The organism is Vreelandella lionensis (assembly GCF_002087295.1).
Classification (GTDB): Bacteria; Pseudomonadota; Gammaproteobacteria; order Pseudomonadales; family Halomonadaceae; genus Vreelandella; species Vreelandella lionensis.
Genome location: NZ_MWVI01000097.1, coordinates 112,193 through 157,577, shown reverse-complemented (window position 1 = coordinate 157,577; position 45,385 = coordinate 112,193). Strand labels below are relative to the sequence as shown.

Below are 45,385 nucleotides of genomic sequence, written 5' to 3'. Positions count from 1 at the left end.
CCAGCCAATAGGCTGGGTTTTTTGTTGCGCCGAAGAAAAGCCCCGAACACAGCATGTTCGGGGCTTTTTTGCTCTGCTTTTACCAGTCAATAGGTTCACCTGCCCAGTCCCAGAAGCTGCCGGTCTCTTCGGGCGAGCGCTTGGCCATGACGTCAATTAACTGTTTCGCCACGAACTCTGCGCTAAATAGCTTTTCGGTAGGGACACGGGCTTGAAAAGGCTTTGAGAGAGGAGTGTCCGTAGTGCCGGGATGGAGGCAGAGAACAATCGACTGTTTATTAACCTCTTAAGCTCAATAGCGGCGGTTCTCAACAGCATATTATGCGCGGCTTTACTAGCACGATAGCTATACCAGCCACCATACCCATTGTCAGTGATAGATCCTACACGAGCAGAAAGGCTGGCAATAATGGTAGCGTGCTTGCCCTGTAGAGAAGGCTTTAGAGCAGCGAGTAGCAGGGCTGGGATTGCCGCATTAATATACATCACCTGGGCAAATGATACTTCATCCAGCTGCTCCAGGCGCTTCTCTGGCTGTATGCTGTGGGAGGCATCGTGAAGCAGCCCGATCGCGTTGAAGAGTAGGTGGACAGGTCGGCCGTTTACCCTTTCACAGAGTGCTTGTCGGCCTGTGGTGGTGGTGATATCCGCAGTGATTGAGTCAAGCTTGGGATGTTCAAAAACGAGGGGGAAGCGGCTAACCGCAATCACATGCCCTGTTTGCGGAGATGAAAGCAGGCTTTGCAGTATGGCGCTTCCTATACCGCCATTTGCACCTGCCACAACGGCGGTGAAACCTTCTGGAAGATGAGGCAGCATAACAAACTCCGATGGTGAACGATATTGTTCCCATTGAAGCGCTTTGTATAGTATTGTCTATGGTTGCTTGTTAAGCAGAGGCATTAATGCGGGCCCGGCTGAGCACTATTGCGCCCGTTGGGCTTGTAGAGCGTTTTTTCTGCAATTTGGCGAATGTAGTCCAGCATCTCCTGGTTATGCTTCATACGCAATGAGAGCATTTGCCCGGTTAATGCATTCATTCGTGAAACCCGCTCGCTTTTTTCTAGCAAGCTTTCCCAGGTTGCTAGGCAGTCAGCATCTGTGGCCGCCAGCTTCGCGCCAGGAGCACCTTCTGGATAGCCAAGCTTTGCCTGTACACCGCGACGTAATACCTCCATGCGTTCTAGTTCTTCTAGAAGCGCCTGTTTCTTACCCGCGATATCAGTCAATATATCGCCATCAATACTGCCTTTGGTCAACTGCTCTTTTCGCTGGAGAGTAAGGCAATCAAATCCTCGAGGCGTTGCAACTGACTGGAGAGTAGGCGTGAAAGGCTCATAGGTAGATTTACTGATCTTTCAAGTTGGCAATTAGACCATCCGCAATACGGTCGGCACGCACTTCGAGCCGTCCCTCACGAATAGCATCACGAATTTCCTGTACCTTAGCCATATCGATATCCTGGCTGCTATCGATGCTAGATTGGCTGAGCTGAGTCGCTTCACGGGTAGTATTACCCGTTTCAGGCTGCTTTGCTTCACTTACCTTCTGTGCGTCATCACGCTGCTGCGCTGGAGTATTGCGAAGCAGCGGATTAAGGTTATCAATTTTCACGTTGTTGGCCTCATCGTCAACGTTGGGGCGCCGCGCGCTGTATTACTATCTATCGGCCTAGATGCTAAACACTTTAGGTCTTAGGCTAAAAATCCACCATTAATGTGCCTTGGCCGATCACCCGCGCCGTCATTATTTCACGAGAACCAAAACGCACACGAATGGTTTCTCCTTGTGCCCCATCAGCAAGCGCCTCCCCCTCTCGAGAGACACGAAAGCCAGCTCCTTCTGCTATGACTGTTACGCGCTGCCCGCGTTCCACGAGGCTAGGTGCATGCAGGAAATGCGCCTGAAACGTGCTGCCACTACGGATAGGCCGCTGAGCTACTTTGCCGACAATATCGGCCTGGTCGGTCAGCGTTTGGCTAGATAAATCGCTAAGGTTGCCTTCTCGCTGGTCGAGCATAGCGGCGGTAATCAACGTGCCTCTATCAATATCTTGGCTTGCCACAACGTAGCTGCCAATGACATCTACTTCTGCCTGCAGGTAGCGTACTTGACGCCCATCAGCTCCACGCCTAACGCCTACAGAAACACGCCCAATAGGAGCTTGGTTAGGGTTAGTCAGAAAGGGCGTTGGCTGTATGCAGGTGGGTAAATGGGGGGATGGCGGTGCGATATTGATGACTGCCTCTTGTCCCAGGGCCTGTGCTTCTTGATAGAGAAATTGCTGGACGCTTTCAACAAGTGACTGATCGCTTGTTTCTGCCCAGGAGGGTTGGGATAGGCCAACACATAGCAGTAACAACAATGACTTAACTGCTGAGTAGCGTGCAACAACGTGCAGCAAATAGCGCATGGGTAAAGTCGCCCAGTATAGAAAATCAGATGGTAAACATCAGCATGGGAGTGTAATGCAAAAGTATCCTACGCATCATGGGAAATGCTGGTGTAAACGGTAGCTGTTCCATGCTTTAAGGTGAAAGAGAGGAGCATATTATTCATCATCAACAATTTCCGGTTTATTTCTGCCTCTCAGCGAGCGAGGGTCGGCATGATTGATCAGCTTGAATCTGGCCTTTAACTTCCACCAGCAGGCGCTGGGCCTGCGCCAAGCACGTCACCAAGTGCTAGCCGCTAACATTGCCAATGCGGATACGCCCAACTATAAGGCGCGCGACATTGACTTTGCTAGTGAACTGAAAAAAGCCGTTGAAGGCGGACAGTCTCAACAGCAGCCAAATGGCGGCTTGGCGTTAGCGCGCACCTCCGAACAGCACTTGGCAGGAGAAGGCCCCGCATGGCGTGGTGCTGGAAGCACCGAGCTGCTCTATCGTGTTCCGGATCAGCCGAGTCTGGATGGTAACACCGTTGACATGGACCGTGAGCGAACCCAGTTCGCGGATAACGCTGTGCGCTACCAGGCGGCGCTCACCATTATGAACCGTCGTATTCAGGGCCTGAAAAATGCGATGCAACCTGAATAACCTAGTAATAGGAGAAAAATAAGCGATGTCGATGTTTTCAGCGTTTGATATTGCCGGTTCTGCGATGAGCGCCCAAGCGCAGCGTATGAATGTAACGGCAAGCAACATGGCCAATGCCGATAGCGTGGCAGGGCCAGATGGTGAAACCTACCGCGCAAAGCAGGTGATGTTTGAAACCCAGGCACAGTCTAACCGCTACGGTGTTGGCGGCGTCCGGGTTACTGAGGTTGTGGAAAACGATTCACCGCTGCGTATGGAGTATATGCCGAATCACCCAGCGGCTGATGAAGATGGCTACGTTGCTAAGCCGAATGTTGAGCCGGTCCATGAAATGGTCAATATGATTTCGGCATCGCGCTCCTATTCAGGCCAATGTAGAGGTTTTCAACACAACCAAGCAGATGATGGTTCAGACTCTATCGCTCGGTGAGGGCTAACGATGAGCACAATTAACCCAGCAACGTTGTCCAATATTAATGGTGGTGGCGTTCAACTACAGCAGAGCCAGTCAGAAGAGCTACGTAATAGTTTTATGACGCTGCTTATTACCCAGCTTCAGAACCAAGACCCCCTGAAGCCGATGGAAAACGCGGAGATGACGTCACAAATCGCTCAAATCAACACCGTCAGTGGCATTGAGCAGCTCAACTCGACGTTGGAAAGCATTACCAGCCAAATGAACGCCAATCAGGCATTGCAAGCGAGCGGGCTAATTGGTCAGGGTGTAATGGTACCTGGACGACAAATCATGTTGGGCAGGATAGTGAAGGCCAGCCTTACTCGACACCCTTTGGCATTGAGCTAGCACAACCAGCAGCAAATGTGCAGGCAACGATTTTGGGTCAAGGCGGCCAGGTAATCCGTCGCTACGACTTGGGGTCTGTTGAAGAGGGCGTGCAGTCTTTCCAGTGGGATGGAAAAAATGATCAGGGTGACGTTGTCGCCAGTAATCGCTATACAGTGCAGCTAGAAGCAACGGATGCCGAAGGCGAAGTGATTGAGTCTACTGCCCTTAACTACGCCATTGTTAATAGCGTGACACCCAACGATGTCAATGGCGGTGTTCGGCTGGACCTTGGGGCCATTTACGGGCAAATCAGCCTGAATGACGTGAAACAAATTCTTTGATCTCTAACATAACCTGTTTCTAGGAGAAAAAAATGAGCTTTTCTCAAGCATTAAGTGGTCTGAATGCCCAGTCTGAAAACCTGAAAATTCTCGGTAATAATATTGCTAACTCGCAAACCGTAGGCTTTAAGAGCTCCGGCGCTATTTTTGCCGATGTGTTCGCAGGTGCGAATAGCCAAGTCGGCCTAGGTGTCAAAATCTCAGATGTGCGTCAGGACTTTACCGCCGGTGACTTGGAGACCAGTGGACGGACCTTGGATCTGGCGGTGGCGGGCGACGGTTTTTACCGCGTTGAGCAAGCCAGTGGAGAAGCCGCGTATACCCGAAATGGCCAATTCAGTCAGGATAATCAGGGGTTTATAGTCAATGCGGCAGGGCAGCGCTTAACAGGCTACGGGCTGTATGATGAAAATGACCCGTTTTCTGAAGTAGTTGCTGGTGGGGCGCCGCAGGCACTACGCATTCCATCTAATGATATACCGGCCGAGGCAACAGAAAATGTAGCGGCCATCTATAATTTAGACGCGAGTGTTGTGGTTGGTCAGCCAGAGGGGAATACACCTATTCAGTCGGCGACTATAGTGGGTGGTAATGGCGATGAAATGGACATCAACTACCATTATTCAAATAGTTATACAGTTTTTGATTCTTTAGGTAATAATCACAATGTGTCAACGTACTTTTTAAAAATTGATGACAACCAGTGGGTTTCGCAGGTAGCTGTGAATGGTGCAGTGGCAGGTTTTACACGTGCTGATGGCACTACTGCTGGTGATAATCAAGGCCCTGTGACTGATTACGGCACCAATTCTTTTGGTATTCGCTTTGATGCCAATGGACAACTGCCGCGTAATGCAGATAATGAAATCACAGCGATTGTGGACGTGACCGTTAACGCTACAACAGTTCCTGCAGTTCCTCCAGCTACTGTTCCTACTACTACTACTACTACTACGTTTGCCCCTCTCCCCGGTGCAGCTTTGGCAGGCGTTACGTTTACACCAGATGGTGGAGCTAACGCCGTTAATTTTAATCTAGATTTAAAAGGTACAACGCAATTTAATAATAGCTCGGTGCAAAATACGCTGACGCAAGATGGCTATTCTTCTGGCAGCCTCTCTGGCCTGGAAGTGACCCGTGAAGGTCGTGTTATTCGTATCTATACCAACGAAGAGCGCCGTGACGCAGGACAAATTGTATTGGCCAACTTTGCTAACGAAGAGGGCCTCCAGTCTATAGGCGACAACGCATGGCGTGAAACTAATGCTTCGGGTATTGGCATTATTGGAACAGCAGGCGCAGGAGTATTCGGTACCATCGAGTCTGGCGTTTTAGAAAACTCGAACGTCGATTTGGCTAAGCAGCTGGTAGATACCATCGTGGCCCAGCGTGCTTATCAGGCGAACTCAACCTCTATCAGTACTCAAGACGAGCTCTTGCAGACGATTATTAATCTTTAATGATCGATAATTCAATTAAGGAGTAAGCGTCTTGGATCGCATGCTATACACCGCCATGAGTGGCGCTAAACACACGATGGACCAGCAGTCGGTAGTGAACAATAATCTATCGAATGTCTCCACCGCTGGTTTTCGTGCTCAGTTGCAGGCTGCGCGCTCGGTACCCATCGAGGGCGCAGGTATCCTGCCAACAAGGGTATCGGCGGTGACAACCACTCCGGGGACGGATTTCTCACAAGGCCCCCTCGAGCGTACTGGGCGTATGTTAGATGTGGCCATGCAGGGAAACGCCTGGATGGCGGTATTAGCAGAAGATGGCACAGAGACCTATACCCGTCGCGGTGATCTGCAGCTCGATAGCGACGGTGTGCTACTTAGCGTGGCCCGCCCTGTGATGGGGGGTCGCTGGGCCGATTGCTGTTCCACAGGGCGCGCAAATCTCATTTGGGGCAGATGGCACGATTAGTGCCATTCCTCAAGGAGAGGGCCCTGAGGCAATGGTGGACGTTGGCCGCATCAAACTCGTTACACCGGATGAACAGGCCCTGGAGCGTGGTGAGGATGGTTTGTTCAGGGCGCCTCCTGGCGATGATGGTGCGCCAGGCGTACTTCAGGCTGATGAAGAGGCGCGTCTGGTAAGTGGCGCTCTAGAGGGCAGTAACGTCAGCGCCGTGGATGCCATGGTCTCCATGATTGACGTGGCGCGCCGCTACGATATGCAGATGAAGATGCTAAGTACGGCGGATGAAAATGCTCAGCGAGCTAACAGTATTTTATCTATTCAGGGCTAATCGCAGCCACTCAGCCAAAGGAATATACGTATGATTAAGTCTTTGTGGACTGCCAAGACCGGGCTAGAGTCTCAGCAAACCAAACTAGATGTTATTTCGACCAACCTGGCGAACGTCAGCACCAATGGCTTTAAACGTTCGCGCCCGGTATTCGAAGACCTGCTCTACCAAAATATGCGCCAGCCTGGGGACCAGAACAATATTCAGGACCGCCTACCGTCAGGTATGCAGATTGGTACGGGTGTACGCGCCGTCGCCACCGAGCGTTTGCATACGCAGGGCAGCTTGGGAAGAGACAGGTAATTCCCGTGATCTAGCGATTGATGGTGAGGGGTTTTTCCAAGTGTTGATGCCAGACGGGACACTTGGCTATACCCGCGATGGCAGTTTTCAGCTCAATGAAAATGGCCAGATGGTCACGGCGAATGGCTACCCGCTGGAGCCAGCTATCTTTGTGCCTGCCAATGCGCTCTCCGTGACTATTGGTGAAGATGGTACCGTAAGTGTGCGCCAACCCGGCATTGCCCAGGATGCTGAAATTGGCCAAATTAACGTGGCGTCCTTTATTAATCCGGCCGGTTTAGAAAGTGTGGGCGGTAACCTCTTTATTGAAACTGGTGCTTCCGGAGCCCCTAACCAAAATGCGCCTGGTAATAACGGTGCTGGGCGGCTCTTCCAAGGCTATGTAGAGACCTCAAACGTGAATGTTGTGGAAGAGATGGTAAATATGATCCAAACACAGCGCGCTTACGAAATTAATAGCAAGGCTGTATCCACCAGTGACGAAATGCTAGCGCGGCTGAGTCAGCTCTAATGTCATTGATCATCAGGGCATCTTAACGGGTCGCGTTATGTTGGAATTAAACGTTGTGTTACGCCGCTGCATACTCGCTAGCCTAGCGCTGGTCGTTTTGGTTACTGCAGGGTGCGCGCAAATCCCGCGTGCCTCTGTCGTCGGCGAACAAGAGCAAATCACTATCATCGACCGTCCTCCACCTGTTCCTAATGGCTCTATTTATCAGGCGCGTCGCGGCTATCAGCCGCTTTTTGAAGATCGTCGGCCGCGCACGATAGGAGATATTCTGACCATTGTGCTGGATGAAGAAGTCAGCGCTAGTAAGAACTCGCAGTCCAATGCGAACCGTGCTGGTAGTGCAAGTCTGGAGCTAACTCAGTTGCCCGACGTGCTAGATACCCTGGCGGAGTATGGCTTTGATATTGAGGCGGCCAATGACTTTACGGGAGGCGGTGGCTCCCAAGCGAACAATACGTTTACAGGCACGATTACGGTCTCGGTGCTGGAGGTCATGAATAATGGCAACCTCCGTGTGCGGGGTGAAAAGCAGATTGCTATTAATCAGGGAACTGAGTTTATTCGCTTTTCAGGCGTAGTAAACCCTCGCACCATCACGGCTCAAAATACCGTGCCCTCCACCCAGGTGGCTGATGCGCGGATTGAGTATGTTGGCGATGGCTATATTAATGAAGCGCAGCATATGGGTTGGCTGCAGCGCTTCTTCCTAAATGTATCGCCGTTTTAGGCGCGTTAACACGCTAAACAACAGAGACCTGGTGAAATAGCTATGCAGTGGAAAGCGTTCCAACGGATTAAAACGGCAGCACGCTTCGCAATGCTGATCGCTCTCTGTTTTGCCATACTACCTGCACACGCCGAGAGGGTTCGCGAACTGGCAAGTTTTGCCGGTGTGCGCGATAACCAACTTGTTGGGTATGGCTTAGTGGTAGGGCTGGATGGCAGCGGTGACCAAACCACCCAAGCGCCGTTCACCAGCCAAAGTTTAACCAACATGCTGTCGCAGTTAGGCGTGACCGTTCCGCCTGGAACAAACCTTCAGCTGCGCAACGTCGCTGCTGTGATGGTGACTGCAGATCTGCCGCCATTCTCCCGTCCAGGGCAGCGTCTCGACATCGTTGTTTCTTCGATTGCCAACGCCAGTAGCCTGCGTGGTGGCACACTATTGATGACGCCACTGAAAGGTGCCGATGGCGATACCTATGCGATTGCCCAGGGCAATATGTTAGTGGGCGGCGCCGGTGCGCAGGCGGGTGGTAGTAGCGTACAGATTAACCAGCAGGCCTCTGGTCGCATTCCGAACGGGGCTCTTTGTTGAGCGTGAAGTGCCGCTCAATCTTGGTGGCAACGGTGGGGTGCTAGAGTTGCAGCTGAACGACGCTGATTTTGGCACCGTTCAGCGCATGGTAACGGCAATTAACAATGAGTTCGGTCAGTCTGTTGCCTATGCACGCAATGGCCGAGTCATTGCCCTCGATGGCCCAATGGACGCCAACGCTCGGGTTAATTTTATGGCTCGGGTTGAGAATGTTCAGCTAACACCAACTGAGGCACCCGCCAAAGTAGTGCTCAATGCACGTACAGGCTCTGTGGTTATGAACAGCGCGGTTACCCTGCGTAGAGCTGCAGTAGCCCACGGTAATCTGTCGATTATGATTGATACTCAATTTGGTGTTAGCCAGCCTAACCCACTCGGGGAGGGTGAAACCGTTGTAGTGCCTGATGCGGATATCAATATTGAGCAGCAGGAAGCCTACCTGCAAATTGTTGAAGGAGCCGACTTGGCAGACGTGGTGAATGCACTGAATGCATTAGGTGCGACACCTCAGGATTTAATGTCGATTCTAGAAGCGTTGAGAGCATCAGGCTCTCTGCGTGCTGAGCTGGAGATCATCTGATGAGCATGGGCGATATGACCAGCCAGTTCGCGCTGGATATGAACGGCTTCCAGCGGCTGCAGCATAATGCGCGCGTTGATCCTGAAGCGGGTGTTCAAGGCGCGGCTCAGCAGTTTGAAGCGCTCTTTATCCAAATGATGGTAAAGAGCATGCGGGATGCTACGCCTACCTCAGGGCTGTTGGAGAGCCGAGATACGACATTTTATCAATCCATGTTGGACCAGCAGTGGTCGCAAGTCATGGCTTCTCGTGGGATTGGTTTAGCCGATGCGCTAGTGGAACAGCTTCAGCGCCAGGGGGTGGTCGGGCAAGTCGCCAACCCTGACCAAGAGCTTCAGACGTTAATTGCGGGTATTCCTCGTGGGACACCACGCGTTCTGGATAGTCGGTTACAGCCTGATAGTGGACAGGTGTCTAATACCACAGGCAGGGGCCAGTTTTATAACGAGCTAGACGCTATTCGCCAACGGGAAGCGGGCAGCGCACCCGCCACGCTGGTAGAAGCCCCGCGTCCGGCGGCTTCTTCACACGACCACGTCGAGCGTGTCATGCAAACGCTGGCCACGCCTGCTCAGGCGGCTAGTGCTGCAACTGGCGTACCTGCTGAGCTCATTTTGGCTCAGGCAGCCCTAGAGACGGGCTGGGGTCAGCATGAGATAGCGACCCAGCAAGGCCACAATAGCTATAACGTGTTTGGTATTAAAGCGGGTAGCCAGTGGCAAGGTAAAACCACCGATATCGTGACCCACGAGTATGTAAATGGCCGTCGTACTCAAATCGTTGATACGTTCCGTGTGTATAACTCCTTTGAGCATGCCTTTACCGATTATGCCAGTCTGATCGGTAACAATCCGCGTTACGCCGGTGTTGTGCAGGCGTCTAACGCAGAGCAAGCAGCGCGTGAGTTACAGCGTGGCGGCTTTGCCACCGACCCGCGCTATGCCGATAAGCTGGTATCGGTAATGAATACGATAGGGCCGCTGAGTTCTGCGGGTAGCCTGTTGGCGGATTCTCGCTAGGCAACTATTCAAGTTTTTCTGCGCACTGCCGATAAATAGAAAATCGGCCTAAGGAATTGAACCATGAGCATGTTTTCGATCGGCTTAAGCGGCCTCAATGCGGCGCAGAATGCCCTCAATACAACGAGCAACAACATTAGTAACGTCTATACTCCTGGCTACAATCGGGAGATTACGGTACTCAATGAAAGCCGGAACAATGCCGGTGTCCGCGTTGCAGATATTGAGCGTCAGTTCAATACGTTCGTTGCCGCGCAATTGAACAATGCCAAGTCGCAATCAACAGCCCTAGAGACCTACAATACGCAAATCTCTCAGATCGATAACTTGCTTGCAGATCGTGAAGCAGGGCTCTCTCCTTTGATGCAGAATTTCTTTTCCGCTCTTGAGGATTTAGCAAGTGCTCCTTCGGATCCTGCCGCCCGTCAGGGCGTGCTTGGCGCTGCGGATACGCTAACGGCTCAATTCCGTTCGTTTGATGGATATCTGCAGGATTTACAATCAGGCGTTAACGGCCAAATTAAAGACGAAATTACCCAAATAAATAACACCACAAGCCAGATTGCTAATATTAACCGTGAAATAGCACTTTCGCGTGCACAGCTTGGTGAGGCACCAAATAGCTTGCTGAATCAGCGCGACCAGCTGATCTCCGAGTTGAATGAAAAAATGAACTTGCGTCTTAATATTCAAGATGGCAAGACTTACAATCTGTCTCTTCCCAATGGGCAGCCGCTCGTCACGGGGGATACTGCCTATAAACTCGAAGCTGTTACATCACCGAATGATCCACAACGGATGGTCGTTGGCTACCGTGAAGGGGCTCGTGGTAATGGCAACCTTGTCAGCCTAGATGAAGGTTTAATTACAGGTGGCTCATTAGGTGGCTTAATGAGCTTTCGAGCTGAGACATTAGATAAAACTCAGAATCAGATAGGGCAGTTGGCGGCTTCTATTGCACTCGAATTTAATACGCAACACCAAAAAGGTGTTGACCTGAACGGTGAGCAGGGCCAAGAGTTTTTTAGTATTGGTCAATCTAATGCTTACTATAATACAGATAATAAGGGATCCGCAGAGGTCAGTGCTATGATCGACTCTGCGAATACTAGCGCATTACGAGCAACCGACTATACGGTGCGTGTTATTAATGCATCGACTGAAGAGTTTGCAGCGATTAGAAAAGATACCGGTGAGGCGCTAGAGGCGGATGAATGGTCATTTAGCGACAATGTTCTAAGTTTTGCCGGTGTTGATGTCAATTTCAACGATATTAATCTTGCCCAAAATGGCGATAGCTTTGAAATTCAACCACTACGACGTGCCGCTGGTGGAATGGAAGCAATTGTTTCAGACTTAGATAAAATTGCTGCAGGTAGCTTAGTTGAGCAGAGTGGAGACCTAGAGGTGAGAAATGTTCGCTATGAGAATGCGCTTGCCAATACGTCGGAATCACTGGAAATTGAACTTAATGCCAATCAACACTTATCTATCAGTGGGTATACTGGTCAGGTCTCTGTTAACGGCGAAGCGCGAATCTTAGTTGCTAATGGAGTCGTTCAAGATTCGGCAGATGCAGTCGCAGCTGTATTGGCTGCGGACGATGAAATAACTATTGATGGTGTATCTTTTGTTTTAGCTGATGTGTCTACAGAAGGGGCTCTCACATTTCAGCAAGCGAGCTCTGCTGCAGGCGACAATCGCAATGCCTTAGCACTCCAAGACCTCCAGAGTAAGGATATCGTAGGTGGCTCTGCCTCTTTGAGTGGAGCTTATGGGGCGCTGGTCAGCGATGTGGGAAATCGTACCAACATTATTCAGGTCAACCTTGATGCACGCCAAGGTTTAACTGATCAGCTGCGTGCAGTGCAGCAGTCGGAGTCTGGTGTTAACCTGGATGAAGAAGCGGCAAATCTGATTCGCTTTCAGCAGTTTTATCAAGCCAATGCACGCGTCATCGATACTGCTTCTACTATTTTTGACACTATTTTAGGCTTACGTAGCTAACGGTTAGGAGTCTGCCTCATGCGTATTAGCAGCGTTACCATGTATGAACAAAGTACGGCTTCAATTAACCGTCAGCAGAATGACTTTCTAAAAATCAGTTCAGCAGATTGCTAGTGGACGCCGTGTGGTTAACCCTTCGGATGACCCACAGTCAGCAGCGCGCGCCGTGCGTGTTGATCAATCTAAGGCGATTACCCAACAGTTTGAAGACTCTCGCGTATCTGCGCGTAACTCTCTAGCACAGACAGAAAGTATACTTAATAGCATCAGTGACTCTGTTATTAGTGCAAAGACAAGACTAGTTCAAGCATCAAGCGATACCTTAAGCGATGTTGACCGAGAATCGATTGCCAGCGAGTTAAAAGGTATTTACGAAACCATGATCGGCCAAGCAAACGCGACTGATGGTAACGGACGTTACTTATTTGGTGGCTATGCTGATAATGCGCCTCCCTTTGTTAAAAATAGTGAAGGCAATATTGAGTATAAAGGGGATGATAACGCTCGCCAGCAGCGTATTGATGCCTCTCGCTTAATGCCGGTTACTGAAAATGGCATTTCAATATTTCAAAGTGTGCCAAGTGGTGCGGGTTACGTAGCAGAGGCAGTAAAAAGCAGCGATGGTGGTCAGCCGATCGCCGGCGTGGAGGGGAGGAATGGCGGTAGCATAACGTTTAGTGGCCCACAGGTGAGTAATGTCAATGACCCTGGGTATGGCGACAGCTACCGTGTTGTGTTTAATGAAGATACGACGGTGGATAGCGGCGTCAGCTACCAAGTGCAGCGTTTTAGTGAAGGCGAGTGGCAGGAAGATCCTGCTGATTTGGTGGTTACAGGAGAAATATGTCGGTGAAGGTCAGCAGCTTAGTTTTGGGGGTGTTAATGTCACACTCACTGGCAGCGCTGAGCCTGACGACGAGATTCTTGTTGCCCAGTCAGGTAGTGAGCAGCGCCCTGCGGATCTGTTCCGCACCATGGAAGCAGCAATACGTGTTTTAGAAAGTCCCGCCACTACCGGTGCGGAAAAAGCAGAATTGCGCAATACGCTAAACACATCTATGCGAGATCTAGATAATGCCCTTGATAATGTTCTAACAGTGCGCGCTTCGGCTGGGGCAAAACTAAACGAGCTAGACGTGGTGGATGCAGTAGGTAGTAACCGGATGCTCAATTATGAGCAGACGCTTTCTGACTTGGTGGATCTGGACTACGCTGATGCTATTTCAGAATACAGCTTGCGTCAGGTTGGTCTGCAGGCTTCTCAAAAAGCGTTTGTGGATATTAAGGGGATGTCGCTATTTGACTTTATGTAATGTCTTAGCGAGCAGTCACTCTTTTGCTATGCCCTGGCCATGTGCCGGGGCATTAATTTAAGGGCGCCATGGTCTCAATCAGGCTTTGCGTAAAGCTAATTCCCTGGCTAAAAAGCTGCTGAAGAAAGCTGCCGATATCGCTCATTAGCACCATGAGCAACACTATGCCAACGGTGAGCGAGGTAGGAAAGCCAATATTAAACACGGTTAGCTGCGGTGCTGAACGGTTTAGGATGCCTAGCGACAGATTAATAATGAGCAACGAGGCTACCAGAGGCAAAGCGAGCAGCATACCGGAAGCAAAGATAGTACCTGCGTAGCGTGCCAGTAGTTCAAACGCATTAGGATTAAGGCTGCCAATTCCAATTGGAAGTGTTTCAAAGCTCATCACTAGTGTTTCTAACACCATCAGGTGGCCATTAAAGGCGAGAAACATGAGCAGGGTGACCATATAGAGAATGCGTGATAGCACCATAATGTTGGTGCCACTAGACATGTCAAAGAAGCTCGCAAAGGCGAGCCCCATCTGAAGGCCGATAAACTCACCGGCCGCTTGGACCACGGCAAACATAATGTGCATCACAAGCCCAATCGCAATACCGATCAGCATTTGCACAATGAGAATGCCCAGACATGCCCAAGACATGAGCGGTACACTGGGCATCGGTGGGAGAACGGGAGCAATGACGACGGCGATCACTGCGGCAAGCGCTACTTTAGCTTGATTGGGAATGCTGGAGTGGCCCCATAAAGGCGTCGCTGTCATAAAGGCCGTAATACGCACAAAGGGCCAAAAAAAGGCCACCAGCCACCCCTGAAGCTGGGCAAATGTTACTTCAACCACAGGCTACATCACCATTGCGGGTATGTTGGTAAATAGCCGCGTCGTGAAGTCGGTAATTAAGCCGATGAGCCAGGGGCCCGCTAGTACCAGAACGGCAAACACCGCTAAGATTTTCGGGATAAATGTCAGCGTCATCTCGTTTATTTGGGTAGCGGCCTGGAACAGGCTAATAATCAGACCTGTAAATAGTGCTGCTAACAGCATAGGACCAGCTAGAAAAAGTGTCACGCGCATACCCTGATAAGCGACGCTCATCACCATCTCGGGTGTCATGATTACGCTCCTCGTCGCCCCGCGACGTTAAAGCATATAAAAGCTCTCTGCCAACGAACCAATAATGAGCTGCCAGCCGTCAACCAATACAAAAAGCATGAGCTTAAATGGCAGCGAAATAGTGATCGGTGGAACCATCATCATCCCCAACGCCATTAGCGTACTGGCCACTACAAGGTCAATGATCAAAAAAGGGATAAAGATGGTAAAGCCAATTTGAAAGGCCGTCTTGAGCTCGCTGGTGACAAAGGCAGGTAGCAAGACGCGCATTGGTAGCTCTTCTGGCCCTTGCAAGGGGCCCACATCGGCTAAACGAACAAATAGGGCCAGGTCCGGCTCCCGCGTTTGAGCCAGCATAAACTCTCGGAAAGGTAGCTGCGCGCGAAGCAGGAACTCTTCAAAATTGATCACCTCATCCGTCAACGGCACCCAGGCGGTGTCATATACTTGGTTAAGTACTGGCGACATAATAAAAAACGTTAAAAAGAGCGCGATCCCCAACAGTACCTGGTTAGGCGGCGTAGCCTGAGTGCCCATCGCTGTCCTTAGCAGGCTGAGTACAATGATGATGCGGGTAAAACTGGTCATCATCAGGAGCATTGCTGGCAAAAACGCCAAGGAACTTAAGAACAGCAGTGTTTGTAGAGAGAGAGACCACTGTTGGCCACCGCCTTCCGTTGGTTGTGAAACTAACCCAGGTAGTTGCTGGGCGTGGCTGGGAAAAGCCACGAGGCATCCGATGATGAGAATACTCATCGGCCCCCAGTGACGCGAATAGGGCCGAGGCAAAATGCTGAGCGTATTTCATGAGGTATGCTGAGGGTCTGAGGGAGTACTGTCGCCCTTGCCGCGACTATTGGCTATAGCGTTAGCTAAACGCTGTGAGAAGCGGGTCGGCGGACTAGGGGGCGTGGATCCACGATCAGTAGGCGCTGGACGTTCGTGTAGTTTACTAATACGGCCACCACTAACGCCCAGAACGAGCCATGTGTCTTCAATTTCGACAACCACAATTCGCTCGCGATTGCCTACTGCGGTGGTACCTACGATGCGTAAACCGTGCACCATGGTCATAGCGATGATGCTGCCAGCGTTTGAGCAGTGATGTGCACAGCAAAATAATGGCAATCACCAACGCTAGTGCCGCGGCCGTTTTGCCTAATGCCGCCATGCCCATTAATGCATCACCGCCACTTAATGCCTCAAGGGGGGCTTGCGCACTAGACGTCGCAACACTCATCGGTTTAGTTTATGAATGCGCTCGGATGGTGTAATAATCTCAGTAATACGGATACCGTATTTATCTTCGATAACTACTACTTCCCCCTGAGCAATTAGGTAGCCATTGATCAGGATATCCATTGGCTCACCCGCTAATCCCTCCAGCTCAATGACAGATCCTTGAGCGAGCTCTAATAGCTGCTTAATCGTCAGTTTGGTGCGCCCTAACCTCAACGGTAAGCTTAACCGGAATATCCATGATCATCTCAAGATCACGGGAGGGAGTCGTACTTTTTTCTGCGCTCAGCGGGCGAAATACATCGTCGCTGGCTGGCTTGGCTTGAGGTGCCTCTGATTCAGGCTCATCTTCCGTATCGTCCTTCTCTGCAGCCTCCTGCTCTGCCATGGCAGCTGCCCAGGGGTCATCATCATCGCTTGCGGCATCAGCACTAGACGACGGCTCTTCTTGCTCAGACATGGCTTCCGCCCAATCGTCATCAGAGACTTTTTGATCGGGTTTATTAGGGTCAGTCATGCTTTGGGTTCCTTGGCTTTCTGTCGCGTTGAACCTTTAATAAAGTCCTTGGACGATACGTTATTCATAGCAGCATGGTTCGATCATACGCACAACACGCAGGGCGCTGCTGGCGATGACTGCCGTATTCACACTCCATCACAGGGACGCCGTCAACGCTGGCGGTGATCGGACTGGGAATGTCCATCGGCAAAACATCCCCCTTTTTTAGCCCCATGACGTGAGCAATTCGACTCGGAATCTGCGCAAAGTCAGCGACCAACTCAACTTCAGATTGGCGCAGCTGGCTGGCCAAGCGACGTGACCAAGAGCCTTCACTGTCATGATTGCTATCGTTGATCGGGTTAACCAATAAATCGCGCAGCGGCTCAATCATTGCGTAGAGCATGCAAATCTGAAAGCTACTGGATAGGTTGCCTACCTCAATATTGAACTTGGTATTGACAACATTCTCATTAGGTGAATTAGTAATATTGGCGAATTTAGACTGGACTTCGGAGCGCAGGAAGTGGACATCTATCGGGTATACTACCTTCCAAGCTTCTTGATAGGCATCAATCGCAAGATTGAGCAGGCGCTGGATAATACGTTGTTCGGTATTGGTAAATTCGCGCCCATCTGATTTCGTAACGAATCGCCCGTCTCCACCGAACAGGTTGTCTACTACCATAAACACGAGATTTGGTGGAAATACCACCAATGCAGAGCCCCGCATCGGCTTCATCGACACGATATTGAGGTTGGTCGGCACCGGAACGTTACGTGAGAAGTCGCTAAAGCTTTGATAGCGCACGGACTCGACAGTGATGTCTGAGCTGCGACGAATTAGATTGAATAATCCGTTGCGGAAATAACGAGCAAAACGCTCGTTAATAAAATCAAGCGCATGCAGACGTTCGCGTATGACCCGATGTTGAGTCGATGGGTCATACGGGCGAATTTTTGTTTCGTCCTGAGACTTGGACGACGCCGTAGAGGGCTCTTCGTCTCCACTGACACCCTTTAGTAAGGCGTCAATTTCTTCCTGGGACAGTAGATCGACCTGTGACATGAACGGCTCCAGTTCCCGAGGTTATTGCACAATAAATTCGGTAAACAGCTCTTCCCTTAGATCTAGGGGGGGCTGATTTTCGGTGAGGGGTACGTTCAAACGACTAATAATTGCCTGTGCCAGCTCCTCTTTCCCCTCTGTCGAGGTGAGTTCGTTGGCTTGTTTTCCCGATAACAGAATTAGTAAGCGGCTGCGCACTTGCGGCATATGCTCTTCGATAATTGTTTTACTCTGTTCGTTACCCACTCGCAGCGTAATACCCGTATAGCGCAGGCGTGAACCATAGCGGTCATCAGCTAAATTAACAGTGAATGGCTAAATGAGTGTAAACACAGGGGGGGTAAGCTCGACCGTTTGCTGTTGAGCTTCGCCACTGTCGCTGCTGTTGCGCTGATCCAGCACTAGATAAATAGCCGCTGCTGCCCCTGCAGAGGAAAGCAGTACGAGAATGATCATTACCCAGAGCAGTTTTTTAGATCCGCCGCTTGATTCTGCCATTGTTGTTCCCATGATGTTCGCACATGACGCTAGCCAAGCATTATGCCTAACGCGGGTGATAATGAAGAAACGAACAGGCTCTCTTGGAGAGCCTATCTTTTGGTTTAGCTATTTAACACGGTACTCACAATTAAACCATACTTATAGCGTGGCTATATTTTAAGCATAAAGGTCCACACGCCCATCGAGTTCGATGGAGGAACCCCCAGATGCAGGCGTCCCGGTTTCACCCTCAACGCTAGAGACTCCGCTTTCACCACCAGCGCTTGAGCCTGTGCTTTGCTGAGCAAACGCTTCCTGTTGATTAGAAAAGCCTTGTTCACCCACTGATGTGTCACTTAGTGAAATTCCTTGTTCCGCCAGTGCTTCACGCAGTTGAGGAATCGCTTGTTCAATCACTTGTCGAACCTGAGCGTGAGCGGATAAAAATTGAGCTTGTGCGCCGTGTTCTGTCATTTTTAACGAGATAGAAAGTGGCCCAAGCTCAGCAGGATGTAGTTTCATTTGAACATGCTGCTCCCCCCCTCGCTGGACAAGCTGAACGAGCTGTTGACCTAGCTGTGACGGGCAGGAGGGGTGAGAGACAGGGGTGCCAGTAGAGGATGGCAGTGAGGCTCCCGTTGCGGCAGCAATAGGCTGTGGCGCGGCGTTAGCGTTAGGCAGGTTAAATGCTAGCTCGTTACCGCCGCTAATGCGCGCTGCTGCTTCTCCAGAGGCACCGCTAACCGCCAGAGCGCTAGCCATGGCTTCACTGCTGACGTGCACACTGGGGGTCATTGTTTGCATGCTTGATGCGGCAAGCGTATTTGAGGTTGTCTGCTGAGTGCTCGTATCTGTATTAGCAGCATTACCCAATGAAAGCGCTGCTATTTGCTGGCTGAGCGTTTCAGGGCGCTGAGCAGACCCATTAGACCCTGTGCTACCCGATAGCTGTTGGTAAGCATTGATGAGAGCTATCGCGTCTTTTTTGTCAATCGCTAACTGTTCGGCGATAGCGGCGACAGACGTTGTTTGGGTAGTAGTGGGGGACGGTAGGCCTGCGTCATCAGTAAAGGCAGCGACTAATGACAGCCGACTGGAAATTTCCTGTAGAGCAGGTGATGGCATGTCCAACGTGTTGTCGGTAGCCGCCGCTGCAGCTAATGCTATTAGCGGTTCTGGGGTGCCTTGTTCAGCCGTTTGTAGCTGAGCAAAAAGCTCTGCAATCTCCTCTTGATTGAGCTTAATATCAAGTGACTCAAGTTGCTTGACTAAGTCATTCATCGTTTGAGCAGCTATCTGTAGCTGCGCCAACGCCTCTTGATTGGAATCAATTCCAAGTGATTCTAAGTGTTTGTCTAAGCCATATGGCGTTTGGATCGTTGTCTCAGCAGGTACTTGTTGATTACTAAGTGCTCCAAGACTTTGACTGCTTAATTTTTGCTGCATAGCCTGAGTAGCCAATTGCAACTGTCCAAATAGATCGGCAAGTGCACTTTCATCTAGCTCAATACCCAGCGATTCTAGGAGCGGGTAAAATCACGCAGCGCCTGTTCTCCATCGGTGGATGGAGCGTTAGAAAGTGCGCCCATTGCGCGTTGGGTGTCTGTAGCCTGCAGCATGGCTTGGCGGAATAGCCCAGTGGGAAAGCCTTGAGCCTCCGTCGCTTGTGAGGCTGATGCGCCACTGCCCTGGCTGGGGTTCGCAGAAAGTAACAGTTGAATATTCATGGATAGGCTTCCTGACCCGGAGCTAAAGTGGTTTATCAGACTGTTGGCGAGCTACACGACTAGTGACAAAGTCATCGGTTGCTTTTTGCTCGTAACGCGCTTGGCGGCGATGCTCTTCTAATAGCCTACGTGAGGCCAGTGTATCGTAAGAAGAGAGCTTGCGCTGCTCTTGTTGCCAATGCTGCTGGCTCTGTTGTACGCGTTTTTGCTGTGCAGTCAGCGCCTGTCTAGCACGCACAAGGGCGGCATCCAACGAGGCTAAGAACTGCTGATAATTATACATGGTAGCGGGGTCAATGCAGTCACGCATGGCGTGCTGCAAACGCTCTGCATACTCTACTCGGTAGCGGTTGAGTGACTGCAGCTGGGCTTCCGTTTGCTGTTGGGTTTGACGCTCTTGGGCCAGCAGTTTTCCTGCTTGGTCACGAGCATCACGGGCCAGGTCCGTCAGCATATCAAGCTGGTTATGACTCATTTAGCCTCCCACTACCGTGTGCAGGGCCTGGTAGGACTCCTCAAGCGTTGCACACTCGTCAATGTTCTGTTGAAGAAACCGCTCTAAGGCTGGAAAGCGATCCACCGCTTCATCCAGCCGCGGATCATGGCCTGGGCTGTAGGCCCCTACGCTGATCAGGTCGCGGTTACGCTGATAGCGTGAAAAAATCTGTTTAAAGGTACGCGCTTTTTGCTGCTGCTCCTGCGTCACGATGGCGGTCATTGCACGGCTGATAGAGGCTTCTATATCGATAGCAGGATAGTGCCCGGCTTCTGCCAGCGTCCGCGACAGGACGATATGACCATCCAAAATGGCCCTGGCGGAGTCAGCGATCGGGTCCTGCTGGTCATCGCCTTCTGTGAACACGGTGTAGAACGCGGTAATGGCGCCGCCGCTCCGCTCAGCATTGCCCGCCCGCTCTACCAAGCCGGGTAGCTTGGCAAAGACGGAGGGTGGATACCCTTTAGTGGCAGGGGGTTCGCCAATGGCTAATGCGATCTCCCGCTGTGCCATGGCATAGCGTGTAAGGGAGTCCATTATTAGCAGCAGGTTGCGGCCAGAGTCCCTAAATCCTTCCGCGATACGTGTGGCGTAAGCGGCCCCTTGCAAGCGTTGCAGCGGCGAGGTATCCGCAGGCGCGGCGACAACAACAGCGCGTCGGCGCCCTTCTGGCCCCAAGATATTGTCAATAAAGTACTGTACTTCACGGCCACGCTCACCAATCAAGCCAACGACGATCACATCGGCCTGGGTATAGCGTGCCATCATGCCTAACAGTACTGACTTACCGACGCCTGAGCCGGCAAATAGGCCCATGCGCTGGCCGCGGCCAACGCTGAGTAGGGCATTAATGGCACGAATGCCGACATCGATTTGAGCATCAATAGGCGCCCGGGACAGCGGATTCAGTGGCCTGGATTGCAAGGTGGTGCGCTGGGCATCCTCAACACCTTCACGATCATCAAGCGGGTTACCATTACCATCCAGTACGCGGCCTAAAAGCTCGTCGCCTACTGGGAAGCGCCGGGCACTGTGGCCATTGCCATCAACAAGAGGGGTAACCCGTGCACCCGGCATCAGGCAAGAGATTTCTTCTAGCGGCATTAAAAACAGCTTTTCACCGGAGAAACCGACGACTTCAGCTTCTGCAGGCTTGTGGCTATCGTTAAGCCGGCCATCTGCTCCTGGCAGTTCAATGTGGCAAGCGCTACCTACCGCCACTCGTAAGCCAACCACCTCAATCACCATGCCAGTCGCGCGCACAACCCGCCCACTGGTTCGGTAGTGGGGGAGTCGGCTCACACGCTGGCTGGTGCGCTGCAGTGCTTTACGCCAGCGGTGTTGGTGAGGGCAATTGAAGTGATTCATCGCGTTACTCGGACGGTGTCGCTTTGCGGTAATGTCGTTTGCGCAGCTGTGCATTAATATTTTGCCAGCGGCTCTCAAACGTCGCGTCCAGTTCGCCTTGGGCACTGGTAACGCGGCAGCCGCCACGGGCCAACTGATCGTCGGGTTGCAGTACCCAGCCAGCAGCCTCTAGCTCGCCACCAAGATGCTCTTCAACCAAGGTGTGGTCGTTTGGGTTAAGCCATAAACGCTGTTTACCGACTAACGGTGGCTCGGTATGCAGCAGCTCGCGAACGATGGACAAAATATGCTCAGGTTGCTCAGTTAGCGCGTCTCCTGCTAGCTGTTTGCCTGTTGCCAGGGCAAGTTCAGCAAGATCATGGGCGCTTGTGTCATCAATACGCTCAAGGGCATCTGAAAACTGCTTTGCCAATGATCCTAGCGGTGCGACCGTTTGACGAATTTGCTCTTTAAGCTCTTCGGCTGCTTGGTCGCGTCCCTCGCTCAGGCCTTTAGTAAGTCCCTCTTCGTGCCCGCGTTTCAGGCCCGCCTGATAGCCTTCTTCTTCGGCTGCCTGGCGAAGTTGCTCATAAACCTCTTGCCGCTGCTTTTCCTCACGTGCCCTTGCTTCTGCGGCGGCGCGTTGGGCAGCTTCCACTTTGCGCTGGTGAGCCGTGGGGCCTGAGGCATTTTGTTGAGATTTGTCACTGCAGGCGTTACCAGCTCATCCATTTGCCAGCGTCGCCACTCGCCGTGGCGATCAAATTCAGGCGAATGAGTATTAGACATACTCGTCGTCTCCGCCCGCCAGGACGATCTCTCCGGAATCCGCTAAGCGGCGCACAATTTGTAGAATCGCTTTCTGCTCGGTTTCCACTTGCGAGACGCGGATAGGGCCGCGAGCCTCCATGTCTTCGCGAACCAAGTCGGCGGCGCGCTGCGACATGTTGCGTAGGAATTTGTCCACTAGGGCATCTTGAGCGCCTTTGAGCGCCACCACCAGCGAGTTGGTCTCCACTTCCTGAAGTACCATCTGAATCGCGCGGTTGTCCAGGTCGAGTAGGTTCTCGAATAGGAACATCTCGTCGATGATCTTCTGGGCAAGGTCTTCGCTGTGCGAGCGGACGGTTTCGATGGCCACCTCTTCTTGAGAAGAGTTCATCAGGTTGAGGATCTCTGCCGCAGTTCTTACGCCACCCATTTTGCTGCGCTTGAGGTTTTGGCCATCCAACATGCTGGTAAGCACTTCGGTAAGCTCCTGAAGCGCGGCTGGTTGCACGCCGCTAAAGGTGGCGATCCGAAGTACCACGTCGTTACGCAGTTTCTCTTCGAAGAGCTCGAGAATATCAGCGGCCTGATGGCGATCCAGGTGAACCAGGATGGTGGCGATGATCTGCGGATGCTCGTCGCGAATCAGCTCCGACACCATGGAGGCTTCCATCAGGTTGAGTGCATCAATACCTGAATTCTCGCCCGTGGTTTCGAGAATATCCTCAATTAGGCTAGTAGCTCGTTCACTGCCCAGTGCCTTAGTCAGTACCGAACGAATATGCTCGCTAGAGTTGAGGTTAAGCGCCACGAACTCTTCAGTTTCTTGATGGAAGGCTTCTAGCACGGCTTTCATATCATCATGGGAAACTTGATGAAGCCGTGCCATTTCCATACTGATCTCTTGCACTTCGCTGGCGCTAAGGAACTTAAAAATCTCAGCGGCGCTGTCTTCGTCCAGGGCCAGCAGAAGAATGGCGCTTTTACGTGCGCCGCCCATTTCAGCAATGCTAGTCATTAGCGTTCATCCAGCTGCGAATAATCATCGCGACCATACGGGGGTCTTCTTGGGCCATTTCTCGCAGGTCGTTAAGATTGTGTTCGTAAAGCGACGTTTTGCGACGGCGCTTGGGCTTGTTGCTATAGGTGTCCTCATCATCGGACGCGCCTTCGCCCTCGCTTTCCTGGTCATCTTCGTCGCTACCAACACTGGTGCTCAACGTGCTTCCAGGCGCTGCAGCGGCCATTCACGGGCGGCTGGGTGTAGCGCTTGATTAATGGGCGCAAAATCAGCAGGTAGAGTAGCAATGCGGCTAGCGCAACTAGTAAGTAGCGCCCTAAATTGGCAGCTATCGCTAGGTTGTCCGGATGTTGCCACCAGACCGGTTCGACGCGGGTATCATCATCGCCAGCGAAGGGTGTGTTAACCACTTCCACTTGATCGCCGCGCAGATCCGAAAACCCCATTGCTTGTTGTACCAAACGCTCAATTTGGGCGATCTCTTCATCGCTGAGCGCGACTTGTTCAACCTCACCTTCTTCATTAGTGACGTCGCGAAAGTTAACAACAACAGCCGCTGAGAGGCGTTGTATCTGGCCAAGGCGGTGCTGAATATGCTCAATACTACGATCTACTTCGTAATTAACGACATCTTCTTGGCGCAAGTTGCGCAAAGCGCCTGGTTCGGTACCTGCATCGTCCGCAACATCACCCTCTTCGGGGTCTGGCTGGTTAATGGGGGAGGGGGCTACCCCAGGAGGAGTATTGCTTAACGCCCCAGGAATGCCGGTGGCCAATGGATCTTCGCCATCGTAAGAGAGGCTAAGCTGACGGCTGCGGACTGCTGATTCGTTAGGCGCTTGGTTTGGGCTGTAACGCTCGGAGGTTTGCTCTCGGCGTGAAAAATCGATCTGTGCCGCTACCTGGGCGCGAACATTGTTGCTGCCAACAATGGGCGAAAGAATGTTCTCAATACGCTGCTGATAGGAGCGCTCCACTTCGCTGATGTACGCTAACTGCGTACCATCCAGGTCGTTACCCTGGGCGCTATTGGCAGTGAGTAGGCGGCCGTTCTGATCGGCCACCGTCACATCTTCAGTAGCAAGCTCAGGCACACTGCTGGATACCATGTGCACAATGGCGCTAACTTGCCCCTCGCCAAGGACGCGACCTGGCAAGAGATTCAACACCACAGAGGCTTTGGCAGGTTCGCGGTCACGGATAAAGACGGACGGCTTTGCCATCGATAGATGCACGCGCACACTTTCGACGGGGCCTAGTGATTCGATAGAGCGTGAAAGCTCGCCTTCCAGGCCACGCTGAAAGTTCACCTGCTCAGCAAATTGGCTAATCCCAAAAGCTTGGGTTTCCATAAGCTCTAGGCCAAGATTGCCGCCGCGGGGCAAGCCTTGCTCAGCTAACTGGAGCCTGAGGGTATGCACCTGCTCGCCGGGCACCAGCAGTGCCTGGCCCCCCTGGCTAAACTGATAGGGTACGCCGCGGCTATCAAGCTCCGAAATAATTCGTCCACCATCCGCTTCGCTCAGGTTGCTGTAAAGCACACGGTACTCGGGGCTGCTAGCCCACATAAATAAAGCAGCCACAACGGCGATAGAGGCCGCTGCCGCAATCAATACAACCACTAATGGATTGCTGCGCAGCTGTTTCATGGTGCGCGCCAAGGCAGAGGGGCTGCTGGATTCGTTTTCCGCCGCTCCACTGCGAGAGGCGTTTGGTGTCGTGCTGTTTTGACGGCCTGCCGTAGCACCAGTTTCGCTCATGCGTCCCTCCAGAAGGGCAGGCAAAACGGGTGTCGGCCCAGGCGCATCACCAAAGAAGGCATAGGCTATATCCGTCAATCGCGGTTATCCGCTAAAAAGATGAAGCGGAATTGTGATGAACGCCATTATCCGGGGGTGTGTCGACCATAAATGAACGAAAAGCTTGGCTTTTTATACTCATTTGTACGTATGACGCTTCTCCTACCAATGGTAGGCTTTTTGTACTAATTGATTTTCCGCAAAAATGAGGCCTGCGTATGAGTTCACCTTCTATACAGTCTGCGCTGCAACAGATGCAGGGGCTAGCGGCACAAGCGGCTCAGCCTATTAAAAGGGGAGCATGTGGCAACCGCTGTTGGTCAAGGTGGCTTTGGAAGTGAGCTGCAGTCCTCTATACAGCGAATTAATCGGTTGCAGCAAGCGGCTAATACCAAGGCGATGGCGTTTCAGGCAGGCGAGCCAAACATTGAGTTAAACGATGTGATGGTAGATATGCAAAAAGCCAGTGTGGCCTTTCAAATGGGCATGCAGGTGCGCAACCGCCTAGTAACTGCCTATCGTGATGTGATGAATATGCAGGTATAGGGGGCGTAAAGTAGTTATGCGGCTAGCTGGGTGGGTAGTGGGAAGGCGAACGCTTAGGCTGGTACGTTATCGCTTTTCAAGGCGCCCGCAGCGTTCGCTTGGTTTCTATGCTTTAAGAGAGATCAGTTTTCCTTGCAGTTCTTCTAGCCGCTCGGCCAGTAGCAGCACTTCTTCTGCTGGTATTTGACGTATGACGTCACCCGTTTCTCGATCAATGACCCTTGTAATGATGCGAGCCGATTGTTCGCTAATATCAAATTCCAACCCACGGGGACGCATGACATCGTTAATGCGCTGTATCGGTTCAACAAGCGCTTCTTTTGTGGCCTTATTGCCATCTGCTGCTGCTTAATCGCGCTTGGGGTGACTGGAGGTAGGGGATCGATAGCGGGGCGCGTAGAGCGTTCCTGCGATAAAGCGGCCGTTATTGCTGGTGTGGCTGAGTCAATGGATAGTGGGCTCATGTACAACGTTCCTCTATTAAATAAGCCCGCCGGGGGGGGCTAGGCAACGTAACCGAGTAAAGGCAGTGAGGCCGTTTACCGTCTGGTGATGAGCCTCTTTTTCAATCTATCGGCGCGTTTGTCACAAACTTTATCCTTTTACTATAGATGAAAAGAAAAGTGTTATGAGTCCTATGGCGACATGCGGCTCGATAAAGGCTTCTGTTATGCTCTGCTGCTTTGTGATGAGCGTTAACGTATAACGCGTCTGGGGAAAGCGAGGCACGCATGGCAGTCCAACAAGATGAGTACGAGAGCGTCACTAGCCCATCGGTAATCAGCTCTCTTCTGAATACTATGATAGAGAGAGCGGTGGGGTGACTCTCTGCTTGGCCACTCCTGATGCGCGTCCAGAGCCAGTGGTCTTGATGGAGCAGCACGCGGGCGAAACGCTGGTAATGGATCTGTCATCGGTTGACTACCTGCTAAGTCGTTTACAGCAGGGAGAGCAATTTTTTTTGCGGGGTCAGTCACAGGGAAAAGTGGTGCGGACACCGCTGTTATCTTTGACGGAGACCCGTCGTTCTGGTGGTCGTTTTCTTTGTTGTAGTAATTACCCAAGTTCGGTCGAAGTGCTGCAACGACGCGAGTCATATCGTGCTGAATTGCGCATGGGAATGGTGGTGTCTGCACTGGTTGTTGGTGAGAGTGGTGAGAGTGGTGAGAGTGCCCAGGGGGAGCTCCGTGACCTCTCCCAGGATGGGTGCCAGCTTGAGTTGCCATTAACAGCAAGCGGTGTTTTGGCTGAAACGCAATCCTCGCTCAAACTTGCGTTTACCTTTCCAAACGGCACTTACTTTGAAGTGAATGGCGTTGCCCGCCATCAGAAAACTGATCCCGAGCGGCACATGCTACGCGTTGGCTTTCGCTTTGCAGGGTGCACTTCCGAGCAGGAACGGCAGATTTGGTACTTTGTCTGCGAGATTGAGCGTGAAGCTGCGCGTTATAAAAAGGAGGCGCAGGAGGAGCGGCAGCCATCGCCTCTGTTTGAGCAGCCAGGCAAATGCACTCCAGATACTGAGCACATAGGACGGCGCGATATACGCCGCTATGCCACACCGATGGCAAGGCGTTTGGTTAAGGTAGCTGCTTATCTTGATGCACAGTTGCTCATGCTTCAGCAAGGCAGTGATATTGATTCAAGGCAGCTCTCTCGTAATGCGGACCGCTTACTGATGCTGCATGAAGAAGATCGAGAGGGACTGCTGTTTGCCTCCCGCTGTTTGTCTTTAGAGCCGCTGCTGGTAAGGCACGGGATTGCTGTTGCAGTCCATTTGCTGGATTTAGTAGGAGCCAAGCTGCCGCGGGATGTGCGCAAGGCGATCGTTGCCAGCGGGCTGGTGCATGATTTGGGTAAGGCGCTTATTCCTCAGGTCGTGTTCAAAGCGCCAAATTTTGAAGCGACACATCGGCAGGCATTAAGTGAGCATGTTTCCCTCTTGATGGCTCGGCTACATACCTGCCAATGGCTGTCTGCTACGGTGGCGCAAGCGGTCATTGGGGGGATCAACGAGCGGCTTGATGGTAGTGGCTATCCGGCAGGAATCACCGGGGATGATATTAACGAGTTGGCGAAAGCCAGTGCAGTGGTTGACGTTGTTGAGGCGATGCGGCGAGATCGCCCAGATCGCCCGGCCCGCGCGGCGCAGCAAATTTACCGCCACTTGCTGGCTCATCCGCATCAGTTTGATCGCCGTTGGATGAGGCGTTATGTCGAACATTTCAAGGTCCTGCCGGTGGGGTCGTTAGCGCTTTTCTCTAGTGATCAGCTTGCCTGGATTTTGCGCCTTGATGATAGTGGGGCGCCAGCAGAGGTGGTGCTGGCCCAAGCAGCTGAGCCGCCAATGCGCGATAATTTAGGGAGTGTGTTGCGTGGCGATGTTTTTGAGCGACTAGGCAAGCCTGTCAGAGAAGTGGCGGTTTCTACATAGGACGCCGAATTCAGGCAAACAGCTAAATTAAAAAGTAATCAGGCATTAAAGTCTGCTGTGGCCTCGCCGATATATTTAATAGCTGAGCATATATGGTCAACCTTGAATGATGAACAGCACGACTGGCTTTTTGCCCTAGCTGTTGTTACACCCTATAAAGGAGTGCCCACTAATGACCTACACTCGCGGTGGCGCCGCTAACGGACGAGGCGCTAATGCTTATGCCCGTGTCGGTGTTGAAAGTGGTGTCATGTCAGCTGATCCTCACCAGCTGATCGTGATGCTATTTGATGGCGCTCAGGCGGCAATCCGCGCAGCGCGAATTCACATGCAAGCTGGCAACCGAGCTGAAAAAGGCAAGTCAATTTCCAAAGCGTTGGATATTGTTAATAACGGTTTAGCGGCCGCCCTTGATCAAGAGCAAGGGGGTGTCATTGCAGAGAGGCTCGCCTCACTTTACGATTATATCGCCCGCTTGCTGTTAACAGCTAACTTGCGAAACGACGAAGAGAGCCTCAACCAAGCTGAGCGGTTGCTTGAGGATATCGCCTCAGCATGGCGTGAAATCGGTCAACAGCAGAGTGCGTGAGGCAGGCATGGCAGCTCCCGAAGCAGTTCGTGATATTTCTCAGCAAACGCTGCTCGATGCATACGAAAAGCTGTTGGTGCGTGTGAATGACATGCATGAGCTTGCAGATGCTGAACAGTGGGCCGAGTTGATCGAGCAACGCAGTAATTATGTGATGCTCGTAGAAGAGCTCCGTGAGCTGGATGCACACGTTACGCTTGACGCTGCAGGTAAGCAGCGTAAAACAGAGTTAATAGAACATATCTTAGAGCATGATGTGGAGATTCGTCGTCGCCTGGTGGCACGACGCGATGAGCTTGGCAGGCTGATTGGCGTCACCCAGCGCCAGCGGGACCTGCACCGAGCTTATGCTCCCCAGCAGGGAGCTTATAGCGCCTTTGATGTCGATGCTTCTCAGAATAAGGGGGCATCGTGAGTGGCATTACGCCGCTTATTGATACCCTCTTACATCAAGTGCTTGGGCGCCAGGGAGAGGTGTCCTCTCAGCGTGTATTAAATGCGCCAGTACAGCCAGTCTTACCGGGGGAGGGGCCACGTGCCTTGCAAGGCGATGCAGGGTTGGATGGCCGTCCGCTTGCTCCCCTGCTTGGTGACCTAAAGCGGTTGCCAGGTGCGTCTGAGGGGGCGCGTCAGTCTCAGCCTGGAAGTCCTCCCACTGGTAATGGCGCACCCACCTCAACACAGACACACTTCAGCCCTGCTGCTCGCACGATTGCGGATGTATTACTGCGTTTCCCGGCACCTCCAGCGGTAATGAAGCCCCAGGCCCCGCTGATGTCGGCTCAAGACGCACCATCGGCGCAAGTGCTGGCAAGTCGTTTAGAAGCAAGCATCCGCGATAGTGGATTATTTTATGAGTCCCACCTGAAGCGTTGGTTTCAAGGTGAAACTCCACGCCAGCAACTACTGCGTGAACCACAAATGCAACCTGGGCCTCGCCCGACAGCTCCTTTTTTACCAAATTTTGCTTCTGCGGTATTAGCCACAACCCCCTCAATAGCCGCTTTACGCTCAAGCGCCACCCCCGGTATTTTGCCCAATACGTCCCTAGTGCCTATGAATGGCGATAATAAACTGCTCTTAGAGCGCCCTGTTGTCATGCTCCCAGCCTCGACTTCGCCGACGCCAGCTGCTGCGGAGCGTCGAGAGATTAATCCAGCCTCGTTGACATTGCCGGCTGCCAGCGAGCCGGAAGCGCTTAGCCGTGGCTCACGAGAGGTCGTTCATGAGAGCTTACAGGGGTTGGTGCGTCAGCAGTTGGAGATGTTGGTGATGTCCACGCTCCGCTGGGAAGGTGATGTGTGGGCTGGGATTTTTATGGCGTTAGTGATCAACCTGCCTGGGCGTGAAGGGGGGCAAGGAGGTTCATCGGAAGAGGAGGGTGCGGAGGAGAGCTGGCGCTCCGAAATGCAGCTTGATGTGCCTAACTTAGGTAGCTTCAGCATTGCACTATGGCTTCATCAAAAGACGCTGAGTATTGATTTGACCACTGATAATGCTGGCACGCATCAGCGTCTTGAGGAGGGGGTTAGCTCATTGGGGCAGCGTTTAAACGCCCTTGATTTTCATAAAGTTCAGATCAAGGCTAGGTATGTAACATTGGAGCGCCATCATGATGACATCGGGTGATCGGCGACGGCAAGCGGTTGCACTTGCGTATCAAGAAGGGGAGCAGGCTCCACGTGTAGTAGCCAAAGGGTATGGTGAGCTGGCTGAGCGAATTATGGCCGAAGCCCAGCGCCAGGGTATTTATGTTCACGATGCACCAGAGCTTGTGGCGCTGCTCATGCAGTTAGATTTGGATGCCGAGATCCCGGCGAGCCTATATCAAGTGGTCGCTGAGCTGCTTGTTTGGGTGTTTGAGCTATCTGAGAATGGGATAAGTCATCGTGAAACGCTCAAGTAGCCAATACAAGCGTTGTATGCAACCATGGTGCTGGGTAAAGAAAAAAGTCATCAATGGCGCCAGTATAACGGTCACAATGTCGCGCCTGTGTCGTTCGATGGGACACTATGAGTCAAACAAGCTTTCTCGATGAAATTCAAGAAATTAACTTAGCGTACTTGCTTCTTGCGCAGCGTTTGCTGAGCGAGGATCGCGAAGCAGCTATGTTTCGCCTGAAAATAGACAGTGAACTTGCCGATTTATTGGTATCACTGAATGCCTGGCAACTCACTAAGCTGGCGCGCAGCAACCAGTTAGTCTGCCGATTTAGCCATTCGAGTGGGCGACGTTTGCGCGAAATTTTAGAAAACCCCAGAGATCAAGGGTTATCTGGGTTACATGCATCACTGCTTTCGGCTTGTGAGCCCTTGGAGTCTTTGTCGTCGGGAGAGTCGGAGTGAGCCAGAAGAGCTTGGTTGATGAAATGCACCAAGTGCAGCTGGCCATTGAGCTGATTGAGTTGGGTGCACGGCTACAGGTGCTGGAGACAGAAACAGAGCTTAGCCGTACCCGGTTGATTAAGCTCTACAAGGAAGTGCGTGGCATGTCTCCACCGAAAGGGATGTTGCCATTTTCAGCAGACTGGTTTGTTACGTGGTTGCCCAATGTGCACTCCTCGTTTTTTTACAATATTTATACAGGTTTATTGAAGGGGGCTGACTGCGAGCGTATAGACGCGTTTGTTAAAGCTTATCGTTTGTACGAGGAGCAGATTTCACTGGAAGGCGTGGAGCCGGTGCTGGGGCTTACTCGTGCTTGGACGTTGGTGCGCTTTTTTGAAAGTGATTTGTTGCAGCTAACGACTTGTACAAGATGTGAAGGTCGCTTTGTTGCCCATGCTCATAGTCCGACACATGATTATGTGTGTGGTATTTGTCAGCCGCCTTCGCGTGCAGGGAAAACCCGTAAAGCACAGCGTTGAACGTATAAAATTGTCACGCTACTAGCAGCAGGGTATAGAACGAATACACTACCTCTTTAACGTTTAGATAGCGGTAAAAGACGCTGGTAATTTCTCATTAAACATTGCATGCGCCTTAGTATGATATTGCTAAGTTGCACTTGGGGTGGAGCTGCTCATGCCTTCTTGGTGAAGAAATGGGTGTGGCTTCGTCGATAAAAAACTGATATCGCAAGGACACTGCTTGTGCTGATTCCCTTAGGTTATGTCGTCGTACTGCTATCTGTATTTGGCGGGTATGTGTTAGCAGGTGGTAGCTTGGGGCCGCTGTATCAGCCCACGGAGTTGCTCATGATTGGCGGCGCAGGGGTCGGTGCTTTTATTGCTGCCAATAATGGTAAAGCCATTAAAGCTACTTTTAAGATACTGCCCAAGCTCAAGCGAACCAAAAAATATAATAAAGCGCTGTACATGGAGCGAATGGCATTGCAGTACAAGATTCTTTCCAAGGTGCGCCGTGAGGGTATGCTAGGGATTGAGCGCGATATCGATAACCCTCAAGAGAGTCCTTTATTTCAAGAGCACCCAACCGTGCTGGCGGACCCACACATCATGGATTTCTTAACTGACTATTTGCGCCTCATGGTCAGTGGCGGCATGGAGCCAATGGAAATTGATGAGCTTATGCTGCATGAAATCGAGGCATTCGAACAGGAAGCTCATATTCCAGTTGATGCGATCTCTAAAGTGGGGGATGCGATGCCTGCATTCGGTATCGTTGCTGCTGTTATGGGGGTAATTAAGGCTTTGACCTACGCTGATGCCACACCCGCTCAGATGGGTGAAATGATTGCGCGAGCGCTAGTAGGTACCTTTTTAGGCATTTTGTTGGGGTACGGGTTTATAAGTCCAGTGGCCAGCTACGCCGAGCGACAAGCAAAAGAAGCAGAAAAAATGTTGCAGTGTATCCGCGTCACCTTACTAGCAAGCTTGCACGGTTATGCGCCTCAATTAGCTGTTGAGTTTGGTCGCAAGGCACTGCATACCGCAGAGCGTCCCAGTTTCACTGAGCTTGAAGAGTACGTTCGTGACGCCAAAAAAGGCGGTAGTGCATGAGAAAGGGTGGGGATAAGCGTCCGATCATTATTCGGCGTAAAAAAGTCGTCCATGCTCACCACGGGGGAGCTTGGAAGATTGCCCTAGCGGATTTTATGACCGCGTTGATGGCGCTATTCCTAGTGATGTGGATTTTGAGTGTCTCCAGCGAAGGGACCCGCCGAGGTGTGGCGGAGGATTTCAGTACGCCCCTGGCTACTGCAATTACAGGCGGCGACATGTCAAGTAGTACCAGCGTGATTCCTGGTGGTGGCCCTGATCCTACTCATAGTGATGGTGAACGCGCTCGTATTGATGTAATGCAGCATACACGCCCTAGTGCTCAAGAACGGCGCTTCTTTAATGATTTGCAGGAGCGCATTGAACGTGCGATTGAGCGCGACCCCGAGTTGCGTGAACTACGTAACCAAATGCGTTTTGATCTAACCCGTGAAGGGTTACGGATCCAACTCTTGGATACCGAGCAGCGACCCATGTTTGAGCTTGGTAGTGATCAGGTCGCTCCCTATATGCGTAGTTTGCTACGCACCATAGCTCCTCTTCTCAATGAGTTGCCTAACGATTTAAGTATTAGTGGGCATACTGATAGTGTGCCGTATGCTGGAGGATATCGTGGCTACAGCAACTGGGAGCTCTCAAATGATCGAGCGAACGCCTCGCGCCGAGAGCTTGTTGCCGGCGGGCTTGATCCAGATCAATTGTTGCGCGTATCGGGCTTTGCTGATCGTGTGTTGTTGGCTGACACTGCGCCAACTGATCCGGTTCATCGACGTATTGAGGTGGTTGTGTTTTTACCTGAAATTGCCGAAGCCATTCGTAACCCTGGTATTCTAGCGCCTGATGCTCAGTTTTCTGAGGAAGAGGTACCGGAAGTGCTAGTGCCACAAAACACCCCACAAGCCAACGACGACCAGTAAGCGCGGCTTGTCACAAAAAAATATGACGTTCACGTGGAGCGGTGCATGGATATAGCGGATTTTTTTGACACCTTTTTTGAAGAGGCTGAAGATCTGCTCGCTGATATGGAGCAGCACTTATTGGAACTGGATGTCGATGATCCGGATAGCGAGCAGTTGAACGCTATCTTCCGGCGCAGCCCACTCTATCAAAGGTGGCGCAGGAACCTTCGGTTTTAGCGTGCTACAAAAAACCACGCATATTTTCGAAAACCTGCTGGATCACGCGCGCAAAGGGGAACTCACCCTGCGTGCTGACCTCGTGGATACCTTTTTAGAGGCCAAAGACATCATGCACGAGCAACTCGATGCCTATCGCAACGAGGAAGAACCCAATCAAGAAGCGTATGAGCGTATCTGCCAAACGCTGCAGCAAATTGCCCTAAGAAGAGATTGGCAAAACACTTGATGCCCCTGCGGCGGCACCGGCCCCTCAAAAATCAGCGCCTGCAGAGGACGACAAAGAAGCATCGGCAGCCGCTAGCTCCAGCGAGCATACCCTCAAAGTGGCGCTTCTCAATGTGGGCGATAAAGATCGTGGGCTGCTGGTAGAAGAGTTAGAGCAGCTAGGCGATATTCAATCCCAGTCGGGGGATGAAAAGCGTTATGAGGTCACCCTAAAAGGGGGCGTCAGCGCCGATGATATTGAAGCCGTAATGTGCTTCATTATTGAGCCAAAACAAATTGAAATCACCACGGTAGCGGCGGAGGAGGCTGCTTCGGCAGCAGAGCCCGCAACACCTGTACCCAGCGCACCGGCTGAGCCCTCTGCGGCAGAAGCGAAGCCAGCCGCGCCAGTGGCCGAAAACAGCACACGCCAGTAAGACGCCTGCTAGCAGTAAACCAGGGAAGGCGGCTCCGAAAAAGGCAGCAGCAGAGTCCTCCTCTATTCGGGTGTCCGTGGATAAGGTCGACCAGATTATTAACTTGGTGGGCGAGCTGATCATCACTCAGTCGATGCTGGACCAAACAGTGAGTGATCTTGGCGACCAGTCGGTCGGCAACAGTTCGCTACAGAATGGCATGAGCCTATTGCAGCGTAATGCCCGCGATCTTCAGGAAGCGGTCATGTCGATTCGCATTATCCCCATGGAGTTCGTATTTAGCCGTTTTCCGCGTGTAGTTCGTGATACCGCTGGCAAACTAGGCAAAGAGATTGAACTGATCACCGAAGGTAAATCCACAGAGCTTGATAAAAGCTTGGTCGAGCGTATCAACGACCCACTAACGCACTTGGTGCGTAATAGTCTGGACCACGGTGTTGAAATGCCCGACGAGCGTGAAGCCCTGGGCAAGCCGCGTACGGGTAAGTTAGTTCTGTCTGCCCGGCATCAAGGTGGCAATATTTGATTGAAGTGCGTGATGACGGCGCCGGAATGGATCGTGATCGCCTGCTAGCGAAAGCCCGCGAGAATGGTCTTAACGTCTCCGATACCATGTCGGATGAAGATGTTTTTCAACTGATTTTTGCCCCCGGTTTCTCGACTGCCAAAGAGGTTACCGATGTCTCTGGACGTGGCGTGGGCATGGATGTTGTCAAACGGAATATTCAAGGCATGGGCGGCCGGGTTGAGATCCAGTCGAAAAAAGGTGAAGGCACTAATACACGTATCGTGCTGCCGCTAACTCTGGCAATTCTCGACGGTATGTCGATTAAAGTCGGAAAGGAAACCTTTATTCTGCCGCTCTCTACCGTACTTGAGTCACTGCAGCCCGCCAAAGGCGATATGTATGCCATGGCAGGGGACGACGTGGTACTAAAAGTACGCGATGAGTACCTGCCCGTAATAGCCATTCATGAAGTGCTCGATGTGGAGAGCGCCATTACGGACCCCGACTAAGCGCATCGCTGTAATTGTGCAGGGCGAAGGGCGTCGCTATGCCATGCTGGTCGATGAATTGATTGGCCAGCAACATGTCGTGGTTAAAAACCTCGAAGATAATTACCGCAAAGTGCCCGGGGTATCGGCCGCTACCATCTTGGGAGATGGCAGTGTTGCGTTAATTCTGGATATCACAGGCTTGCATCGCTTAAGCCGTGCCAAAAAAGAAGCAGGAAACAGCCGCTAACCAACCAGATCTCTCTTATTACAAGGAGGCTGAGCCGTCATGAGTCAAGCAACTAATGAGGCGGTGCTAGCCGCAGCAGAAGCGGAAAATCGCGAGTTCCTGGTGTTCTCTTTAGGTGATGAAGAGTACGGCATTGATATCTTAAAGGTGCAGGAAATTCGTGGTTACGAAAACGTCACACGTATTGCGAATGCACCCGACTTCATTAAGGGAGTAACGAACCTGCGTGGCGTGATCGTGCCGATTGTGGATCTGCGCATTAAGTTTCACCTGGATAACGTTGAGTACGGTGGGCAAACTGTGGTGATCGTCGTCAACGTGGCAGATCGTATCGGAGGTATCGTGGTAGATGGCGTTTCTGACGTAATGACCTTGACGCCGGATCAAATCAAGCCTGCGCCAGAGTTTGGCGTAACGCTCTCCTCTGATTTCCTAAGTGGCCTCGGTAGCCTGGTTGACCGAATGCTGGTGCTGGTCGATATCGATAAGCTGCTGACGAGCGAAGAGATGGCGCTGGTAGATAGCACCAGTAACCGCTAACGACCTGCCACGGGGCACAGGGAGGCGTGCCCATCTTGAGCCAAAAAACAACCCACTCTGGCGCGATGGATAGCGCTGGCTAGTACGGTTGTGTTTGGAGAAATGCGTGTGACACAGCTAGTACGTCAACTGATGAGTAATATGACCGTCCGTCTGAGTTGGGGGCTAGTATGGGCCACCTTCTCGCTGCTGGTGCTCATTGCCTGTGGTATCGGTCTGTATGCGCGGCATCACGGGGCGACCATTGTACAAAGTGCCAGCGACCCACAAGCCCAGCAGTTGGCCTTTACTTCCTTTGCCACCCGCATCCGCTGGGTATTGATCGGCGTTGTGGCCATGACCGTTTTAACGGTAGTGGTAGTGGTGTGGGGCGTCATGGCCGACGTACTGCGCCCGCTGGATCGGCTGGTCGGCTATTTTGAGCGCATGGCGCAGGGTGACCTCAATCAGCAGATCCAGTCACCTGGCAACAATGAGATCGGCAAGCTCTATAGCGCGATGGCCCATATGCAAGGTTCCTTGTCGGAAACTGTTGGCGTGGTCAGGCGTAGCGGCACCACGATTTTTGAGCGCTCCCAACACATTGCCAGCGGCAACAACGACCTCTCCTCTCGCACAGAACAGCAGGCTTCATCGCTAGAAGAGACGGCGTCCAGCATGGAGCAGCTAGCTTCTACTGTAAGTCACAATGCCGATAATGCCCTCCAAGCGAGCCAGCTTGCAGGTGATGCCACGCTCACGGCGCGTCGCAGTGGGGAAGAAGTCAGTAACATTGTTGAGATCATGCAGGAGATTAGCGCCAGTTCTCATCAAGTCGCTGACATTATCACCCTGATCGACAATATCGCTTTCCAAACCAATATCTTAGCGCTTAACGCTTCTGTAGAGGCGGCGCGTGCGGGCGAGCATGGCAAGGGCTTTGCCGTGGTAGCACAAGAAGTTCGCAGCCTTGCCAGCCGCAGTGCCAATGCTGCCAAAGAGATTCGTACGCTGATTGATGCGTCGCTCGGTAAAGTAGACGCTGGTACACATCGCGTGAACCAGGCGGGCCAAACCATGCAGGATCTCGTCGCGGCGGTACAGCGCGTTAGCGACATCATGGATGAGATTGCCTCCGCTTCGGAAGAGCAGAGCAACGGTATTGGCCAAGTTAACCAAGCGGTTGCGCAAATGGATCAAGTCGTTCAGCAGAATGCTCAGCTGGTGCAGCAAGCCGCGCGTAGCGCCAATGAGCTAGAGAGCGAGGCAGCACGCCTGCGTGAAGCCGTGGAACGGTTCCGTGTAGCAGGTGGTGGGCAGCCCGACACACAAAAACGTGTAATCAGCGCCCCTTCGCACTCGCCAACGACAACGCAGCGACTACCGGCCACGAAAACACAAGCGCTGACCGAAGAGTGGGAAGAATTCTAACTCAGCGCTCTCTGCTCTGGCCATGGAATGAACCAAACTATTACCGCGTTAAAACATAAACAATAAGGCAGCATGATGCGTAATAACCAGCCAGTGACTCAACGGGAAGTTGAGCTGAAACAAGACGATTTTCTCGTTTCGCGTACTGATCTAAAAGGGCGTATAACCTACGCAAATCCAGCATTTATCGAGATTAGCGGCTATCAGCATGAAGAGCTGATAGGAGCGCCTCATAACCTAATACGTCATCCAGATATGCCGTCGCCTGCGTTTGAGAACCTCTGGAAAACCGTTCAGACGGGGGAGCCCGGCCGAGGGCTGGTGAAAAATCGCTGTAAGAATGGAGACCACTACTGGGTAGACGCCAGCGTCACACCGATTGTAGAGAACGACCAAGTAATTGGTTACACCTCTGTGCGGGTGCAAGCGACCCGCAAGGCGATTGCTCAGGCTGAACAGCGTTATGCAGAGATACGAGAAGGGCGCAATAAGCGCCTCTACTTGGATAAAGGGCGCGTGCGCCAAAAGGGCTTGTTACAGCGCATTAAGCGTATTCGGCTCGACACAATACGTGCCAAATTAGTTGGCATGGTGGTCGTGGCAGGGGCCCTGCTAGTAGCGAGCGGTGGCGTGGGGCTTTATGGCCTTAATGTGGCAGGCGAACGATTGGGTGAGCTAAATAACGATGGCTTAAGGGTTGTCATTCGCCTTCAGCAAATTGATCAAACGATTGCGCAAACACGTCAGGCACTGATTGAGCCTGAGCGCATGGAGCTGATTAACCAGCGTTTCGAGATGGGGGAAGCGATAGAGGGAAGTGCTACACAAATCGTTGATATCTGGCAGGCGTACTTCAGTCGCGATGTGAATACGACGCCGTTGGCCACTTCGTTCAACGAGCAGCTACAAGCTTTTTTGTCTGAAGGCATGAACCAAGCGGCTAGCGTGCTACAGGCTGAAGAGACTTACCAAGCGTTCACCGGCCTGGATGCTGTTATCAGTGTGATGAACGAGGAGGGTCGGGAGCTACCGCTATGGTCAATCAACTGATCGCTCAAAAGCAGGAAGCAGCGGAGGCAATGGCAGCAGAGGCCGAGCGTGGTCAAACCGCCATGCTTAGCGTACAAGCTGGTGTATTAGGCGCAGGATTATTGTTACTGGTACTGATTAGTGTACTAACGCTGCGCTCTATTATTACGCCACTGAAGCGCGCGTCACGTTTTACGTTGCAAATCGCAGGCGGCAATTTAGCGGCACATGTACCGCCCAAACGCCGGGATGAAATTGGACAGTTGATGGACTCTCTCAACACCATGCGTAAAAGCCTGAGCAACATCATTAGTGATGTAAAAAGTGGCATTGACGTAGTCACCCCAGCAGCTAAAGACATTGCCAGTGGCAACGAAGCACTCTCCACGCGAACTGAACAGCAGGCAGCTTCGCTGCAGCAAACTGCCTCCAGTATGGAAGAGATGACAACCACGGTTAAGCAAAATAGCGATAACGCTCAAGAAGCGCGCCGACTGGCCGATAACAATGCAACCATGGTTACACAAACCGGCGAATTGATGACACAGCTGGTCGCTAATATGCAGCGAATTACACAAAGCTCGCAAAAAATGACTGACATTATCAATGTCATCGATTCGATTGCATTTCAGACCAACATCTTGGCTCTGAATGCCTCAGTGGAGGCAGCCAGGGCGGGAGAGCATGGTCGTGGCTTCGCTGTGGTAGCCGAAGAGGTGCGTAAGCTTGCTGGGCGTAGTGCTGGAGCAGCGCAGGAAATTCGCACACTTATTGACGATTCGAGCCAGGAAGTGAGCGTAGGCGCTGGCTTAGTCGAAAAAGCTGAGGCAGCGATTAGTGAGGTTGCCGAAGCCGGCACGCAGCGTTACTCATATTATGCACGACATCTCGGCGGCTTCTGCGGAACAAAGCAGCGGTATTCCGTAAGTCAACCAAGCCGTTGCGGAAATGGATCAAGCAACACAGCAAAATGCTCTGCGCGTTCAAGAAACTGCACGGGCAGCTGTTGCCCTAGAGCAACAAGCAGGACTGTTGTCGCTTTCCGTTGAAGCGTTTCGACTTAACCAAAGCCCGCTAGCGGCCACTGGCTTGCAGCCGCCTGCGACCGCAACTCCAAAGGCAAATGTGTTGCCAGCGGGGTCTGCACATAACAGCAGTGCCACATCGCCTGTGCCGACTAAGAAACGGCAAATGGCCTCTGTAGAGGAGTGGGAAGAGTTTTGACAGACCAACGCGAACGGGGAGTTGACGCTGGCCAGTGGACGTCTAGTGGGCAGATCGAACGAGATCTGGTGCTGACCGATGCTGATTTTGCGCGCATTCGAGAGCTGATTTACCAGCGCGCTGGTATTGTATTAGCTGAGCATAAGCGCGAAATGGTTTATAGCCGCTTAGCTAAGCTGCTGCGCCATCATGGCATGACGCGCTTTACTGACTACCTGTCGCGGCTGGAGCGTCAACCCGACGCGAAAGAGTGGGAGGCGTTTACCAACGCCTTGACTACCAATCTAACTGCTTTTTTCGTGAATCGCATCACTTCCCATTATTGTCGGAACATATTAGGCATAAGCAAGATCCGGTAACGATCTGGTGTTCAGCCGCTTCGACAGGGGAAGAGCCCTACTCGATTGCTATGACGCTGCTAGAGACACTTGGCGCGAAAGCCTCCCAAGCCAAAGTGATTGCTACCGACATTGATACCGATGCACTGGCGAAAGCACGTCAGGGGATTTACCCCCAGGAACAAGTGCGGCAAACTGGACGAAGCTCGAGTGAAGCGGTTCTTTCAAAAAGGTACCGGCAATCACATCGGGCTTGCCCGCGTGCGCCCAGAAGTCTCGGCACTTGTTGAGTTTATGCCACTGAACTTGCTGGCCCCTCAGTGGCCTATCAAAGGCCCTTTTGATGCGATATTTTGTCGTAATATCATGATTTATTTCGACAAAGAGACGCTAGCTAAGCTTTTGAAGCGGTTTGCGCCGCTGATGAAACAGGATGGTCTGCTATTTGCGGGACACTCCGAAAACTTCTCGTATATCAGCGATGCGTTTAAGTTGCGCGGGCAAACGGTTTATACCCTCGCGAATAAGTGAACAATAAACGTGAGCTAAGCTCCGACGAGGGCGTTTGCCAGCAGGGAGTGATGCCGCGGTGGATACCGTAAGAGGAGGCGTGCTTTGAGCGCTGCCAAGATCAAAGTGTTGTGCGTCGATGACTCGGCGCTGATTCGTGATTTGCTGACCGAAATCATTAACTCACAGCCAGACATGGAAGTTGTCGCCGTTGCGCCTGACCCCATCGCTGCCCGAGATCTGATCAAGCAGCATAACCCAGATGTACTGACGCTTGATGTCGAGATGCCGAGGATGGACGGCCTCGATTTTCTTGAGCGGCTGATGCGATTGCGCCCTATGCCGGTGCTGATGGTGTCGTCGCTAACCCAAAGCGGCTCTGAAATTACCCTGCGCGCCCTGGAGCTCGGTGCGCTGGATTTTGTAGCGAAGCCAAGCCTGGGTATTCGCAGCGGTATGATGGAGTCCGCCAACGAAATTGCTGAAAAATTGCGTGCTGCAGCTCGTTCGCGTCCGCGTCAGGCACGCCATAAAAACACGCCGCCGCCCACTCAGCTTAAAGCACCCATGATATCCAGCGAGAAGCTCATTATTATTGGTGCTTCTACTGGCGGCACTGAAGCAATCCGTGCCGTATTAGAACCTTTACCTGCCAATGCGCCTGCCATTTTAATTACCCAGCATATGCCCGGTGGCTTCACGCGCTCTTTTGCAGAACGCCTGGATCGACTGTGTCGTATTACCGTCAAGGAAGCCACGGACGGTGAGCGGGTTCTGCCAGGCCATGCCTATATTGCCCCTGGCGACCAGCACTTAGAGCTTGCCCGCAGTGGCGCCAACTACGTAGCCCGCCTAAACGATGGACCGCCGGTTAACCGCCATCGCCCCTCGGTAGATGTGTTGTTTCACTCCGCTTCTAAGCATGCTGGCAAAAACGCCATCGGCGTCATTCTGACCGGTATGGGAAAAGATGGCGCGGCAGGCCTATTAGAAATGCGTCAAGCAGGTGCGCCGACGATCGCACAAAATGAAGAGACCTGTGTGGTTTTTGGTATGCCGCGAGAGGCGATTGCCGTTGGGGGAGCAGTCGAGGTCGTTGCACTCGACGATATACCGTCGCGTCTTATGGCGCTGGTTGCTGCTCAGGGCGCGCGCAGCGCGTTTAAGTACCAAGAAGTGTCAAACCCTTCTTGGTTCATGCATTAATAAGGGAAGCCATAACAATGACGCGTTTACTGCGCAATTTAAGTATTCATTCGACCGTGGTAACGGCGCTAACCTGCCTCGTCACGCTGATGTTGGTTGTGGCTGGGCTTGGCGTCGTGGCTGACCGTAATGCTCAGAGTAACTTAGCGACGCTGAATCTTATTGGAAATGAACAGCTTAACGAGCTGAACCGCGCCGATTCTCTGCTCAACCAAGCCATGCTAGCCATGGAGACTGCCTCTAATTTACTGATGGTGGGGCAGACTCGCCAATCTAATGAGCAGGTAGAGATGGCGGCAAATCGTATCGAACGGGCCGAGCGTCGCTTTGAGAAGTATCTGGCCGCGCCGCGTACAGCACAGGGTGAAGTTTTGGGAAGCGCTGTCGATGAAAACTTCCGCGCTGTGCTTGATCTGGTAAAGCAGCAACACGCTAGCTTTGAGTTCATGGATATCAATACGTTTAACCAGCTACGAGGCGAACTGGCCGAGCCACTAAGCGCACTCTCCGAAAGTGTTAATACCTTCGTCGATTATATGGTTTTGGTCGTGTTGATACAATCCGTGTGGATGCTGAGTCTCAGGGAGAGCTGTTTACCTTAATCAACGCGCTAGCGGTAGGCCTTGCGCTGATAGTGACGCTGGCCATTTATATCGGTTTACGCCGCACAGTCATTGCGCCACTTAACAATGCCGTTCAGCGGCTTGATCGCATTGCCGAGGCAGACTTAACGCAGCCGCTGCCAGAGGCCGGTAAAAACGAAATTGGCCGTTTATTTTCGGCTATGGCCACCATGCAGCAAAACCTTAGCGCAACGGTGGCACGCGTGCGCGAGGGGAGTCGAGAGATTCACCACGGCACCCGAGAAATCGCCAGCGGCAATGCTGATCTTTCATCGCGTACTGAGCAGCAGGCAGCGTCCATTGAGCAAACGGCGGCCAGTATGGAGCAGATGACAGCCACCGTGAAACAGAATGCTGACAACGCTCGACAGGCCAGTACGCTAGCCGCTGATGCTTCCACCACAGCAGAGCAGGGTGGTCAAGTCGTTGAACAAGTGGTGCAAACCATGCACGGTATCTCCACCAGCTCTCAAAAAGTGGCAGATATCACTAATGTGATCGATTCCATCGCGTTTCAGACCAATATTCTGGCACTGAATGCTTCGGTTGAGGCAGCGCGGGCTGGCGAGCAAGGGCGCGGGTTTGCGGTGGTGGCCGGGGAAGTGCGTAACCTCGCTAGCCGCAGTGCGGATGCGGCAAAAGAGATTAAAACGCTGATTGAGGCGTCTGTTAGTCAGATCAACCAGGGTTCATCTCTGGTAGAAAAGGCGGGCCAGACAATGACGGAAGTCGTCACCGCGGTGCGCCGGGTTACAGATATCATGGATGAGATTTCAGCGGCGTCCCAAGAGCAGAGCGACGGTATTGAGCAGGTGAGTCAGGCAGTGGGGCAAATGGACCAGGTGACTCAGCAAAATGCCGCGTTAGTCCAGCAGGCAACCGCAGCGGCCGCTTCACTAGAAGAGCAAGCAAATCGCTTAGAAGAGGCGGTCGCGGTCTTTCAGGTGCTAAGTGCTCAGCAGGCATCACATGCGTTACCTACGCGTGTATCAGCATCGCACACGTCGGTTCCTAAGGCGTCTGCTGCTCAGTCAACGGCTTTACCGCCGAATCGTCGAGCAACTGCCCAGCAGCACCACGAAGAGTGGGAAGAATTTTAACCCTGACTGAATTCCCAGTCACCCTATAGATGTCGTTATTGAGAGGATGACCAATGGCTGATAAGAACATGAGTTTCTTGGTAGTAGACGATTTTCCCACTATGCGCCGGATCGTACGTAGCCTGCTGAAAGAGCTGGGCTTCACTAATGTTGAAGAAGCCGAAGATGGTCAAGATGCGCTTAATAAATTGCGCGCGGGCAATTTTGAGTTTGTGGTTTCCGACTGGAACATGCCCAACCTAGATGGCCTGGAAATGCTGAAAGAGATTCGCCAGGACAATGCGCTAAAAGACTTGCCAGTACTGATGGTAACGGCCGAAGCAAAGAAAGAGAATATTATTGCTGCCGCACAAGCGGGTGCCAATGGTTATGTCGTCAAACCGTTCACTGCCGCGACCCTAGAAGAGAAGCTGAATAAAATCTTCGAGAAAATGGGTAAATGACGCGGCTGAGCCAAGGCGCTCGGTTAACGAGGAGACAACACAATGAGTCAGAATGAGCAGGGTGGTTCTGCCCAACTGTCTGAAGAAGCCGCAGAAGACCTTATCTTTCGTATTGGTAAGCTTACCCGCATGCTGCGTGACAATATGCGCGAGTTGGGCTTAGACAAAGAGATTGAAAAGGCCGCTGAAGCGATCCCCGACGCCCGTGACCGGCTGGACTACGTGGCGACGATGACCGAGCAGGCTGCAGACAGGGCGTTGAACGCCATTGATCGTGCGCAGCCGCTGCAAGATCAGCTCTCTGAGCGTGCGGAAGCACTCGACAAGCGTTGGGCCGAGTGGTTCGAAGCACCAAAAGAGCTAGACGACGCAAAGGTGTTGGTAAAAGAGACGCGCACCTACCTGAGCGACGTGCCAGAAATTACCTCAGCGACCAATAAGGAGCTGATGGACATTATGATGGCACAGGATTTCCAGGATCTTACCGGTCAAGTCATCAAGAAAATGATGGATGTGATCCGTGAGATCGAGCATCAGCTGGTACAGGTACTCATCGACAATGTTCCCGGTGTTGAAGCTCGTGAAACGATGCAGCGCAAGGCCGAAGATCAGTGGAAAAATGAGAAAGCTCGCCGCAATGAAGATCTTCTTAATGGGCCGCAGGTGAAAGAGAACGCCCCTGATATCGTTACCGGCCAGGATCAGGTAGACGACTTATTGGACGAATTAGGCTTTTAATGCTGGGTTATTAGCTCATTGTAAGCCGCTGCATCTGGCAAAATAGGTAGACTGTTCAGCCGTCCTTTAGGGCGGCTGAGTTTATGGTATGCCTTATTTTGGTCAACTGGCCACTCGTCAGCCGGATAACAGCATGGCAGATAACGACAGCGATCAGGAAAAAACCGAAGAGGCCACGCCCAGGCGATTAGATAAAGCCCGCGAAGAGGGTCAGGTGCCTCGATCCCGCGAACTAACTACCTTCATGATGCTGCTGGGTGGGGTGATGGGGTTGTGGGGTATGGGGCAAATGCTCTATGACCAGCTTGGGATGGTGATGGAGCAGGCGTTTTTATTTGAGCGCCGCCATGCCATGGAAAGCACGCCTATGTTGGTGAATGCGCTGGATCTTGGCCAGCGAACCCTCATCGCTATGCTTCCCTTATTTTTACTGCTCACGGTGATTGCACTGGTTGCACCGGCACTGCTAGGTGGCTGGTTAATCTCTTCAAAATCGTTGCAGCCTAAATTTTCAAAATTAAACCCAGTGAAAGGGTTAAAAAGGATATTTTCTGTTCAGGCCCTTGCTGAGCTGGCTAAGGCGATTGCTAAGTCCATCTTGGTGGGCGGTGTGGCAGCTGGCTTTTTATATTTT

The 45,385-nt window shown here is 52.2% G+C and carries 33 protein-coding genes and 18 pseudogenes (1 of these 51 only partly in view); 32 read left to right on the top strand and 19 right to left on the bottom strand.

What is annotated here, in order from left to right; genetic code table 11:
- Nucleotides 1-156: 156 nt before the first annotated feature.
- From B4967_RS16025 to flgA, 4 genes are all read right to left on the bottom strand, one after another.
- A complete protein-coding gene (locus B4967_RS16025) occupies nt 157-819 on the bottom strand; it encodes an SDR family NAD(P)-dependent oxidoreductase (protein ID WP_340638797.1) in 663 nt (220 codons plus the stop codon).
- Nucleotides 820-902: 83 nt separating this feature from the next.
- The gene (locus tag B4967_RS16020; protein WP_243470648.1) at nt 903-1,259 is read right to left on the bottom strand and encodes a flagella synthesis protein FlgN; all 357 of its coding nucleotides are present in this window, start codon (nt 1,257-1,259) and stop codon (nt 903-905) included.
- Between the two features lie 88 nt (nt 1,260-1,347).
- Nucleotides 1,348-1,614 (bottom strand): flagellar biosynthesis anti-sigma factor FlgM, encoded by a 267-nt coding sequence (gene flgM / locus B4967_RS16015; protein ID WP_044629596.1) that lies wholly within the window; start codon nt 1,612-1,614, stop codon nt 1,348-1,350.
- Nucleotides 1,615-1,699: 85 nt separating this feature from the next.
- A complete protein-coding gene (flgA, locus tag B4967_RS16010; RefSeq protein ID WP_083026292.1) occupies nt 1,700-2,413 on the bottom strand; it encodes a flagellar basal body P-ring formation chaperone FlgA in 714 nt (237 codons plus the stop codon).
- A 195-nt stretch (nt 2,414-2,608) separates the two neighbouring features.
- Between flgA and flgB the strand changes: the two are divergent.
- The 12 genes and pseudogenes from flgB (at nt 2,609) to flgL (ending at nt 13,471) form a co-directional block, all read left to right on the top strand.
- Nucleotides 2,609-3,041, top strand: a pseudogene (gene flgB / locus B4967_RS16005) (flagellar basal body rod protein FlgB).
- A gap of 25 nt (nt 3,042-3,066) precedes the next feature.
- Nucleotides 3,067-3,478 (top strand): annotated as a pseudogene (gene flgC, locus B4967_RS16000) (flagellar basal body rod protein FlgC).
- A 2-nt stretch (nt 3,479-3,480) separates the two neighbouring features.
- Nucleotides 3,481-3,846, top strand: a complete 366-nt coding sequence (locus tag B4967_RS21120) for a flagellar hook capping FlgD N-terminal domain-containing protein (protein WP_340638796.1) — start codon at nt 3,481-3,483, stop codon at nt 3,844-3,846.
- Nucleotides 3,847-3,863: 17 nt separating this feature from the next.
- Nucleotides 3,864-4,169: a FlgD immunoglobulin-like domain containing protein gene (locus B4967_RS21115; RefSeq protein WP_340638795.1), complete on the top strand. Its 306-nt coding sequence runs from the start codon at nt 3,864-3,866 to the stop codon at nt 4,167-4,169.
- A gap of 32 nt (nt 4,170-4,201) precedes the next feature.
- Entirely contained in the window at nt 4,202-5,629 is a 1,428-nt protein-coding gene (flgE, locus tag B4967_RS15990; RefSeq protein WP_083026290.1) for a flagellar hook protein FlgE, read from the top strand.
- 31 nt (nt 5,630-5,660) lie between these two features.
- Nucleotides 5,661-6,420 (top strand): annotated as a pseudogene (locus tag B4967_RS15985) (flagellar basal body rod protein FlgF).
- Nucleotides 6,421-6,450: 30 nt separating this feature from the next.
- Nucleotides 6,451-7,234: pseudogene (gene flgG / locus B4967_RS15980) on the top strand (flagellar basal-body rod protein FlgG).
- A 37-nt stretch (nt 7,235-7,271) separates the two neighbouring features.
- Complete coding sequence (locus B4967_RS15975; RefSeq protein WP_083026288.1) at nt 7,272-7,961, top strand: flagellar basal body L-ring protein FlgH; 690 nt, start codon at nt 7,272-7,274, stop codon at nt 7,959-7,961.
- A gap of 90 nt (nt 7,962-8,051) precedes the next feature.
- Nucleotides 8,052-9,132 (top strand): annotated as a pseudogene (locus B4967_RS15970) (flagellar basal body P-ring protein FlgI).
- The gene (flgJ, locus tag B4967_RS15965; RefSeq protein ID WP_083026286.1) at nt 9,132-10,151 is read left to right on the top strand and encodes a flagellar assembly peptidoglycan hydrolase FlgJ; all 1,020 of its coding nucleotides are present in this window, start codon (nt 9,132-9,134) and stop codon (nt 10,149-10,151) included. Before B4967_RS15970 ends, flgJ begins: the two are co-directional and overlap by 1 nt.
- Nucleotides 10,152-10,214: 63 nt before the next feature.
- Nucleotides 10,215-12,158 (top strand): flagellar hook-associated protein FlgK, encoded by a 1,944-nt coding sequence (gene flgK / locus B4967_RS15960; RefSeq protein WP_083026284.1) that lies wholly within the window; start codon nt 10,215-10,217, stop codon nt 12,156-12,158.
- An 18-nt stretch (nt 12,159-12,176) separates the two neighbouring features.
- A pseudogene (gene flgL, locus B4967_RS15955) lies at nt 12,177-13,471 on the top strand (flagellar hook-associated protein FlgL).
- 52 nt (nt 13,472-13,523) lie between these two features.
- Here the strand turns inward: flgL and fliR are convergent.
- The 14 genes and pseudogenes from fliR to fliF form a co-directional block, all read right to left on the bottom strand.
- A complete protein-coding gene (fliR, locus tag B4967_RS15950; protein WP_083026283.1) occupies nt 13,524-14,315 on the bottom strand; it encodes a flagellar biosynthetic protein FliR in 792 nt (263 codons plus the stop codon).
- Nucleotides 14,316-14,318: 3 nt separating this feature from the next.
- Nucleotides 14,319-14,588, bottom strand: a complete 270-nt coding sequence (gene fliQ / locus B4967_RS15945) for a flagellar biosynthesis protein FliQ (RefSeq protein ID WP_044629584.1) — start codon at nt 14,586-14,588, stop codon at nt 14,319-14,321.
- A gap of 27 nt (nt 14,589-14,615) precedes the next feature.
- Nucleotides 14,616-15,344, bottom strand: coding sequence for a flagellar type III secretion system pore protein FliP (fliP, locus tag B4967_RS15940; protein WP_083026281.1), 729 nt, complete (start codon nt 15,342-15,344; stop codon nt 14,616-14,618).
- 48 nt (nt 15,345-15,392) lie between these two features.
- Entirely contained in the window at nt 15,393-15,656 is a 264-nt protein-coding gene (locus B4967_RS21110) for a FliO/MopB family protein (RefSeq protein ID WP_340638799.1), read from the bottom strand.
- A gap of 168 nt (nt 15,657-15,824) precedes the next feature.
- Nucleotides 15,825-16,344, bottom strand: a pseudogene (gene fliN, locus B4967_RS15930) (flagellar motor switch protein FliN).
- Nucleotides 16,341-17,395: pseudogene (fliM, locus tag B4967_RS15925) on the bottom strand (flagellar motor switch protein FliM). Before fliM ends, fliN begins: the two co-directional pseudogenes overlap by 4 nt.
- A 21-nt stretch (nt 17,396-17,416) precedes the next feature.
- Nucleotides 17,417-17,893, bottom strand: a pseudogene (gene fliL / locus B4967_RS15920) (flagellar basal body-associated protein FliL).
- Between the two features lie 159 nt (nt 17,894-18,052).
- On the bottom strand, nt 18,053-19,156 hold the full coding sequence (locus B4967_RS15915; RefSeq protein ID WP_207953648.1) for a flagellar hook-length control protein FliK: 1,104 nt from the start codon (nt 19,154-19,156) through the stop codon (nt 18,053-18,055).
- 239 nt (nt 19,157-19,395) lie between these two features.
- A complete protein-coding gene (locus B4967_RS15910) occupies nt 19,396-19,602 on the bottom strand; it encodes a hypothetical protein (protein WP_083026278.1) in 207 nt (68 codons plus the stop codon).
- Nucleotides 19,603-19,624: 22 nt separating this feature from the next.
- Nucleotides 19,625-20,077: a flagellar export protein FliJ gene (gene fliJ / locus B4967_RS15905; RefSeq protein WP_083026276.1), complete on the bottom strand. Its 453-nt coding sequence runs from the start codon at nt 20,075-20,077 to the stop codon at nt 19,625-19,627.
- Nucleotides 20,078-21,466, bottom strand: coding sequence for a flagellar protein export ATPase FliI (fliI, locus tag B4967_RS15900; protein ID WP_083026274.1), 1,389 nt, complete (start codon nt 21,464-21,466; stop codon nt 20,078-20,080).
- A 4-nt stretch (nt 21,467-21,470) separates the two neighbouring features.
- Nucleotides 21,471-22,103, bottom strand: a complete 633-nt coding sequence (locus tag B4967_RS15895) for a flagellar assembly protein FliH (protein WP_243470647.1) — start codon at nt 22,101-22,103, stop codon at nt 21,471-21,473.
- Between the two features lie 123 nt (nt 22,104-22,226).
- Nucleotides 22,227-23,231: a flagellar motor switch protein FliG gene (gene fliG, locus B4967_RS15890; RefSeq protein ID WP_083026272.1), complete on the bottom strand. Its 1,005-nt coding sequence runs from the start codon at nt 23,229-23,231 to the stop codon at nt 22,227-22,229.
- Nucleotides 23,224-24,994 (bottom strand): annotated as a pseudogene (gene fliF / locus B4967_RS15885) (flagellar basal-body MS-ring/collar protein FliF). Before fliF ends, fliG begins: the two are co-directional and overlap by 8 nt.
- A 257-nt stretch (nt 24,995-25,251) precedes the next feature.
- Between fliF and fliE the strand changes: the two are divergent.
- Nucleotides 25,252-25,579: pseudogene (gene fliE, locus B4967_RS15880) on the top strand (flagellar hook-basal body complex protein FliE).
- 105 nt (nt 25,580-25,684) lie between these two features.
- Here the strand turns inward: fliE and B4967_RS15875 are convergent.
- Nucleotides 25,685-25,900 (bottom strand): annotated as a pseudogene (locus tag B4967_RS15875) (flagellar protein FlaG); the annotation flags it as partial.
- A 511-nt stretch (nt 25,901-26,411) separates the two neighbouring features.
- On the opposite strand from B4967_RS15875, the gene B4967_RS15870 reads away from it, so the two are divergent.
- The 19 genes and pseudogenes from B4967_RS15870 to flhB all read left to right on the top strand — a co-directional run.
- A complete protein-coding gene (locus B4967_RS15870; protein ID WP_243470645.1) occupies nt 26,412-28,013 on the top strand; it encodes an HD domain-containing phosphohydrolase in 1,602 nt (533 codons plus the stop codon).
- Nucleotides 28,014-28,185: 172 nt separating this feature from the next.
- Complete coding sequence (gene fliS / locus B4967_RS15865) at nt 28,186-28,602, top strand: flagellar export chaperone FliS (protein WP_058577008.1); 417 nt, start codon at nt 28,186-28,188, stop codon at nt 28,600-28,602.
- 7 nt (nt 28,603-28,609) lie between these two features.
- Nucleotides 28,610-29,017 carry a flagellar protein FliT gene (fliT, locus tag B4967_RS15860; protein WP_083026298.1) on the top strand — a complete coding sequence of 136 codons (408 nt, stop codon included), beginning with the start codon at nt 28,610-28,612 and terminating at the stop codon, nt 29,015-29,017.
- Complete coding sequence (gene fliK, locus B4967_RS15855) at nt 29,014-30,231, top strand: flagellar hook-length control protein FliK (RefSeq protein ID WP_083026268.1); 1,218 nt, start codon at nt 29,014-29,016, stop codon at nt 30,229-30,231. The genes fliT and fliK overlap by 4 nt, the downstream gene beginning before the upstream one ends.
- Nucleotides 30,215-30,508 (top strand): EscU/YscU/HrcU family type III secretion system export apparatus switch protein, encoded by a 294-nt coding sequence (locus B4967_RS15850; RefSeq protein ID WP_044629567.1) that lies wholly within the window; start codon nt 30,215-30,217, stop codon nt 30,506-30,508. Before fliK ends, B4967_RS15850 begins: the two co-directional genes overlap by 17 nt.
- A 107-nt stretch (nt 30,509-30,615) precedes the next feature.
- Nucleotides 30,616-30,948, top strand: coding sequence for a flagellar transcriptional regulator FlhD (flhD, locus tag B4967_RS15845; RefSeq protein WP_044629566.1), 333 nt, complete (start codon nt 30,616-30,618; stop codon nt 30,946-30,948).
- The gene (gene flhC, locus B4967_RS15840; RefSeq protein ID WP_083026267.1) at nt 30,945-31,469 is read left to right on the top strand and encodes a flagellar transcriptional regulator FlhC; all 525 of its coding nucleotides are present in this window, start codon (nt 30,945-30,947) and stop codon (nt 31,467-31,469) included. Before flhD ends, flhC begins: the two co-directional genes overlap by 4 nt.
- A gap of 225 nt (nt 31,470-31,694) precedes the next feature.
- Nucleotides 31,695-32,564: a flagellar motor stator protein MotA gene (motA, locus tag B4967_RS15835; protein WP_083026264.1), complete on the top strand. Its 870-nt coding sequence runs from the start codon at nt 31,695-31,697 to the stop codon at nt 32,562-32,564.
- Nucleotides 32,561-33,481, top strand: a complete 921-nt coding sequence (gene motB / locus B4967_RS15830) for a flagellar motor protein MotB (protein WP_083026262.1) — start codon at nt 32,561-32,563, stop codon at nt 33,479-33,481. Before motA ends, motB begins: the two co-directional genes overlap by 4 nt.
- A 45-nt stretch (nt 33,482-33,526) precedes the next feature.
- Nucleotides 33,527-35,633 (top strand): annotated as a pseudogene (gene cheA / locus B4967_RS15825) (chemotaxis protein CheA).
- Nucleotides 35,630-36,130, top strand: a complete 501-nt coding sequence (cheW, locus tag B4967_RS15820; RefSeq protein ID WP_083026260.1) for a chemotaxis protein CheW — start codon at nt 35,630-35,632, stop codon at nt 36,128-36,130. Before cheA ends, cheW begins: the two are co-directional and overlap by 4 nt.
- Nucleotides 36,131-36,232: 102 nt before the next feature.
- Nucleotides 36,233-37,540: a methyl-accepting chemotaxis protein gene (locus B4967_RS15815; protein ID WP_083026259.1), complete on the top strand. Its 1,308-nt coding sequence runs from the start codon at nt 36,233-36,235 to the stop codon at nt 37,538-37,540.
- Between the two features lie 75 nt (nt 37,541-37,615).
- Nucleotides 37,616-39,793 (top strand): annotated as a pseudogene (locus B4967_RS21450) (methyl-accepting chemotaxis protein).
- Nucleotides 39,790-40,662: pseudogene (locus B4967_RS21445) on the top strand (CheR family methyltransferase). Before B4967_RS21450 ends, B4967_RS21445 begins: the two co-directional pseudogenes overlap by 4 nt.
- Before the next feature lie 84 nt (nt 40,663-40,746).
- Nucleotides 40,747-41,807, top strand: a pseudogene (locus B4967_RS15800) (protein-glutamate methylesterase/protein-glutamine glutaminase).
- Nucleotides 41,808-41,864: 57 nt separating this feature from the next.
- Nucleotides 41,865-43,570, top strand: a pseudogene (locus B4967_RS20545) (methyl-accepting chemotaxis protein).
- 53 nt (nt 43,571-43,623) lie between these two features.
- Nucleotides 43,624-44,013 carry a chemotaxis response regulator CheY gene (cheY, locus tag B4967_RS15790; RefSeq protein WP_044629557.1) on the top strand — a complete coding sequence of 130 codons (390 nt, stop codon included), beginning with the start codon at nt 43,624-43,626 and terminating at the stop codon, nt 44,011-44,013.
- 42 nt (nt 44,014-44,055) lie between these two features.
- Nucleotides 44,056-44,751, top strand: a complete 696-nt coding sequence (gene cheZ / locus B4967_RS15785; RefSeq protein ID WP_083026255.1) for a protein phosphatase CheZ — start codon at nt 44,056-44,058, stop codon at nt 44,749-44,751.
- A gap of 133 nt (nt 44,752-44,884) precedes the next feature.
- Nucleotides 44,885-45,385, top strand: a pseudogene (gene flhB / locus B4967_RS15780) (flagellar biosynthesis protein FlhB) (it continues 667 nt past the right edge of the window).

What these genes read in the sequence shown, in the direction of transcription:
- B4967_RS16025 (WP_340638797.1), bottom strand. Translation starts at nt 819, where the DNA reads ATGCTGCCTCATCTTCCAGAAGGTTTCACCGCCGTTGTGGCAGGTGCA.
- flgA (WP_083026292.1), bottom strand. Translation starts at nt 2,413, where the DNA reads ATGCGCTATTTGCTGCACGTTGTTGCACGCTACTCAGCAGTTAAGTCA.
- B4967_RS21120 (WP_340638796.1), top strand. Translation starts at nt 3,481, where the DNA reads ATGAGCACAATTAACCCAGCAACGTTGTCCAATATTAATGGTGGTGGC.
- flgE (WP_083026290.1), top strand. Translation starts at nt 4,202, where the DNA reads ATGAGCTTTTCTCAAGCATTAAGTGGTCTGAATGCCCAGTCTGAAAAC.
- B4967_RS15975 (WP_083026288.1), top strand. Translation starts at nt 7,272, where the DNA reads ATGTTGGAATTAAACGTTGTGTTACGCCGCTGCATACTCGCTAGCCTA.
- flgJ (WP_083026286.1), top strand. Translation starts at nt 9,132, where the DNA reads ATGAGCATGGGCGATATGACCAGCCAGTTCGCGCTGGATATGAACGGC.
- flgK (WP_083026284.1), top strand. Translation starts at nt 10,215, where the DNA reads ATGAGCATGTTTTCGATCGGCTTAAGCGGCCTCAATGCGGCGCAGAAT.
- fliQ (WP_044629584.1), bottom strand. Translation starts at nt 14,588, where the DNA reads ATGACACCCGAGATGGTGATGAGCGTCGCTTATCAGGGTATGCGCGTG.
- fliP (WP_083026281.1), bottom strand. Translation starts at nt 15,344, where the DNA reads ATGAGTATTCTCATCATCGGATGCCTCGTGGCTTTTCCCAGCCACGCC.
- B4967_RS21110 (WP_340638799.1), bottom strand. Translation starts at nt 15,656, where the DNA reads ATGGTGCACGGTTTACGCATCGTAGGTACCACCGCAGTAGGCAATCGC.
- B4967_RS15915 (WP_207953648.1), bottom strand. Translation starts at nt 19,156, where the DNA reads ATGAATGACTTAGTCAAGCAACTTGAGTCACTTGATATTAAGCTCAAT.
- B4967_RS15910 (WP_083026278.1), bottom strand. Translation starts at nt 19,602, where the DNA reads ATGAATATTCAACTGTTACTTTCTGCGAACCCCAGCCAGGGCAGTGGC.
- fliJ (WP_083026276.1), bottom strand. Translation starts at nt 20,077, where the DNA reads ATGAGTCATAACCAGCTTGATATGCTGACGGACCTGGCCCGTGATGCT.
- fliI (WP_083026274.1), bottom strand. Translation starts at nt 21,466, where the DNA reads ATGAATCACTTCAATTGCCCTCACCAACACCGCTGGCGTAAAGCACTG.
- fliG (WP_083026272.1), bottom strand. Translation starts at nt 23,231, where the DNA reads ATGACTAGCATTGCTGAAATGGGCGGCGCACGTAAAAGCGCCATTCTT.
- fliS (WP_058577008.1), top strand. Translation starts at nt 28,186, where the DNA reads ATGACCTACACTCGCGGTGGCGCCGCTAACGGACGAGGCGCTAATGCT.
- fliT (WP_083026298.1), top strand. Translation starts at nt 28,610, where the DNA reads ATGGCAGCTCCCGAAGCAGTTCGTGATATTTCTCAGCAAACGCTGCTC.
- B4967_RS15850 (WP_044629567.1), top strand. Translation starts at nt 30,215, where the DNA reads ATGATGACATCGGGTGATCGGCGACGGCAAGCGGTTGCACTTGCGTAT.
- flhD (WP_044629566.1), top strand. Translation starts at nt 30,616, where the DNA reads ATGAGTCAAACAAGCTTTCTCGATGAAATTCAAGAAATTAACTTAGCG.
- motB (WP_083026262.1), top strand. Translation starts at nt 32,561, where the DNA reads ATGAGAAAGGGTGGGGATAAGCGTCCGATCATTATTCGGCGTAAAAAA.
- cheW (WP_083026260.1), top strand. Translation starts at nt 35,630, where the DNA reads ATGAGTCAAGCAACTAATGAGGCGGTGCTAGCCGCAGCAGAAGCGGAA.
- B4967_RS15815 (WP_083026259.1), top strand. Translation starts at nt 36,233, where the DNA reads ATGCGTGTGACACAGCTAGTACGTCAACTGATGAGTAATATGACCGTC.
- cheY (WP_044629557.1), top strand. Translation starts at nt 43,624, where the DNA reads ATGGCTGATAAGAACATGAGTTTCTTGGTAGTAGACGATTTTCCCACT.
- cheZ (WP_083026255.1), top strand. Translation starts at nt 44,056, where the DNA reads ATGAGTCAGAATGAGCAGGGTGGTTCTGCCCAACTGTCTGAAGAAGCC.